This is a genomic window from Alteromonas abrolhosensis (genome assembly GCF_001953635.1).
Lineage (GTDB): Bacteria > Pseudomonadota > Gammaproteobacteria > Enterobacterales > Alteromonadaceae > Alteromonas > Alteromonas abrolhosensis.
Window position 1 is genome coordinate 1 of the sequence record NZ_MEJH01000007.1, and the last position, 57,671, is coordinate 57,671.

Genomic DNA, 57,671 nt, shown 5'->3' on the forward strand with positions numbered 1-57,671 from the left:
CAGTGCTCAATGACAGATGGCTACGACTGCTATCAAAACGCCCTTGCAGAGCGGATAAACGGTATTCTTAAAAATGAATACTTACTCCATAAGCCAAGAGATTTAGAAGAAGCGAGAAAGATGGTTGCAGAGTCAGTAGCTATCTATAATGGTAGGAGGCCACATCTGGCCCTTAAATACAAAACGCCCGATGAAATACATCGGGCGTTTTAACCGAAATAAGTGTCAACCTATTTCAGGACTAGTCAGAGGGGTAGACGATTTTTATGGCGTAACCAGCGTACATTGGTCAGTCACACCAAATGGATTAGCCGGCGGCGACGCCCCTTCATCCGTCACGTCATCAGCTGAAATACTTAGGGTGTAACGCATTTTCGCACTCGCTTCACTGCCTGTAGACTGCCCGAACACTGAAATGACAGCGTCATACCAGATTGCATAGCTGCGAGGGTAACGATATTCCAGCTCAGCATAGCCATTCTCGTCTGTCACAGCCGCACCGTTAGCAAATGCGATGGTTCCGATTAAGCCAGGCGTTAGCAAGCCGTCTTCATTGGTATCTTCATCTCGTGGAGTGGTATCTAAGATGCCGTTATCATTTACGTCTTCGGTTTCACAGTTTTGATTAACTATTGCAACCCATTGTGAGGCATCATCGTCAAACACCCAGAAGCCAGTTCTGTACTCACCACCATTTACGTATTTTACCGGCGCGACTGAGGCAGTAAGATTAACACCGCTGACTGGCTGGCCTGCAGAATCTGATACAAACACACCAAAGCGCTTCAAGTAAGAGGTCGATGTAGCTTCTTCAAGCTCATTCCCTGTACCTAGCGAGATGTCAAAAGCACGTGCACCAACCGTTAACACAACCTCGTCGTCAATGGCTGGGTCGTCGGCAACAAAAGCAGTAATAACCACCGCGTCTTGGGTAGAGACCGAGCCCGAAGTAAAGACAGTGGTTGCGATCCCCTTGCTGTCGGTCGTTGCCTGAGAGGGTGATACAAATCCGGTCGATACGTCTGACACAGAGAAGTTAACCACACTGTTTTTCACCAAGTTTCCGTCAACGTCGCGAACTACAGCGCTTATTGTGCTTGTTTGACCGTCAGGGCCAAGGATGTCAGGTGATGCATCGGCAATCAGGGTATGTGGAGTAGTAGCAATAAATTCTACCTGAGTAAGCGCTGAAACCAACACATTCCCGCTTCCATCACTCGCTGAAGCCGTAATTGAAGAGATACCTGCGTTGTTTGCGCTGATATCTATACTTGCTTGCCCATTTGCGTCAGTCGCTACAGTAGCGTTGCCCGCGATGACCCCACGTGACGCACTAAAGGTAACATTTTGTCCAACCACAGGCGCGTTGTCTTGACGCCACTGAACCGTGATGGTTTGAGTCTGCCCTAGCGGCACTTCCTCTGTAGGCAAGTTAACAAAGTTAAATTCGTCTTGCTGAACTTGCACAGTAAAGCTTGTTTCGGCATTTAGCGCAGTCGCTGTGATAGTATCTTCACCAGATGTTGATGCTGTGTAAGACACCGTCGCTTGTCCGTTTGCGCCCGTATTAACAGTTGTGCTGCTTAACGTTCCGTTTACGGCGCTTAAAGTCACATTTTGATTAAGGATTGATGTGCCATCTGAGTCCTGTACGCGAATGGTGTAATCAACACTGTCGTTCAAAATGACCGATGACGCACCGTTTATGGTCACTTCTGTACCAGCTATCGTAATTTCAACAGTCTGCGTAAGGCCACCTGCGCCCGCCGTAATGGTTACAGTGCGATTCGACGCATTATTTTGCGACGTTAATATTGCGCGCGCGGTACCATCTGCTGCAGTTTCTGGTTGAGTTAATTGAAGTTCAACGCCATCGCCGGAGGCTGCAGAGAAGCTCACTTCAATCCCTTCCATCAAAACGCTTTGTTCGTTTTTAACCAGGGCTATCAACTCAACTTCATCACTACCACTTGATGCAAGCTGAATACTGTTTGCATAAAGCTCTAACGAAGCTGGTTCTTCTCTTACTGTGGTACTGCCTGTTGCTGAAAACGTGGTGGTTCCGGTTTCACCAGTTCCCAGCGCAGCAGTTATTTCGCCGTCTCCAGATGCCGTGCTAGCTTCAAGACCTAGGCGAGCAACGCCGTCTGAATTGGTACGCGCTGTACCTGTATCGTTACCAAATTCAGCTAAATCTTGATTGCTTAAGGTAAAGGTCAGCAACGCGTCTGAATGCGGTTTACCGTCCTGGTCTGTCACTGTTGCAACAATAACCAAGCTATTATTTTCAGAGAGATTATTATCGCTTTCTCCACTTTCGTTTTCGAGTGTCAAAGCAATTGAGTAAGAGGGTGATGAAGAACCGCCGCCTCCGCTTCCACCATCTGTGTTATCCCGAGTGACTGATGAATCGCCTCCACCACCACATGCTGTTAGCATAAATAATGCACTAATTAGGCTAAGCGTTTTCGCTAATGTCGACATAATTCGTTCCTGAACCTCTTTTATTGACAATTGCGTCGTTTTTTATGTTTAAAAATCAACTGAATCTGGCACACTACGAAAGATTAAAAATATAAAAATGCACAGGGAACATTAATGTCTTCATCTGCACATAAATATAGTTTAACCGCCCGTATTTTTATCGGCATGGCTGCCGGTATCTTGACTGGTGTATTTCTCCAACTATTGTTTGATGATAGCGGAGATTTTACTTTTTCGATATTCGGTTTAGAGTTCTCAACGTATAACATTCTTGTAGAAGGTATATTTTCCACTCTCGGCCAAATATTTATAGCCAGCTTAAAAATGCTCGTGGTTCCCCTTGTCTTTGTTTCCCTTATTTGCGGAACTAGTACGCTGTCAGACCCAAGTAAGTTGGGAAGACTTGGCGCAAAATCGGTTGGTTTATATGTTGTCACAACCGCAATCGCCATAACACTAGCCATGAGTATAGCTTTAGTGGTGTCTCCGGGTGACGGTCTAAATCTAACGACCGATACAGCCTTCCAAGCAAAAGAGGCCCCCAGTCTTTCAGACGTCATCGTTAATATGTTCCCGAGCAACCCTATTAACTCAATGGCTCAAGGCAATATGCTTCAAATCATTGTATTTGCTGTACTGTTTGGTATAGCAATGGCGATGACAGGCGATGCAGGCAAGCGCCTTACCGCTATCTTCGAAGATATTAATACAGTGATCATGCGCCTGGTTACCATCATCATGAATTTAGCACCATATGGCGTGTACGTGTTGATGGCAAAACTCTTCTCAACCATTGGTGGCGATACCATACTGAGCCTGGCAAAATACTTCTTCTTGGTATTTGGCGTATTAATTCTTCACGGCCTTGTCACTTACTCAGTTCTGCTAAAAGCCCTATCGGGATTAAATCCCGTTATTCTTATGAAAAAAATGCGCGATGCGGCGCTATTTGCCTTTAGTACATCCAGCAGTAGCGCAACGTTACCCGTCACTATGGAAACAGCAAAAAACAAGCTTGGCGTTGGTAACTCGGTATCATCATTTACCCTGCCGCTAGGTGCGACAATTAACATGGACGGTACTGCCATTATGCAGGGTGTAGCAACGGTATTCATTGCCCAAGTTTACGCTGTCGATTTGAGCCTAGGTGACTACATGATGGTAGTACTCACCGCCACCCTTGCTTCAATTGGGACCGCAGGCGTTCCAGGTGTAGGCCTTATTATGCTAGCAATGGTATTGCAGCAAGTGAACTTACCGGTTGAAGGTATCGCACTTATTATCGGTGTAGACAGATTGCTAGACATGACGCGAACTGCGGTGAATATTACGGGTGACTGTATGGTGTCGTGTATTGTAGCTAAAAGCGAAGGCGCATTAGATGAAAGCGTTTATAACGACCCGAAAGCGGGTTTGAAACAAGAAGATGTTGATTTCGAACACTTTGAAAGAAATAAGTAATGCTTACAAAAAGCCTCTTTAGATTGGGTTGTACATAAATTTGAAGAGGCACTAGCAAACTATAAAGGCCAGCATTAAATGCTGGCCTTTTTATTTACCTAAACCAAATGTGCGAAATGTAAAGGTTACGAAAGCTTTCTAAAGGCAATGCACGCTTATTCACCTCTCATTTGGTAAATGAACGCCCCCTTGACTGTGAATTACACACCACATTAATGAAGTGCAGACGATGGCGATACTTTTGCCGCTTTTTGTGCTGGATAAATTGTAGCGCCAACACTCAAAAACATAGCAACGACCACAGTTACTACAACGTCTTGCCAATGCAGATCAGAAGGTAGGAAATCGATAAAATATATATCGCCTGATAGAATTTCTATCCCTATCGCCACTTCAATGAAACGTACAATGCCAGATAGGTTAGGTGCCACTAGCAAAGCTAGCAGGACGCCAACTGAAATGCCAATGACCCCATTTATAACACCCTGCAATACAAACGCGTTGCGAATTAATCGGTCGGTTGCGCCCATGGTTTTTAATATTGCAATGGCTGCCTGCCTATCTCTTACAGCCATAACTAATGACGATACGATATTGAAACAAGCAACGGCAATGACCAGCGTCAGAGCAATATATACCACTGCCCTTACTAGCTGAATATCGTTGTACAAATGCCCTTGTGTGCGTGTCCAGTCAGACATGTACACTGCCTGCGGGTAGTTGTAACCAATATCTCGCATGGTGTCGTAGGCGGAAAATGGATCCTTGAGGGTAAATTGAATACCTTGTGCCTGTGACGCTATGCCAATTGCCTCGGAAGCCGTTTTTAGGTGCATAAGACCTAATTGGTTATCAAGCTCGCCGCCAACAGATAACACACCCGAGACTGAAAGGGTAATTGAGCGTGGGGCTTTGAACGTTAAATCCTGCGTGGTTTGAGGAATTAATACTTGTACAGTGTCACCAATTTTAAGACCCATCGAGGACATAATGCCCTTCCCTACTATTAGGCCATTCTTGTGCTCCGACAAGCGTTGCCAATCTTCGCTAGTGACTCTTTCGGCGTATTTTTCGCCCACGCTATCAACCAAAATTCCGGTAACGCTAATGGCTTTTAGCTCCCCCTTTGACTGCAGCATACCGGTTAGACCGGTATAGGGCGTCACAGAGGCAATGCGGCTATCCTGAGACAAGCGATAGAGTTGCGCATCCAAGTTCTCAATACCGCTTTCGCTTTTACTGTATAACTCACCGTGGGGTACCACACTCAAAATTCGACTTGCGAGTTCTTTTTCGAACCCGTTCATAACGCTCAGTAATACGATAAGTACAAAGCAACCAAGACCAATCCCCACGGTAGATGACATAGAAATGAATGAGATGAAGCGCTGCTCTGAGCGCGTTTTTCTAAAGCGTTGAGCCAATTCAAAGGCGAGCATCTTGGCTCTCCTTGGTTAACGACTCGCTCGCCAGTCTGCCGTCTTTTATCTTAAGCACCCGATCCATCTTGCTCGCTAGCGCGATGTCATGGGTAACAACCACGAACGCCGTGCCCTTTTTTTCACTTAAGCTGGTTAGCAATTTATAGATTTGCTCACCTGTAGAATCATCAAGATTCCCGGTAGGTTCATCGGCAAGCACTACTGAAGGCTCGGTAACAAGGGCCCGTGCTATTGCCACACGCTGTCTTTCTCCCCCAGACATAGCAGAGGGTAAGTGATCAATTCTATGTGAAAGTCCCACTTCTTCTAACATCTCACGGGCTTTCGAAAGGGCAGCATTGCTTGATAAGCCTCTAATTCTCAGTGGCATTGCTACGTTTTCAATAGCGGTGAATTCACCTAGCAAGTGATGGAACTGGTAGATAAACCCCATGTGGTCATTGCGTAGCTTTGCTAATGCGTTACCAGATAATTGACCGAGTGACTTTCCATTAAATTCAACTTCGCCGCTGGAAGGCTTATCCAGCCCTCCAAGTATATGTAAAAGCGTACTTTTACCTGAGCCAGAGCTTCCTAATATGGCGACATGTTCACCAGCTTTTATTGAAAGAGAAACATCGTGTAAAACGGGGGTGGCATTACTGCCATCTTGATAGGTTTTAAAAATATTGCGGCAAATTAGCACGTCCTGCATGCGAGTGTTCTTCTATATTTTCCAGACGGTGAATGGTAGCGTTAAACACTACCAACACCAACTGAAAAATAACAGAGGGAAAACGCGTAATTAAGTCTCTTGCACGCATTTAGCTAATGCATCCACAGGTTGTGGCTTACCGAATAGCCATCCTTGACCATATCCTATGGTCAATCCTCTCAATTCGTTGCATTGATCGATATTTTCAACGCCTTCTGCTATCAGGTCCACACTAAGCCCTTCTGCAATACTCACAATATGAGGGATGAGTGATGAACGAATACTGTTGTCTTCCATATCCATAACGAAACTGCGATCAATTTTAAGGTAGTCACAGTTAAGTGTTTTCAATTGACTCAAGTTCGAGTAACCAACCCCAAAATCGTCTATAGCAAAAAGAAAGCCTTTACTCTTCAATGATTTAATGTGTTTTACCGCACTGTGAGTAGCGATTTGCTCATCTTCGGTGATTTCTAAAACCAATTTGAAGTTTTTTACGTTCATTTCCAAGACAAAATCTAAGTCCAAACAGCCTTCCCGCGTAAAATCAAATGGGAACAAATTGAAAGATACTTTGAAGCCTTCTGGTATCTCTGGATTTTCGTTAAGCTCTTTCATGGCCGTTGTAATCATATCTACGGTGAATTCCCAGGTCATGTCCTGCTCTTTAACTTGAGGTATAAACTCGTCTGGATAAATCGGACCAAACTCGTCTTCAAATCGGCTTAAGACTTCGCACCCAATCACCTTGCCCGACTCCAAATTCACAAAAGGTTGATAAAGGCAGTAGAACTTACGTTCTTTCAGTCCTTTGCTTACCCGAGATTCAAGCGAGCGGCGGCGCCTTAAATAGTTAAATGTAAGCATATGGGTTAATGCAGCGGTCATTAGCATGACAAAAATGAACAACACCATTTTACCCATATGCAAATCAAGCACCCGTCCATGGTCAGACTTCACTTTTAAGCAAGTTTGATTGTAACGCTCGTCGCACTGAATAAATTGCAAAGAAAAATAGCCGGTACGCGCATCCATATCGTCTTGGCTAAGCGTTGAGCCCACAAGGCTAGGGTTTCCTGCCATATGGTAGAATTGATCGCCATTGTAAAACAGCTGCCAATCCTGGGTGTAGCTATAGCCAATCACGCTGTCCATATCCAATACCGCGTTGTATCGCCCGCGCTGCACTATGGTACCAGTGGCTTGTTTATCGAACAGTTGAAGTGGCGTATTTATCCAAAATGCATCGCCAAGTTGCGTATAAAAGTCTGGCTTAACCTCTTTCATGGGCTCTTCAAGAATGCCCAAGTAAGTACTACACAGCAGTTCGTTATTTTGATAAAAACCAATTTCCTTAACGAATCTAGAGCGAAACAGGGTTTTCCGCATTTCCGCTAAGTTGTCCATTTCACAGGTTTGATAAGGCAGAGCATTAAGATAATCGAGAGTAATTTCTGCATCTCTGAACACCACGCGTACGTTTTCCAGAATTTCGGTAGCCCGGCTCTCTTCTTGCTCACGAATGAAAACAAACATAATGATGGCGAGTAGTAGCGTAACTCCCACAACACTAAGTAGTGACACCCCTATTGCCTTTAAATTATCAGCAAGAAAGTACTGTTTTTGGTCGCTTTTATTCATAATTTCCGTTGTTTATTAGCGTGAACGACCTAACTTTAGTACAAATTTGAAAAAAGGCATTACGACTTTAGGGCATGTTACTGTTTACTGGATGTTTTTTAGGCAATTGCGGGGTTTGAATAACAAAAAAGAGTGCTTGTGAAATCGCTGCGCTCAGAAACCCGATAAAACGGATAAATGAAAAATAGACAGGACCAAGTAACGCAATTAAAAGGGGCTAAAATAGAGATAGAGATTTTATAACGCTTTCCCCAGAAGGGGAAATTATCTGAGAAGAAAAGCTTATCATTAATGGCGGAGCGGACGGGACTCGAACCCGCGACCCCCGGCGTGACAGGCCGGTATTCTAACCAACTGAACTACCGCTCCGCATAATGGGAAGCGCGCTTTATTCGATTAATGGCGGAGCGGACGGGACTCGAACCCGCGACCCCCGGCGTGACAGGCCGGTATTCTAACCAACTGAACTACCGCTCCACATAATCGAGATTGCGCTGTATAACTAAATGGCGGAGCGGACGGGACTCGAACCCGCGACCCCCGGCGTGACAGGCCGGTATTCTAACCAACTGAACTACCGCTCCGAAGACCTTTTAGTTATACCATTGAAAGAGTGGCGGAGCGGACGGGACTCGAACCCGCGACCCCCGGCGTGACAGGCCGGTATTCTAACCAACTGAACTACCGCTCCACATCTTCAATGTTATCAGTGAGTTGACTTGGCTGTTGTTGCCCTGTCCCCTGACTGCGGCGCAGATAATACGTATTCCCCTATGTGGAGTCAACGCTTTTTATTAATAAAATTGTCATCTGCGGTTTGTTTGCCTGTTAAATAGGCATAATGTCGAAATAAAATTCAAAGTGAGCAAATTAACAACGGCCCAACCATGACAGTGAATCGCCTGACGGCCCTTATTCTGATTTCTCGCGCTTTTTAAATATTCCCAGCAGTGTTTTAAACCCTTTAGGTTCAGACTCCATAGTAAGGTCGGCATCGGTAGTTTGTGAAGGCGATTTCACAGTTGCGCTAGCTTGCTTAGGTGTTGATGCCCGCTTACGCATAACAATAATGACCACTGCAGCAATAACCCCAATAAGTACAATCGAGCCATTTACTGCCACGAGAATGAGAGTGAGCGTCCCATCATCCATTTCATCCTTTGCCGAATCTGCAGGAAGATTTTCTTTTTCACCATCCACCGAGCCAGGCGCACCAGAAGTCATCGTTAATGGCTCACTACCATCAACTATAGGGTCTTTGCCATTAATTAACGGATCTTCGACTTCAGCTTGGGTTGGTCCTTGTGCCACAAAGCTGTACTCAGGAACGTCCAAGATAAAATCTCTACCGTCCATCGTTGTGCCGTAAGCCGTTACCTTTACCCTGAATATTCCTTCTTCATAAGCAACAATTAGATGCTCACGAGGGTCTATTCCCCCCTCTGTTAACGAAAAATTCTGCATATCGGCGTTGGGAAACTTTACTTTCCCGTCGACTAATAGTGATTCAATGTCGACCAAGTCACGGTCTACATCAATAATAATTTTGTGATAGCCATCGCCGCCACCATCCAGTTCTACATCTATAGACACCGGATTTTCATGTAAAATGATGAGCTCCCCTATTTGTTCCCGGGTGTACATTGGTGTACTCACGCGAAAAACTGGTTTCCACTCGCCTGCCGGAATTTTCAAATTGAACTGCCCTGTAAAAACCCCGTCACCAGGCCGCTCGTCCATTCCCCTTCCGTCGTCTTTAAATGTGGCAATGCTTTGGTCATTCGTACCGAAATTACCGTAGTTTGGGTTGTTGGTACTCTTGAACTCTATATCCAAGTCAACGACATCCCTAAACTGCTTATTTTCTATCGGCTTACCGTTGTTAGTTAAGTAGGCAGTAGATTTCAATATTTCGCCAGCAAAAAGCACATTTGGTAACGGTTCAGCATGAAGTTCTACATTAGATAAAACCATAACTCTGCTTTGCGGCAACACTTGACCCACCGCCTGCCAAGGCCCTGGAACAGGATCTTTAATCGTGATCATGTCGAACGTATCGGCGTCAAACCATTTTACTTTTTCTTCATCTACTCGCCCCTGAAACAACTTTGATCCGTCAGGCCTAACGAGCACTACTGGCGCAGAGCCATATTCTCTGAAGAAAACCATGGTGATTTCTTTAACGTTGTAGTCGACGCGAAATCGGTTTTGTAATAATTGAATTGAATTGGTGTATTTATCACCTAAATCGGTGAGCGGGGATGTGTCCAGTGCATCGTTGTTTGATTGCGTATTTTGTAGGGCACTGTCGGTGAGCTGCCGAGCAGCGTCGCGTTCAGCTTCTTGCGACTGCGCGCCAGCGCTTAAGTGTATAAACAATGATAAAAAAATTACCCAATAAAACCACACTCTCACGCTACGCTGCTCCTACACTGTTTGGCTATTTTATTTCTATTTAAACGTGTTAAGACACCTCTTCAGGTTGAGGGCGCCATAAGCATTTGCCTCCTGCCTTTTCAACAATATCCAGGCGAGCCTCATGCTGTGTTATCTCATCGGCGGTAGCTTTAATAACCTTTAATTTATTTGCACTTCGCTGAATCCTGCGAATTGCCGTGGAGTCTGCGTCGCTGCCCGAACTAGATGCCAATTTTAGCTTAGTTTGCCCACCGGTCATTAACAGATAAACATCTGCCAGAATTTCCGCATCTAGCAATGCGCCGTGGAGGGTACGATGACTGTTATCTATACCATAACGCTTACACAGTGCATCTAGGTTGTTCTTTTGACCTGGATGCATTTGGCGAGCAAGGGTCAGTGTGTCGAGTACATCACAAATCTGGTTAGTAATAACGCCTTTGGTGGATGCCTCCATGCCAAACTCGTGATCCATAAAACCAACGTCAAACGGCGCGTTGTGAATGACTAACTGTGCCCCTTTGATAAAGTTCACAAACTCCTGAGCCACTTGAGAAAATGTAGGCTTATCGGCTAGAAATTCATTGGTTATACCGTGAACTTCAATTGCCTCTTGTTCAATGTGACGGCCTGGATTGATGTAAACGTGAAAGTGATTCCCCGTCAAACGGCGGTTAACAACTTCAACACACCCTATTTCGATAATGCGGTGGCCCTCTTTGGGGTCAATACCTGTGGTTTCGGTATCGAGAACAATTTGGCGCATGGAACCTCTACTATAATTACACTTTCATTTTTTGATAGTATATCAACCCCTTCGCAATCCGCTAAGGGAAAAGACAAGATAAATTACGCTAGTTAAATCAAAGGAAACGCTGTGGCTCAAAAGACCATTCATATATACACCGACGGCTCGTGCTTGGGTAATCCAGGACCGGGCGGGTACGGCGCTGTGTTAATTTATAAGCAACACAGAAAAGAGTTGAGCGATGGCTTTGCCCACACAACTAATAACCGCATGGAGCTCTTAGCCCCTATCGAAGCCCTTAACAGCTTAAATGAACCGTGTAATGTTGAACTAACTACCGACAGCCAGTACGTGAAAAATGGTATCAATCAGTGGATCCATAACTGGCGCAAGAACGGTTGGCGCACAGCCGATAAGAAGCCGGTAAAAAATGCAGATTTGTGGAAGCGTTTAGATGAAGCGGTAAAAAAACATAAAGTAAACTGGCATTGGGTGAAGGGTCATTCAGGGCACCCTGAAAACGAGCGCTGCGACGAACTAGCCCGAAGTGCGGCAGAAGCGAAGCCAACAAAAGCGGATGAAGGTTTTGTTGGCAATTAAACTATCTTGCTGCTAAGCGCTATTACTTAGCACTTCTATCACGCACTTTACCAAGAGAGCACTAGCTTACCCTGTGTTTCGTTGTTTTCTAAACGTACATGGGGTTTGTTGATGTCATCAATGCCGAAGTGCGTATCGATGTTCACCTTAAGTTCTTTATTCTCAAAAGCAGGCAAGCATACGTTAGTAAAATCCCGCACCAAATCCGCTTTGTACTCGTCACTTCGATTTCTAAGTGTGGTGCCAATAATTGACGCTCGTTTACCTAATAGCATTGCCATATCAAGGTTGTCTGCATATCGGCCTGCCAACATGGCCAAGTACACGACTTTGCCGTCTTGCTTCAAAACCTTTAAGTTACGGTTAAGGTAGTCGCCACCTACCATATCAAGCACCATATTAACCCCTTCTGGCCATACTTTTTTAAGCACATCATCAAATTGTTGCCGCTTATAGTTAATAAGGTGTTCTGCGCCATTGATTTCACACAGGGTAAGCTTTTCTTGACTTGAGGCCGTTACCGCACTGTGTACGCCCCAATATCGACAAAGTTGTGTGGCAGCCAGCCCTACACCACTTGCTCCGCCATGAATTAACGCCCGTTCAGCCGGTTTTATATGCGCAATTGTGCGTAAGCACTGAAATGCCGTAAGAAACACTTCGGCCAAACCCGCGGCTTCAAAAAACGGCATGCCTTTGGGAATAGGCATTAAGTGCGCTGGATTAACCATCACTTCAGTGGCATAGCCACCACCTGCAACCAAACCAAATACTTCGTCACCTTCTTTGAATGCAGTGACATCACTGGCAACCTCTGACACTACACCGGCTACCTCTAACCCAAGAATATCGCTCTCGCCAGGTGGAGGTGGATAATTTCCCTGGCGCTGCAACGTATCCGCTCTATTTACGCCAAATGCCTTAACGTCAACTTTCACTTTCCCTGGTGCTAACGACAGCCCTGCACGTTCTTTTACAACGAGTTCGCTTGGGCCGCATCCCTTTTCAAAATCGACATATTGCATAGTTACATCCAATCTAAGTGTTAAAAATCTCTGTTCGAACTGTGGTTACTCACCACATATACGCACTCTTATACTAATCCGCACAGATAATTGCTCACTCTCGCTGAGTGGGTAATTATCTATGTGGACTGGTATAATTAACACAGAACGTATGAAATTGCGTATAATCGCGTCCATTCTCATAAGCGGATAATCCCGCTTAACTCTGTTTCACATTTATTAAATTAGTACGAGAGCCTTCATGTCAGCACAGGTCATTTTACAGCCATCCAGAGACAAATCACTTCGCCGCAAACACCCTTGGGTATTCGAAAGCGCCGTGGCTGAGCTAAAAGGCCGCGCGCGGGTTGGCGATACAGTAGACGTATTTGACTCTGAAGGCGACTGGTTGGGTCGAGGTGCTTACTCTCCAAATTCAAAAATTCGCGTTCGTATGTGGACGTTCAAAAAAGACGAAAGCATTGATAATGGCTTTTTCCTGCGCCGTTTAGAAACTGCGCTAGCGCTTCGAAAACGCCTGTTTGACCCAAACAAAACCAACGCGTTTCGCTGGATAGCGTCTGAAAGTGATGGCCTTCCGGGGATAACTATAGACCTATACGACAACGTTGCAGTGCTTCAGCTTTTGAGCGCGGGCGGAGAAAAGCACAGAGATAAAATAGTGTGGGCAATTACCAAGCTAATGCCTGATATGCACATATACGAGAGAAGCGACGTAGATGTGCGTAAGAAAGAAGGTTTAGAGCCAGTTACAGGTGTACTGTATGGTGAACCACCTATGCAAGTTACGGTAAAAGAGAACGGTATTAACATAGTGGTTGATATCGAGAACGGCCATAAAACCGGTTTTTACTTAGATCAACGAGACAGTCGCGCAGCGGCAGCGCATTATGCGAAAGATGCCGACGTACTCAACTGTTTTAGTTACACAGGTACGTTTTCTTGCTACGCACTTGCTGGCGGTGCTAAATCTGTTACTAACGTTGATGTATCTCAGCCTGCGCTAGACTTAGCAAAGCATCATGTGGCCATTAATGGATTAGATGAAGATAAAGCGCACTACGTAAACCAAGATGTTTTTAAGGCTCTGCGTGAATATCACGAGCAGGGCAAACAGTTTGATATGGTAATACTCGACCCGCCAAAGTTTGTCGACAGCAAAGCAACATTAAACCGCGCTGCACGTGGCTATAAAGACATCAATATGTACGGCATACATGCAGTAAAATCTGGCGGGCTGCTACTTACATTTAGTTGCTCTGGCCTTATGCCGGCAGATTTATTCCAGAAAGTTGTGGCAGACGCTGCACTTGATGCAGGTCGTACAATCAAAATTATCGCAAGGCTAAATCAAGCCTCAGACCACCCTATTATCGGTAGCTATCCTGAAGGCTATTATCTGAAAGGTCTGGTGTGTGAAGTCACCGACGACTAATTTTATAAAAGCGCCCTGATTACTCTGAAAATCGGGGCGCTTAACTGTTTTTAATGGCAATTCTCAATACCTAAGAACTCGAAGCGAGTAAATTTCCTTACGAAGCAAACGTCACATCATTATTCGAAAAACTACTCGATAGCTGTTGCGAGCGTTCACTCGTCTGTTTTTCAATAGCGTTTCCTTTGCTTTCAACTTTCTTCCACACCATCTCGTGAAAATAAAACGCCACGGTATTGATGGCAGGCTCTACCAGCGCTACCGCACCTCCAACCACCAGGCTACCTGTAAGTAAGTAGGCAACAGTAAAAGCTACCGAAAAGTGCATCACTGCAAAGGTAATCGTCTTTTTCATAATCAATACTCTCTCAAAATTAAATCACTTTGCTTACGCATTAATGAGAATTATTATCAATGAGAGACGCAATGGAAAATTGAAAAATTTGAACAGCGTGTTCGGTTTAATGAATGAGAACCGTGGATGTGAGAATAAATTGAGTAAGGATAGCGACTGCTTGCATACTGTAAAAGCGTATCGCCCTATCAAAATGAGACGCGATTGATTGTATTAAGTGAATGGCTATGTAATTAGCCATAGCAAAAAGGCGAAGAAATTGCTTCGCCTAACTATAAAAGAAGTGGTTACTTCATCTGAGAAATTTCAACGCCTATAATGCAGCTTGACTCAGACTCGGGTTCACAACGCACCACGGTGGCTAACGCGGCTAATGAAGGAATTTGTGAGCTAGACGATTCAATTGCTACACTTACCTGCGTGCCTACTTCAATTGACGGCTCATCAACTTCCAACGACATCCCCGTTGCACTGATATCTCTACACATTGCCTGCATGGTGCGGCTCGACTCATCGTCAGTTATCTGTAACTGACAAGGCGAATTTACCATCATCCTGAAAAAATTTCGCTTATCGTCGTATCCCAACATGTCTACTTCTCCTGATTTTTAGCATTACGCTGACAACTACATCTGATGTTATAGGGCGATGCTGATAACTTGTCAATCGAACTGTACAATATTTATTCAACAAATACTAAAAGTGTACTCTGGTCTAATCTCAGCTATTTTCACATCGTAAAAAATATGACTAATTCAGCCCCTTCAATTGCCTTTGAATTTGATGGAAAATCTTCCTTTTCGACGTTTTGCGAACCAATTGCTTGCGGCGATTTAACTGTTACTCAACGTATTGTGCTAAAAATCAGCGAGGTGCAAAGTAATACGCTTAGCCGAAATGGGATATGCGGTACCAAGTTGCTGAGCAAACAAGGAAACCCGCAATTCTTCTATCATCCAGCGCACATCTTTAAGAGCTGGCGGCACTTTACCTTTGGGGTACTTGCTGCACGCTTTCTCCCATTCGTTAATCGATTTTTCTACCGTTACCTGATGCATTCTGTCTTTGTTAGGATCGATGGGAAGCTTTTCCAAACGGCGGGCTAGGCCTTTAATATAGCGATTCCAATCATCTAACCTACTCTCGCCAATTTCAGAAACAAAACCAGGGAAAACTAACGATGCCAAGTGGGCTTTACAGTCGCCTAAGGCGTTTATCATGGTCAGCGGCACATTCCCTTTCATTTGCTTCTGACATTGATGCGCAAGGGTAAGCCCCTGCTCCACTTGTTTGGCAATTTCTAACACCCTGTCATTAATGTTTGCACGAGCAATCTCTAAACAGGCTTCAAAATCGGCCTTGCTGCGAATGTCGGTGTTATTGGTTTTGCAGTAATCACTGACAATCGCATCAATACCCGCAAAAATACAATCATCAATTAGCGCTTTCACTTGGCCAAATGGATTGAAATACAAACCCAGCTTGGCTTTGTTAGGTAATTTGCTTTGCAAATAATTAAGCGGCGACGGCATCGCGTTTTTAATCAAGACATTCACGCCTTGCTTGTGCAGCACTTGGGCCTTATCCGCTTCTTCAATTAACGCAATATCTACCTTATCACCCTTTTGCACCAGAGCCGGGAACGCCTGAACTTCAAACCCGCCAACTTTCTGCACAAAGGTTTCCGGCAAACTTTCGAAATCCCATTGTTCTATGTTATTTCGCTCTAACTCGGGTGTTGCGGCTTTCTCAAAGGTTTGTTTCACCTGCCCTGCACACTGCTGTTTAAGCGCGTGAAGGTCGTCACCTTTAGCAATATCATCACCGTTGTCGTTAACTACCGCAAAGTGCATTTTCAAATGCTTATCAAGCTGATCTAAATTCCACTCTTCTCTTTCAATAATTACACCCGTCATTTTGCGTAACTTATCGGTTACAGCTTCAAGCAGCGGCACCGGACGGTTGTTCTTATCTGTTTCACTGATATCAGCAAGGCACGCCTCAGCAAAATTAGGCGCGGGCACAAAGTTACGACGCAAGCGTTTAGGCAAGGTTTTAATTAAACCCACAATAAGGTCGTGCCTTAGCCCCGGCACCAGCCAATCAAAACCTATATTGTCGACTTGATTAAGCACAGGCAGCGGGATGACAACAGTTACGCCATCGTCTTCAGCGTTAGGTTCGAAGTTATAGCGTAGCGGCAGCGTAATATTGCCCTGGCGCCATACATCAGGGAACGCGTTTGCTACCGACTGTCCAGGCTGCTGACGATACACGTCCTCTTCTTTAAACGTTAAACTGTCGTTGCTTCCGTGTTGCTTAAACCACTTCTTAAACGCCGCATCATTATTGGCTTCAACCGGAATGCGCTTGGCGTAAAAGCTTACCAGTTCTTCATCATCGACTATCAAATCGCGACGACGGGTCTTTTGTTCAAACTCGTCAGCCTGCTCAAGCAGCGCCTGATTTTCCTGTAAGAAACTGTAATTGAGCTTAGTATTGCCCTCGACTAACGCTTCGCGGATAAATAGCTCGTGGCAAATTGGCGGGTCGATGAGGCTATAAACCTTCGCACGCTTCATTACGATGGGTAGCCCGAACAAGGTTACTTTTTCAAAGGCAATCACCGCACCGCGCTTTTTAGACCAGTGTGGCTCTGAATAGCTTCTTTGCACAACATGCTCGGCCAAAGGCTCTACCCATGCTGGGTCAATTTTTGCCACCATACGAGCAAATAGCTTAGAGGTTTCTACAAGCTCAGCTGCCATTACCCATTTGGGCTGAGACTTTGATAGCCCTGAACCAGGGAAAATAAGAAAGCGCGAATTACGCGAACCCATATACTCGCGCTCTTTATCTTTAAAGCCCATGTGAGACAGCAAGCCGCTGGCGATGGCTTGGTGAATAGCCTGATAGTCGGCTTCTTGCTTTGAGATGCCAAAGCCCAGCTCAGCAATAGATTTTTTGAGCTGGCTAACAATGTCCTGCCACTCACGCATACGTAAATAGTTGATGAAATTTTGCTTACACCATTTGCGCAATTGGTTTTGGCTGAGTGCGTTTTGTTGCTCTCTAAACGCCACCCACAAGTTGTAAAGACTGATAAAGTCAGAATCTTTATCGTGGTATTCGCTGTGCTTCTCGTCTGCTTGCTGGCGTTTTTCCTGTGGACGCTCACGCGGATCCTGAATTGAAAGTCCCGCTGCAATCACCATGACTTCGCTAAGCGCATTAGTACGCTCGGCTTCAATCACCATACGAGCATAGCGAGGGTCGATAGGTAAACGTGCTACTTGACGACCTAGCGGAGTAAGCTGCATTTTGCCGCTTTGCTTGGTTTTTCGGTTATCTTTGCCTTTCGCGATAGCTTGAATTTCTTCAAGTAAACGGAAACCGTCGTTGATATTGCGGTTATCAGGCGGCTGAACAAATGGAAACGCAGCGATATCGCCTAACCCTAAAGCAAGCATTTGCAAAATAACCGACGCTAAGTTGGTTCGCAGGATCTCTGGGTCAGTAAATTCTGGGCGGCCTAAATAGTCTTCTTCACTATAAAGACGAATACAAATACCGTCAGACACACGGCCGCATCGCCCTGCCCGCTGATTCGCTGACGCCTGAGATATTGGCTCAATAGGTAAACGCTGCACTTTACTTCTGGCGCTGTAGCGTGAAATACGGGCAAAACCCGGGTCAATTACGTATTTAATGCCAGGCACCGTAAGCGAGGTCTCTGCCACGTTGGTGGCAAGTACAATGCGTCTGCCGCTGTGCGACTGAAATATGCGGTTTTGCTCTGCCGCCGATAACCTCGCATACAGCGGAATAATTTCAGTGTTGCGATAATGCTGTTTGCTCAAGGCATCTTGGGTGTCGCGTATCTCGCGCTCCCCGCTTAAGAACACTAAGATATCGCCCGGTGCTTCACGCATCAGCTCGTCGACTGCGTTTACGATGGCGTCGCTTTGATCAATGTCGTCATCATTGTCTTCTGGCGCGTGGTAACGAACTTCTACCGGATAGGTACGTCCGCTTACTTCGATAATCGGCGCATTGTTAAAATGCTGAGAGAATCGCTCTGGGTCGATGGTGGCAGAGGTGATGATGAGTTTTAAATCAGGGCGCTTATCTAAAAGTTGACGCAGATAGCCCAACAAGAAGTCGATATTAAGGCTTCGCTCGTGGGCTTCATCGATGATGATAGTATCGTATTGATTTAAAAAGCGGTCTTGCTGCATTTCAGCAAGCAGCATACCGTCGGTCATAAGCTTAACGTAGCTTCGCTCGCTTACCTGATCGCTAAAGCGAATTTTAAAACCCACCTTTTCGCCAAGCGGCGTGTTTAGCTCTTCAGCTATACGGGTAGCTACACTTCGCGCCGCTAATCGTCTTGGCTGGGTGTGGGCTATCATGCCATTTACACCGCGACCTAACTCTAAGCATATCTTAGGTAGCTGCGTAGTTTTACCCGACCCGGTCTCACCCGCAACAATCACCACTTGGTTATTTGCAATCGCTTCTTTAATGTCTTCTTTTTTATCGCTAACCGGCAGCGGTGGGTATTCAACTTTAGGAAGGTTGTCTTTACGCCAATTGCGTTTTTCTATTGATGCATTGATGTCGCTTTCGAGCTTTTCAAACTGCGCTTTTAAGCTATCTTCGCTAACCGCAATGTCGCGTTTTGAACCTTTGGAATTAGCTGCTTTTTTCTCTGCGCCTTTTCCGTCAACACCAGATGTATCATTCACTTTTTGTGCAAGCTGTGTAATGCGGCGCTTCAAGCGAAATTTATCTGCGCTCAAACAATCATCTAGTTTGTTGTAAAGAGGTTTTATTGCAAGTGGTGAAGACAAAGTGACATCCTAAAGCGTGTTTCTAATCATCAATAAAATTCGGGCGGTGATCCTAGAAGATACCGCCCTAAAAAGCCAGTGTGTTAAGCGTTACGAGAATTTAAGCGCTTTGGGTTAATTCATCGTCCTGAGGCGTTTTAAAACGGGGAAAACCGAACCAAATGGCCGCCACTCCAAACACAAAAATCAGCATGGGATACCAGCAGTACGGTGTAATAGCTAATGGTGAAATACCCACTACGGCTGCGGCACTTAAAAGCTGCGCCCCGTAAGGGACTAAACCTTGGAAACTGCACGAAAAGATATCTAAAAGTGATGCCGTACGACGAGGGTCAACGCCGTATTTTTCATTCAGGTCTTTAGCAATTGGGCCTGCGGTAACAATCGCAATAGTGTTGTTTGCCGTTGTAATGTCCAAAAAGCTAACCAAGCCAGCAATACTGAACTCAGCGCCTTTCTTTGACGTGACCTTTCGGGTTAAACGCTCGATTAACCATGTTATACCGCCGTTAGCGTGCATAAGCGCAACAATACCGCCTATGGTTATGGCGATCATAGCCAAGTCCTGCATCCAGCCCATCCCTTTTTGAATGCTTTGCATCATAGAAAGTGGCGTAAAGCTGCCTTGCAGCAAGCCCACTACACAGGCACTGGCAATACCCACTGCAAGCACGCTAATGACGTTAAACCCTGTTAGCGCAAAAGCGATAATGCACAAGTAAGGCACTATGCGCCAAAAATCGTAGCTGCCGCTTTCAACTATTCCAGAAGTATCGACGTCCACCATAAGCAATAACGCCATGGTGACAATGCACGCCGGCACAGCAACCATTAAATTCGCCCTAAATTTATCTTTAAGCTGTACGCCTTGCGTACGGGTCGCCGCAATGGTGGTGTCTGAGACAAACGAAAGGTTATCACCAAACATTGCGCCCCCCACTACAATACCTAGCGCCATTTCTACCGGTAGCCCCAAACTTGTGGCAAGGCCCGCACCTATTGGCGAGAGCGCGGTAATGGTGCCCATGGACGTGCCCATTGAAAATGATATGAAACAGCAAATCAAAAACAGGCCTGGCAATATAAGTGCAGAAGGCACAAATTGAAGTGCCATATTCACCGTGGCATCCCGAGCGCCAATATCAATAGTCACCGCATAAAATGCACCAGCTAACAGGAAAATAAGCACCAAGAGAATAATGTTTTTATCGCCACCGCCTTTACAAAACGTTTGTACTTTTTCAGAGAAGCTGACCTTTTTCCCTTTCGGATTTAAACATAGGCCATACCCAGCGCTGATAAAAAACGCCACCAAAATAGGCATCGCAGTAATATCGTTTGTGGTAATTCCCGTCACTACAACAAGAATTACAAAAAGCAAAATGGGCGTTAAACCTAATGGGTTGGGCGCGATAGAATTTGGTGCAATGTCATTATTTTCGTGCACAGAAAACTCTCTTTTGGGTTTTATTGCCTGCTAGCAACAGTTTAAAGGCTACGCGGAAAAGCCACCTGCCGGTTGCGAGTGCGTAAAAAAAGCTTCAACGAAACCATAACGTGACGGCTTTTGACGGTGAAAAGCTAAAGCTGCAAAGGATAAAAGGTTTTAACGGCGTTGAAAAGCAATTTGCTTTCCAATGATTAACTCATCTGCACTGTGCCAGACGCTACGATTAGATTTCGAGTTATTAAAGGAGTGAAGCTACAACCATTTAGCCGTAGAACGCGACTGCCGCCTAGCTTTTTTTCATAGCTGTGTTGCATAAGTGTGTGGCATAGCTCTGTTACGTAGAAATATGGACAGGCACTATCAGTCATTCACGTTAAATTCTAAGCTCGCTAGGGGTTTTACCTGTAAGCCGTTTTACCGTTCGTCGAAAGTTAGGTAAATCGTTAATGCCCATTGCATTGGCCGCCGTCTCGTTACTCACTTTGTACACCGACAGAAGTAAAAGTGCATGATTGCGCTGTACTTCCTCGCAGAGCGCGCGATAGCTAGTGCCGTACTCTTTTAGTTTCCGCTTTAGCGTAGCCACACTGACGTTTAAGGTTTCCGCTAATTCAGGAAATCCGATATTTGCTGCCTGTGTGTTGGAGGATGCATAAACATAACGCCTCACAAAATCAGGCAAAGACAAGCGGTTTTGCAATTCAATAGAAACCCCTTCTTTTGTTTGCGTTGCGCTGTTACTAACGACACCTTCCAGAGAAACATGTGATTCAGCAGAACAATCCGACTGAGCTATTAGCTCCAAAGGTTGGCGTAGTACGTCTTTCTCAATGCAAATACTGTTAAAAGCGCGATTAAACGATAACTTAAGCCCAAGGTGGGTTTCGTAATCAGCAATATTTCTTGGTCGACTATCGGTAAAAGAGAAAGATAAACGAATTCGCTTATTCGCTATACTTTTCATAAGTGCAACAACGCTTGCGAATGCCACTTCAATGGAGAACTGAAGCTGTTTGCTGCTTACCCCTGTAAACTGAGGCACTAACATTATTTGGTCTGCGTTTTCAAAACGCTGAAACTGACAGAGCGGTAGGCTACACCACCGGTATGTTTGGCGTTGAGTCAGCTGTAAAAGTAGCTGCTCTGCATTTTCACATGTTTTGAGCGCATTAAGTGGACTAGATAGCCACTGCGAGGCGAAAGCTCCCCCCAGCAAAAAACTAACGTCGCCGCCTCTCGCCTGGCTTTGAACATTCACTAACAGCGATGAATATTGCTTTATGCTTAATAGTGAATTGGGTTTCAACGCATCTTCAAAAATACCTGTACCGCGCAAGAGCTTATTTTTATTCGCGCCACGAGAGAGCGCCACATTAAGTGCTGCCCTCACTAACCAATACCCAACTATTACTTTATCTTGGCTAGACATCACTACATGAGCACTTTCAGCACTATCGATGACACCCACCCCAGAAAGACGAGTTGAATGACGGTACTCAGCACCTGCAAATGCAGCTTCGTCCTCAGAGTCTCGTAGTGCGTTTAGTCTTGGTAACATTAGATCCATAAGTTACTCGCTGCAGGCATCTTCATTCATCTTCACCGGTTACCCCTACCAATTACTTTCGCCAAATACACTGACCAAACCGGCCTAATTACGCTGCGCTATCATGGGCACGTTCAAGTTCTAAAAGCATGGTGTTAAGCACTGTCGCAAGGCGTTGGTTAGGTAACAAAGTTACTTGAGTACTGCGAGCGGTGGTGTAAATGGCGTTTGCATTGAGGCTATGCCTAAAAGCAAGATGCTGAATACTTACTTTGATATCACTGAGAATAACGTCAGCCTGCATGGGCGAGACGTCTGGCATCAAAATAGCAAACCTATCACCGGCATAGCGGCACGCTAAATCTTGCTGACGCAAATTCATGATCACCAATTGCGCAATATCGTGCAGATACCTATCGCCTTCTGTATACCCGTGTTTTTGGTTGAACAAAGAGAAGTTATTGATATCGATAATGGCGATGACAGCTGACTTGCCAGATTGCTGTAATTTATTAATTTGTGTTTTCCAATACTCTGCGCGGTAAAGCTGAGTGATGGGATCGATAGCATCGTGATCGCGAAAGTCCCATTCTCTGCGTCGTAATTGCAAATTTAACGCGCGCTGCTCTAGATGCCACTGATACAGTGCCGCGGTCATTACTACCATCCCCACAGCCGCAGGATAAGACTCAATCATGCTTAGCCAATAAGCCTCTTCAGGATAATGAAAAAACTCATCCAAGAAATCTAAACTAACTGAAAATAGAAAGAAGCCGAGCCCTACCGTGAGAAGGCTCGTTACTTTACCTGGGGGACGGCTGGCAAGCGCAGCTAGCATCCACGCCAAAGTTAAAAAAACAATGCTTCCCTCCCCCACAATATCAAGGCCTGATATCACGGTGCTTTCTTTTGCATTGCCAAAAATAAAAGCTAAACAAACCGCTAACGCCACTACGCAAAATGTAAATGCTAACCAAAGCTTGTGATGCCTAAATTGTGTTGAATTTGTAAAGGTAAACATAGTGCTCTCTTTGGAAATCTCTTGAATTGGATACATCACGCGTTAGTCCGGCCACCGCCAGCGTTTATAACAAAACGAGAGTCTTGCCCAAATCTGATGAAACTGTCGAGGGTCAGTTTGGCTCAGCAATGTGACATCTTGATGGCAGCGAACTTTAGGAGCATAAAAAAGACACACAAACCAAACAAAATCAGCAATTTAAGCAAGGGTCAATTTAGCTCAGCCAATTGCAAATAGGCGACAATTACCGATTGTGTACCGCTTGTTCCATCAAATCGTCATATAACTGTCATGCAGGATTCTTAGGGTACCCATTCACTTACTTAGCACTTATTCAAAACGCCTTTTTACTGCTTAATTAATTGGAAAATGAATGAAAATTAAAACCGCGTACTCTTCTCTAACACTTGCCTGCATAGCGGCAATGGGCCTTAGCGTCGCTACACCTGCTTCAGCTGCTGATGGCGTAATTATCGGTTCAGTAAAAGACGCCACACAGACGCGCAGCTATACCGGTGCTCAAATTAAGCTTAAAGAATTAGAACTAGTTACTGAAGCAGGCACAGACGGTACATTTCGGTTTCCCTCTATTCCAGAGGGTACTTACACGTTAGAAATTTCTTATCTTGGTGAGGAAACGGTTACGCAAGCGATAAAAGTGACAGACAACGGTATTGCGCGCGCAGCCGTGGAGTTTGGCAGCGGCGATACTATCGATGAGATCTTGGTGCGTGGTCAACGAAGCGGTCAGGCAAGTGCCATAAACCAGCAGCGAACGTCAGATCGTATTTCGTCTATTGTATCCGCAGATTCCATTGGACAATTTCCAGACCAAAATGCTGCTGAGTCGTTACAGCGTTTACCTGGCTTGTCGATTGAGCGAGATCAAGGTGAAGGTCGTTTCGTCGGCATACGCGGTATCGATCCCAACTTGAATAACGTAACCATTAACGGCTTGAATATTCCCTCGCCTGAATCAGGCGTACGTTCAGTAGCCCTTGACGTTATTCCCTCTGAACTCATCCAAACGTTAGAGGTATCTAAATCGGTAACGCCCGATATGGACGGAGACGCCATTGGTGGTTCAGTCGCGGTGAAAAGTGTGAGTGCGTTTGATAAGGCTCGAGATACCGCGAGCGTTACCGTGCAAGCCAGTCAAAATGATTTACGCGATGAAACCAGTCCAAAGCTTTCTGGTACGTTTACCAAGAAGCTTTCCCCTGAATGGGGGGTGGCTGGCGCTATTTCCTACTTTGACCGAGATTTTGGTTCAGACAATGTTGAAAGTAACGGTGACGATGAGCTTGAGCAACGTCACTACACGATCACTCGCGAACGTTTGGGTAGTGCGTTAAATATCGATTTTCGTCCTGACTTCAACAACCAATACTTTCTTCGCACACTTTACAGTGAGTTTTCTGACGACGAATACCGTCAAGGTAATATATTCACGTTCGATGGCGAAGACTCAGAAATAGAAAGAGAAAGTAAAGACCGCTTTGAAAGCCAGAGTATTTTTACTGTGGCGCTTGGTGGTGAACACCAATTAGATACCTGGAAAGCAAACTGGCAGCTCGGTTATGCAAAGTCTGATGAAGACGAGCCAGATGCACTGTATTACGTATTCAAAACCGAAAATGACAGTATCGACGCAGACTTAAATACTATGCGTCCAACCGTGTCACAAAACGCTGATGCCATGGACTTATCAACCTATGAAGTCGATGAGATCAGCTTTGAAGATAACTACACGAAAGATACCGAAACCAGTATTAAATTCGACGCCGCCCGCCCCATCAACCTTGGTGGCTTTATCGGTGAGTTAAAAATTGGCTCGAAATACCGAAGCCGAGAAAAAGACCGCGACAGCAGCATCGCTATTTTTGATGGAGACTTCGACGACTTAGACGCTTCGCAATTCGGAGCTGCCAGTCCAGATTACTCTCTTGATAACTTTGGGCCTGGGCTTAATCGAAGTGAAATGCGTAACTACTTTAACGAAAACCGCGAGAGCTTGGAATTAGACAGCCTAAATTCTGAAGTAGAATCTCGTGGCGCGACATATGTGAATGAAGAGGATATTTTTGCCGCTTATATCATGGGCAGCGTAGATATAAATAAACTTCATTTGGTAGCAGGCGTACGCTATGAACGTACTGACTTTTCTACATCGGGTATGCGAGTAGAGCTTGTAGAAAACGAAGAAACCGACGTGGAAGAAGTGGTAAATACGCCATGGGAAGCAGAGCGCGACTACGATCATTGGTTACCCAGTGTAAATGCCAGATACACTGTTTCAGATAAACTTCAGCTTCGCGCTGCCTACACCCAAACTATTTCAAGGCCAAAATTTGAAGATGTAGCGGCATTTCAAATCATCGAGAGTAAAACAGAAGAAGATGATGGCGTATTTGTAACTGAACGAGAGGCGGAAGTTGGTAACCCTGACCTTCAGCCTTACGAAGCACAAAACGTTGATTTGTCGATTGAATACTATCCTGGTGACATCGGTGTAATTTCAGCAGGGCTGTTCTACAAGAATATCGATAACTTCGTTGTATACGCTGATGTTGCAGATACAACCGGTTGGGAAGGTTTTGAAGAAGTCATACAGCCAATTAACGGCGACTCTGCCGATTTAACCGGCTTAGAACTTTCTTGGGTGAAAGCCTTTAACAATGGCTTCATTATTTCCGCCAATGCTACTTTTACCGATTCTGAAGCGACTACCTTCTTAGATGGCGAAAAATTTGACACCCAATTGCCAAATCAATCAGACCGTATTGGCAATATCACCATTGGGTACGAAGCGAATGACTTCAGTGTACGTCTAGCCACCACCTATAAAAGCGACAATTTCGAAGAGATTGATGGTGACATGCTCAGATTTGAAGATGACCATGTACAGGTTGATTTCATGGCGCGCTACTACATCAACGACAGCATGCAGATGTATTTCAACGGCATCAACTTAGGTGACGAACCTTTCTACAACTATTTCGATACGCGCAACCAAAACGCGCAGTATGAAGAATACAGCCGCACGTTCGAACTTGGCTTTACTTGGCAGCTTAACTAGGCAGGTATATCGAAAGTTAATTATCGGGTTTGAAGGCCGTAGGTAGTTTGGCCTTCAAACCTGCTCTTAATAATCTGTAAGCCATGCTTTAGTCGATGCGCCATGCATGGTTTGATCTCAGTAAGATTCAGGACAATAGCAACAATGACCAATCAGCGTCACACCAAAACAGTTTTTAAAACCACATTTACCACAGCGGCACTTTCAAGCGCACTCTTGACGTTGTTCGGTTGCGCAGCCAATCACGATACTAATACCAGCACAGATACCAATGCGAATATCAAGTTAGCGCACAGCGAAAGCCAGCTAGTAAAAGCAGAAAGCCAAGACATCGCGTTACCGCTAACAAAGCTAAAAAATGGTCTAAGCCTGACTATGCACTACCAAACGCACGCCGACCATTCTAACACCAAAAGCGCTTACAAAGACGCTTACAAAGACACCCATGCTAACAACACTAGCAAGGACGCCCGCGCCAACAACAAACATAAAGTTTACGATGACACCCACGCTATCAACATTAATGTTAACGAACATAAGGGTATTTCACTAAGCAACTCTGAAGGAAAAAAACACTTCATTGCGGGACATTACACCTTAGCAAATGCTGAAGTTGTGGAGTCTAATTCAAAACAATGGGTGTCTTTAGTAGTGTTCAATAACAACACCCAGTACATAGAGGTGTATCGCATTAACGCCGCGTCTCTTGAGGTTGGTCAACCGCAAACCCAGTTGACCAAAGGTTCTGAAGCCATTTGTGCTACAACATCAAGCGCTGGCGAACTGCACATTATTAATATCGATGCGACAGGCACACTGAATCAGTATGAATTTCATGACGGGCGCTTTTTATCGCTTAGAGACTTTGCGATAGGTCCAGGCATTAAAAGTTGCGCGATAAATGCCAACACCGAAACGCTATACCTTGCTGACGAATTTGCCGGTGTGTGGCAATTAGACACCGATATTGAAAGTGAGCTAGCAAAAACCCTTATTTTTCACGATCAAGATGTTGCCATTGAAGGTGTAGCCACCCTATCTTCAACGACGGTAGATGGCGTGGATATCGCTGCCTGGGTGAGTCCGGATGCCAGCGGGGTATGGCTTAAAACGCCATGTCTTACGCAATTTGTCTCGCTAATGAATACTGCGAACGAAAGTAACTCAGCAGATCGCCAGTTGAAAGCAACCAACAAGTCTACTTTTATTCAGCCTGAATTTGTTCACCTGTTGTTAAGTGAAGAAGGCACACACATTTCTTTTGTTGTTGACGATGACGAATCAGGCGACATGTTTACTGCCGAGCTTCCTTCAAAACTAAGCGCAGCTATACTTAATCGACAATGCAGTACCGATTTTAAAGCTACCTCGCTAAAAGAAAATTACATGGAGAAGGCGTATACAGATAACAGCGCGTCCCAACATGCAAACCTAACTATCAAGGTTAAACCCGATGTTGAAACTGACCCAGTGGAAAATCATGGCGACTCCGCTGACGACCCTGCCATTTGGGTTAACTCGCACAGCGCTTCACAAAGCCGTATAATCGGCACCGACAAAAAAGGCGCATTAAATAGCTATGACTTAGCCGGCAAGCTAGTGCAAAGCCTTCCTGTTGGCAGAGTGAATAACGTTGATGTGGGATACAATGTGTCTGTGGCACAAATCAAAGCACAGCAAAGCGATACGCCACTTATCGATATCGCAGTGGCATCAAACCGGTCGAATAACAGTTTGTCTGTATTTGAAATAGATAAACGCGGCCATATGACTCAGCTTGGCCACATAAGCACTACACTCAATGATATATACGGCATGTGTCTGTTTGTGTCAGGCGGAATAGCTCATGTATTTGCTAACGACACCAGTGGTCGCTTCGAACGATATAGCGTGTCTATCGCCCCAGACAAAACTATTGATGGACACTTAACACAGTCCTTTTCACTGCCCTCACAGCCAGAAGGATGTGTAGTGGATACTAAAACAAGAACTGCCTACCTAGGTGAGGAAGGTGCTGGGATTTGGGTCTTGGATATTACTTCAAACAGCAATCAGCCACAGTTAATCGCTGAGATAGAAGCTCCGGTAGAAGCTGATATAGAAGGTTTGGCTCTGTTTAATGTAGATGCACAAACTTACCTAATCGCATCTAGTCAGGGTAATAACAGCTATGCTATCTATCACGTACACCCTGAAAACCCTGAAGTCTTGGAACTTATGGGGCTTGTTCAAATTACGGCAGATAAAGCCGCACAAATTGACGGCGTGTCTGAAACAGATGGGCTTGATGTAACCAACGCTAACTTGGGAGGAAGGTTCACCGAAGGGCTTTGGGTAGTACAAGATGGAAGAAACGTCATGCCTAGCGAGACCCAAAACTTTAAGCTAGTTGCTGGTGCCTCACTTAAGGATGCGATCAGAAAATTAGCGAACGCCAAGCGTGAACGCCACTCAGACATGTAACGAATAATTCGAAAAGTAAATAAAAAGGAGGCGTTAAGCAAGTTAACGCCTCCTCTCCGGTATATGAAAAATACATAGCGCCGCACTAGCTTCTAGCCCTTCTAACCCAGCGCCGCATCTTCATTCATTACGCTACCTGCAGCACTAAATCCTACCAAGCTAAATTACAGTGCGTTAGCCCAACCAACGTCTAGCCCGCGCGTCGGTATCCATCGTTTAATTGAACATCAATAGCGCGCAGCACGGCCGTTCGGTTAATACAGCCTAGAAGCACCCCATCATCATCAACAATGGGGTAAACTCGCGGCTTTTCCTTTAACAGCAACTGCGCTAGCTCTATTACTGACATGTAAGGTTTGATAGACAATACTGGGGTTTTCATAATTTCCCCCACTCTACAAATTTGCTCACGGTAATAACTTGACGCAATCATTTGAGCAATACAATCTTGCTCGGACAAAAAGCCCACTACTCTTCCTTTGCTGTCGAGTACCGGACCGCCACTCTGCCCACTGGCTAACAGCACTTCGACGGCCTGCGCAACGGGCATATCGACATTAAGCTTCACTGGGTGAGTATTCATATAATCACTGACTTGCAACGATTCCATTTTCAATTCTCCAGCCGTGGCGCCTAATGTGACCGATACTGCAACTTATTTGGCGTTACGGCACTTCAATTATTTTTAACCACATGTGAAAGCAGTATTCCCCCACACTTTAAGATTAGACGCTACGTTGAATACAAGCCAGCATATTTAACATTAAACTAACAAATATTTTTTGGCAATTAGTCTTTGTAAATTGCCACTTTCACTTCACCATTTGTGTCGATGCTAGCTCGGTACATACCCGCAGAATTAAACGGCATTGCTACATTACCCTTTGCGTCAATAGCTATTACGCCGCCATCGCCACCAGCTTTCACTAGTACGTCGTTCACTACTGTATTCGCAGCATCGCTTAAGCTTAACCCCTGATACTTCATGCGAGCGCAAATATCAGCTGCAACGTTGTATCGAATAAAGTACTCGCCATGCCCTGTAGCTGATACTGCACAGCTCTCATTATCGGCATAAGTACCAGCACCGATCACAGGCGAATCACCAATACGTCCATAACGCTTGGCGGTCATACCGCCGGTTGATGTTCCCGCAACAATGTTACCGTTACTGTCTAACACTACAGCGCCAACCGTACCGAAGCGTTCGTTACCTTCCTGTGAACCGTAGCCGTTAGAGGCTTGCTCCATGCGTGCTTTCGCTTTATCTAGCGCTTGCTTGCGAAATTCAGTATCAAAAACAGCGTTGTCCACTTGCTCAAGACCATGTTCTTTTGCGTATTCTTCAGCACCTTTCCCAGAAAGCATAACGTGTGGAGATTCATTCATTACCAACAACGCTGCCTCAATGGGGCTTCTGATTGTTTTTACCCCTGCAACTGCTCCTGCATTTTTATTGCCGCCGTGCATGATGGACGCATCAAGTTCGTGTTCACCGTCGAAGGTATATACAGCACCTATGCCGGCGTTAAACAATGGTGAGCTTTCTAAAATTTTAATGGTTTCCACCACTGCAACCTCACCTTTTTCACCTTCCTTCAATAAGGCATACCCATGTTGCACCGCCTCGGTTAACACCCTTTTGTAGTTTGCTTCTTTCTCCGGCGTCATCATTGTTTTCAAAATGGTGCCGGCACCACCGTGAATAGCAATAGCAACACGTGGTTTCTCTCGAACGGTATCAGTCGCTAATGCAGCGTTACTTGTTAGAGCTAAGGATGTTGCTAGCGCCCCTAACGCACAAAGTGTGTGGCGAACCTTTTTTGACGGGTGAAAAAATTGAGATGGCTTCAATGACTTTACTCCTAATTGCTGTAAAAAATGAGCGTTATCTTTCCGATATCTTGCGCTACAAGTAACGGTTCTTTCGGCTCATTTGAATGCATTTTTGTATGACGCTAGCCGTAAGATGACACAAATAGAAATGCTAGACTACGTCAAGAAGTTCTAGAAATGTAGTAAGGTCTTCTTTGATGGAGGGCAAAAGTGCATCAGCCTCTTGCCATTTTTTCGTTTTTGATAATTCCCACAAACTTTCAAAGTCCCGTTGTAGCTGAACTGCACCAATGTCTGCAGACATTCCTTTAAGCTTCAAAGAAAGTACCTGAGCTTTCTCGAAGTCGCGGTTATCTACGGCATGTTGCAACAGTTTCAGCTTGTCAGGCGCACTCTTCGAGTACAGTTCACAAACGCGAGAAAATAGTGCTTTATCCCCCATAATTCGTGCAATAGCATCATCTTTTTCCCAACATCCATCTAATCTCTCAGCACTAAACGAGTCGGCGCCTTTATTTGTTCCTTCTTGATTCGCTCTGGCCTTATCTGTGTCTATTACGGTTGAGGAAGCTATCGTAGAGGGCGAGTAAGTAACAGGGGAAGGCCAACCTCGTTCCATTTCTTTTGTGATGGCGTTTAGCATACTATCAACCAGTGGTGCCTTTTTATCGTCGTTATTATAAGTCTCGTGATCGCCTTGCTCTGCAGCAGCTATACGCGTTACCTGATGCACTAACCATTGCTTCACCTTGGGTATAAGCACTTCAGCCATAACAGGCTTCGTTGCGAAATCATCCATACCCGCTGCTAAACATTTCTCCTTTTCACCGAGCATGGCATTAGCTGTCATGGCGATTATAGGAACGTCTTTGTGTAATAATCCTGCTTTACCTTCGCGAATAGCCTGCGTGGCGTCGTACCCGTTCATATTGGGCATCTGACAATCCATAAGTATGCTATGAATTCGTCGACCTTTGCTTTCACATTTGGCCAAAAAGGCTATCACCTCCTCACCATCACTACAGGTAAATAAATTAACAGGTAAGCCTTCAAGAACGCCTTTCGCTACCTCTCTGTTAATCATATTGTCATCGACTATCAATAGATTGGCGTTTTCGATAGAAAACTGCTGTTCTGTGTCGTCTTCGACACCTGTTTCATCTGAAGTAGTCTTTGTTTTTCTTTGATCAAATGAGATATCTGAGGGGGTTAATGTATATCCTGAAAGTGCAGCATCTATTCCCTGTTGTACTATGGCAAAGCTCGATCTAAACAATGGTTTAGGCAAATAAAGTGGCACTACGTGATTGAAGTTAAAGGGGGGGCCTTCTAATTTTTGAAGAATATAAACCACGGGCAATGAACCCGCATTTTTACTCGCCGTTTGCGTTTGCCAAATATCGTCTAGGTCATCAATGAGTGGGCTGGCTTCATCCACAATTATCGCATTAAACTGTGCCCAGTTTATTCCGTCAAATCCAGATTGCCCATCTAACACTTGAGGCTCAGCGCCAACATGCAAAGCTAAGCTACAAATATTTTCTTCTAATGGTGGATAATTTGCAGAGACGCCTATGCTCACCCCGTTAAGAAGCACACTTTCGTTTTCCATCGCCATTTTATATTCAAAAGTGATATCAGAGGTGGTTTCGGGAAGTGTGATAAAAAATGAGAACGTACTACCAACACCGATTTCAGAATTGAAAGTAATATCCCCACCCATAAGCTGGCTCAACTGCTTGCAAATCGACAGGCCCAGACCCGTCCCGCCATATTGTGTTGCTACCGAAGAATCTGCTTGAGTAAATGCAGTAAACAGTTTGGGCTGGTTCTCTTTTGCTATTCCCACACCGGTATCTGAAACGCTGAAATGAAGCTGTTGCGTGCCCTCATCTACATCACCTATCGACACTTGCAGCTTTATATGACCTTTTTCAGTGAATTTAATCGCATTATTTAACAAATTACTGATGATTTGGTTAATTCGATGTGGGTCTGAATTTATTTCAACAGGCGGAAGGCCTGTTGTATCAATCAGTAGCTGTAGCCCTTTGGCTGCAGCCTTTACTGCAAAAACTTTGGCGATAGACTCAATGAGCGCTAAAGGGTCGAAATACTGATTATTTATCTCGAGTTTACCGGCTTCAATCTTAGACAAATCAAGGACATCGTTAATCAAAACACTCAGGTTGTTACAGCTAATTTCCATCATAGAAACAAGCTGTTCGGCCTTTTCATTAAGTGGCTGACGTTTAAGTAGCGCCAACGACCCCATTACTCCATTTAATGGTGTTCGCATTTCGTGGCTAATGTTGGAAATAAACGAACTTTTCACGCGACTTGCTTTGCGCGCCTCTTGCGTTGCCTCGACCAGCTCTTTGGTTCTGCTTACCACTTTCTCTTCAAGTTTAAGGTTTACCCTTTCAATGGCATCTTTGGCTTTTCGCTCATCGGTTACATCGCGAATAACAACCGCAACGCCGGAGAACTGTGACTGCTCCCCCCAAATGGTAGAGGCAGTGATAAGTAACGTGTGCTCTTCGTTGTCTTCACTTGAGTAAGGGGTTGTAAAGGTAACTTGCTTTCCCCCTTTATTCAGTACGGTTTCTAATCCTAATAAAGAGAGCTGTTCGAATGATGAATAATGGTGATTAATAATAAGTTGGCCTGGGATCCCGAAAAGCGCCTCAGCCGCCATATTCCAGCTTTTTACTACACCTGAAGAGTCAACGCTAAAAATGGCGTCTTTAGATATGGCAATAATGGCAACGGACTCACCACGCACCTTAGCCAGCTCGATGTTTTTACTATTACTTCGGTGAAAGAACAGTAAGACACTGACAAAAATTAACGACACCACGCCTATTACGCTATAAACGCTAATTCTCTTCTCATTAATAAGTGCATTGACTTCAGATTGAGACAACGAAGTATGAAGAAAAAATGGCGAAGTTTTATGATTACCATTTATGGTAAAAGCCCGTGTGACAGTGTACAGCGCTTCATTAGACTCTGCTGCCAGGCTTATTTTGGCTTGTCCTGCTTTTACGGGGCGGTTAAATTCGCTTGCCCAGTTTACTGAAGGCTTTAAGTCTCTTGAAAATGATTTATTACTGTCTGGATGGATCACAAAGAACCCTTCGCTATCAGTAATAAAGAGTATCTGCTTTCCAATTAGCGCCTGTTCCATTTGAGACAAAAGAAACTGTGCGTTGACATTCATTATGATAAAACCATAACGGTCGCCTGAGTCATTAAAAATAGGAAGAGACAGGCGAATGACACTTTTATGGGGAAACTCGAGTTGCCCATACTCACGATTTAGGTTGATATCAGAAATGTAAAACTCGCCTTTGTTGCGCTTTATACTTTCTTTAAAGTAGTTTCTCGCCGACTTTGGTTGCAAGTCGATATCATCTACGATAGAAACGCTCCCTCCATCCCTGTCCACTCGAATAAACTCATTCCCCTGTTCATTAGCTTTGATTACCCGCAGCTGCTCAACCTCTTCATTATTCTCTATAAATGCCACAAAAATGGTTTGTAAACGCTGTTTCCACTGTAACAATGTCGTGCCGTCTTTAGGGTCGACATTGGCATTTTCAGTTGCGCGAACGATGCCGCTTATTGGAGGAGTTTGGTGTAAAAAATTAAGCGCATTTATATAAGTTCGCACTTGGGTGCCTGCTGCGTTTTCTGCACTGACCGCACTTTCTTCAAGTGCCGCAAAAGTTTGTGCTTCTGCCGAAGCCTTAATGTTACTTTCAAAAAGACCCACCACCAGCACAACAAGCACAGTTGCAAGCACTAAGGCTAACCCTAAAGTGTTTTTAGCTTCATTGATGGAAGAGCTAGGTTTGAAGAGCGACAAGCAGGTAATATCCGTATAAATTTTGATAACTTAAAGCTAGTCACCATTCAAAAAATGTGCAAGTTTCAGGCTTTGGATTATTCGCAGACATAAGAAAGCTTAGATGATAATTACTGATATCGTTCTGCTTTCATTAAGTCGACATCCCTATTCGCTGCTCATAATAACTCCAGCATTTGGTATTCAATTTCTCGCGGTGTACACTGCCCTCAATATTTCTCTAACAACGCAATAGTGGTTATGCACGCACCTACATTTTTGTGGCACGATTTTGAAACCTTTGGCACCAGTCCACAAAAAGATCTTCCTTGCCAATTCGCCGCAGTAAGAACAGATATGGACTTAAATGTGGTTGGCAAACCGATCAATATTATGAGCGCCATTGCTAATGATTATTTGCCACACCCTGAAGCCTGTTTAGTCACAGGAATTACGCCTCAGCAAACCATTAGAGACGGTTCAAACGAAGCAGACTTTGCAGCGCGGATCTATCAAGAAATGTCGACGCCGAACACATGTAGCGTGGGCTTTAATAGTATCCGATTTGACGATGAGGTTTCGCGTTATCTATTTTACCGCAACTTTTATGACCCCTATTCACGCGAGTGGAGAAATGGCAATAGTCGCTGGGATATTATTGATTTGGCACGTGCTTGCTACGCACTAAGACCTGAAGGTATCAATTGGCCGCGCCGAGAAGATGGTGCGCCAAGTTTTAAACTTGAAGCGCTAACGGCAGCTAATAATATTGGTCATGATAACGCTCACGATGCGTTAAGTGATGTGTACGCCACTATCGCGCTTGCTAAACTGATAAAAGAAAAGCAGCCGCGCCTATTCGATTATGCATTGTCATTACGCAGCAAGCACACCGTTATGCAGCAAATCGATACCAGCAAACCTTCTGTATTACTTCATATCTCGTCTAAGTTACCCGCTTCCCAAGGATGCTGTACTTGGGTAATGCCTGTGGCAAAACACCCAACTAATAACAACGCCTTTATCGCTGTTGATTTGTCGCATAACATCGACAGTTTAGTGAATGACACGCCAGAAGAGATAAGAACTGCGCTCTACGCCCCGTCAGATACATTTGACGATGCAGCAGAGAGACCAGGGCTTAAACTCATTCATGTAAACCGCTCGCCCTTTATCACCACAGCTAGAGCCATGACTGAAGACAACGCCGAACGGTTAGGCCTGAATCGCGAGCGCTGTCTAAACAATTACAAAGCGCTTGCTTCACTGCCAGAACTCGCTAGCAAACTAGTCAGTGTTTTTGATGAAGAGATCCAAAGTAGCGAACAAGATATTGATCACGCCTTATACAGTGGCGGATTTCTTAATGACGAAGACAGAAGGTGGTGTGAGAGCGTAATAAACGCTCAGCCAGATGATTTAGCGACATTGGGTGATAAAACTCAGCACGAAGGGCTTAAAAAGCAATTGTTCCGTTACCGAGCAAGAAATTTTCCCAACACGCTAACAGCAGATGAAATGACAAGATGGCAATATCATCGCCAGGCTCGCCTGACCGACCCTGCCTTTCATGGGTCGATTACTCTGGAAACCTATATGATGAGGTTAGAATCACTGGCTCACGAGCATAGCGACAACCCTGAGAAACAGGCCATATTGCGTGCTCTTTACCAATATGCCGAAAACCTTTGACGAGCGTTTTAGAACGCCTTAAATTAATAGCTGTAAAAAAATAGACAGGCCAATAAAAGTCAACGTCAAGTAATCGATAGATGCCGCCGATAAAAAGAATACACGTGCGCAAGGGAATAAAGATGTTATGAATGGCGTAACAATAAGCTTCGATAAATCAAGAACCTACATCAACTTACAGCTAAATCCTTCTGATTTCACTTCAGAAGTTGATAGTAGGGAAATAAGAAAGCAATTAGAAAGCGGTGAAACTAAGCGTCTCTATGTTTCTGAAAAAGCCCTTAAGTCGGCCTGTGATACAGCGAATCATTACTTTAAAACCGGTGATAGTACCGTTGTTCAAGAGCGTATTGGCGAGCGCAAAAACGCTGAAATTGAATTCCGTATCCCTGAAGATGGGATGCAAGCAAGTTTAATTCTAACTACGCCTTATGGCGGTAAACTCCCCACGCTTGGCACCATCAAATCTCTTGCGGTAAAAAACAGAATCGTTCGCGGATTAAGTACCAAAGTCATTGAGTCTATGCTCAATCAAGCGAGACAATCGCCCCCTGGCGCGGTGCTTGAGCGAATTGTTGCTAAAGGCTTGCCAGCGAGAAATGGCAAAAATTCTAAATTTGTTCCTCTTGTTCCAAATGCGCTTGAAAGAGTATTGAAACCTCAAACCGGTGATGGTGAGCGTGTTGACATGCGTAACCTAGGCGAAGTTATATGCGTCAAAGTAAATACACCAGTATTGAGAAGAACTGAGCCGACAAAAGGGCGTTCAGGCTTTGACATCAAAGGAAATAAAATACCCGCTGTAGCTGGGGAGTGGGTAAATTTCAAAATGGGAAGCGGTACCGTTGTATCAGACAGCGATGCCAACTTGTTAATGTCAGCAATTTCGGGAATGCCCAAATATCGCGACCAGATAATGAACATTGACGACACCTTCATCTGTAGCGGCGTTAACGTTGGCTCTGGGCACGTAAACTACGAAGGCGCAGTGCTCGTTAACGGCGACGTTACCGAAAAAATGCAAATCAAAGCAGCCGGTGATGTAACTATTAACGGTTTTGTCGAGTCGGCTTACATAGAGTCAGGCGGTGACATTATTATCACTGAGGGTGCAATGGGCAAAGTTAACGACACCCATGGTGAGTTTCAATGTCAATTAGTCGCAGCTGGCAGTATTCACGTGCAGCACGGTCAAGGCATAGATATTCAATGTAGCGGCAATATTACGGTTGGTCGCCAATTGGCTTATAGTCGTTTACGTTGCTGCGGTGCAGTGATTGTGGGGCAAATTGATAAACCCATGGGGAATCTTTTTGCGTGCGATATTATCAGCCAGGATCGCGTTGAAGCGGGCACATTAGGTGCGGTTTCAGGTAGCACATTAAAAGTCGATTTTAGCCCTGGTTTTAATCAACTATTAGAGCGTAAAGACTCTTTAGATGAACTATTAAAACAAATTCGTGAAAATAACCTGAAGCACAAAGAAAAGATAAACCTTATTCAGAGTAAAAAAGTGCCCAAGGAATTGCAGCGTAAAGTAGCCGAGGCATTAGAGCTTTTCAATAACGAAAGTGCTTTGCTAGAGTGGCTTGAAAATAAAGCTAACGACGTTAAAGCAGCGAAAGAAAACTATCAGTCTGACATTAAGCTTATCGCAAATAAGCGCCTTTACCCTGGTGTTTCAGCTAAGCTCAACAATCGGAACTGGCGCTCTGAACGAGAGTATGACAGAGCGCAGATTCGTTACGATTCACATCAGTGGCACTACGACCCGCTGATTTAGCTTAGCTGACCTTCTGAAATTACTGTGCCACCGAGACATTTCCATACCCTTGGCGTTTTGACTGGTACAGTGCTTTCTTCGTACGTTCAAACCACTCGGTAAATTCTTCGGACTCCCTCAGTTCAGACAAGCCCATCGCGGTTTTAAAGTTGGTAACAATAGTGTGGTGAGTAGATGTGCATTCTAAGAGCCTGTCAGCAAGTGTTTTAGCTGCCTTTAATTCTGTCTGAGGGCACAAGATAATAAATTGTTCGCCGCTAAAACGAGATACAACATCAACTTCTCTCACCGTATTCAAACAATTTGTTGCCACAGCTTTTAGTGCCTCTTCCCTGGCTGCTGGCTCAATTGCATCTCTATCTTCGCTCACTGGAATCAATTCAATTACGATTAATGAAGCCGTAGTATGGAATCGATGGAAACGAGAGATTTCTTCTTCTGCCCTCTGAATCATATGATTACGGTTATAAAGCCCGGTGACGGTATCGTGAGCGGATAAAAAGGCGAGGGTTTTGTTTTTTTCTAACAGCGTCGCTTGAAGCGCACCTATTTCATCATTTTTCTGATTAATTATACGCTTATAGCCCCCCACATTACGATTTCTCAGTATAAAGAGTAGGAAGATTAAAATTACGATGATTGTGCTTAAAATCATAACCATATAATTACGGCTATAGCGAACCTGGACGTTATTCCACTGCTTATAAATTTCAACCTTACGCGTTTCTGGAATACGCTCAATCGCAAAATTTAGCTTATCGACTAAGTGACCGTAAGACTTATTCACACCAAAGGCTAGAGAGTCGAAGGGCTCAGCATAGCCAACAATATTTAAGTCTTTTAGCTTTAAATTGTTGATGTGCATGTTGACGCTCATAAGTGAGCCCACCATCACATCAAACTCATCATTCGCCAATTGTTTAAGCCCTTCTTCTTCAGAAGGAATGAGCTTCAGTCGCAACCCGGGGTAATGACGGGAAATATATTCAACCTGGCGATAACCTTGAACAATACCTACAGTCCGGTTGCCCACTCCGGAGTAACCTTGAAGCATTGGCATTCCAGCCTTGGCCACTAACACGTTGGGGGCTTCAAAATAAGGCACGCTAAAGTCGAGAAACTGTTTGCGATAATCGGAAGTATTGAGCATTGGGATAACTTGGCATTTCCCCTGCTGAACATACTCCAGGCTTTGTTGCCAACTCTCGGTTGGAACAAGGGTAAACGTTAACTCAGATATTTCAGAAATGAGCTGCATGTACTGTGCAGAGATACCTACGTGGATACCATTTCTGATTGCCTCGTAAGGCGCCCAGTTAGGATCTATACAGTATGTTACGTCGTAAGATTGTTCAGATGCTGCTTTGTGTTCAGCTTCTGCTTGTAGGAACGCGCTAGAACAACTCGCTCCTACAAACAACACTGTGCAAAGCAGATATTTTCTTATTTTTTTCAACTGCACACCCAAAACATGTGAAGATATCGATGACAACCGCGAAGTATTAAGCGTAAATAGAGAAAAAGCAATTATTTAGCTGATAATCTTGCTTTTCGTCTAGGTAACACTCTGCTTTTGTTGAAATTCTACGTTTTCATAACGTTTGTCAGTCATAATTTCCGCCAGACTTGAGACCGCTTTTTCGATATCAGCAAAACTCAAATACAATGGGGCAAAACCTATTCGAAGAATATTAGGTGCACGAAAGTCTGCTATGACACCTTCAGCAATCCATGCTTGACAGATGGCATAAGCATCATCATGAGCGAAAGCCAACTGACTGCCTCGATTGTCGATGTTAGGGCTGACTATGGAAAATTTTTCAAGAAGGCCTGCGTGTTTGGCTTCTGCAACGAAAAATGCTTGTAGTTTTTTAGATTTTTCATCAATCGCCTTAAGTGACACATCTTCAAAAACATCCAGTGCCGCATCTAGTATACTCATACCGATGATTCCTGGTGTACCGCACAAATTTTGCTTCACTGAGTTATCACCAGCGTAGTCTGGCGAAAACGAAAATGGCGAACTATGCCCCATCCATCCCGATAAAGGCTGTTGATATTGTGCTTGATGCCTTTTGGCAACGTAGATAAACGCTGGCGCGCCTGGACCACCATTTAAATACTTATACGTACAACCAACCGCAAAATCCACATTGCATGCATCGAGGCTGACGGGAAATGCCCCTGCGCTGTGCGCTAGGTCCCATAAAGTCAAAATGCCCTTTTGATGAGCTTGCTCGGTAACGGTTTGCATATCAAGCTTGTTACCGCTTCTGAAATTTACCTGTGTTAGCATCAACACGGCAATATCATCAGTTAGCTGTGACCCAATGCATGCCTCATCAACATAGCGAATACTGTAATCACTACCTAGTAAGTCAAGCAGGCCTTGCACCATGTATATGTCGGTAGGAAAATTATCGCGGGTAGTCGCTATCACCTTGCGACTGGGGTGCATTTTTAACGCCGCACTTAATACTTTAAATAAATTAATAGAAATGGAATCACAGCAAATAACCTGGCCACTTTTAGCGCCGATCAGACCGCCAATTTTATCGCCCACTATTTGAGGAAGGTGGATCCACTGATGTTTATTCCAGCTTGTGATGAGCCCCTGCCCCCACTGATTATTTACCACTTCGTCTGCACGCTGCTTAGCTTGCTTAGGTAAAGGTCCTAAAGAGTTGCCGTCTAAATAAACTGTGTTGGCAGGAAGCAAAAACTCTTGTGCCTTGTTGCGAAGCGGATCTTTCGAATCCAGTTGCTGAGCTGAAAAAACCTTATTCATCATGTTCACTAATAACCTCAAGTAAAGCATCAAACGATGTTGATTCCGGGTGGAGCCAGTCAAAATGGCCACCGTTTATTATTATTTTTTTACTGGCACCGATTAACTCAGCATGACGCGCTGGCACTATGTTATCTGCATCGCCTTGGAGTAGCGTAATCGGCATTGTACTGAGTTCAGGGTTTGGCGTTGCGCTTTGGTACTTACCGGGAAGTTCTTCTGGCGTGCCATTCATAAATCTTGCAGTAGCCGACTGACAACTATTATGACCCAGCGCGTAGGTTTGAATATCGGTAATTGCCCCTATTCCAATGACGCGTTTAAGATTAGTGCGCGTTAGATTCAATGAAGACGATGATAAGCGCTGTGCTGCCAGAAGCGCTAAATGGCCGCCAGCAGAATGGCCTACAATGAAAATACTTATATACCGCCCTTCTTTCTCAATTCGTTTTAGGGCTGTATTAATTGCCTGTGTTACGTCGTCCAAACTACCAGGCCAGCCACCACCTTCATCGCCCACGCGCCGGTACTCAGGTACATAGACCCCCATTCCTAGCTCAGCCAACGCCTGATACATTCCTTTCGCATGTTCGTAGCCGTAGGTATTCAGCCAACATCCGCCATGTATAAAAATTATCGCCTTATCTGCAAACATTTCGTTGTCAGACGAACGTCCATGCCAGGTATAAACCGTTTGTAGCGCGTCATTACCGTAACTAAATTGCTCATCAGCTTCGCTGGTTGGCAAGTCACCCAGCGCAGAGTAAGGCACCTGACTTTTCGTCCGTCGGTTATTTATGGGTTGCTCAGTGTTGGTGTTGGTATGGGTGAGACTGTGGGTGTCATCGTTAAAGGTGTTTACTAACAACGATGAGCCAGCTTGAGCCTTAGCAACAAGCGGTAGTGTGAATAACGCTAACACTAGTGTTGTGGTGTAGATAAGGTAAATAACGGTCTTCATGCTCTAATATTTTTATTCACATTGAACCACAGAGCGCAACCAATGTGATTACGCTCCGTGATTAAATATTTTACATGTTAGCCATCAATCGTGGCTTAAAGCATTTCAACAGCTAGTGCCACACCTTCACCGCCGCCGATACAGAGAGATGCAATACCTTTGCGCCCCCCGCGTTGCTTAAGTGCATGAAGTAGAGTTACTAATATACGCGCACCCGATGCACCAATTGGGTGACCCAATGCACAAGCGCCGCCCTTTACATTCACCTTACTTTCATCAAGACCAAGTTTTTTGATTGCCAGCATGGTAACCATAGCGAACGCTTCGTTAATTTCGAAAAGGTCGACTTCTTCTTTCGTCCAACCTGCTTTTTCCAACACTTTCTCCATTGCACCTACAGGCGCAACGGTGAAGTTTTCAGGCTCGATAGAGTTTGTGGCATGAGCGACAACCCTTGCCAACGGTGCTAGTCCAAGCTCTTTTGCTTTCGTTTCACTCATCACAACCAATGCCGCTGCACCGTCAGAGATTGAACTTGAATTCGCAGCCGTGACCGTACCGTCTTTTTTGAAAGCCGGTCTTAATGTAGGAATTTTTTCAGGGCGAGCGGACCCCGGGCCTTCATCGGTATCAACAACAGTATCGCCCTTACGAGAAGAAACTGTAACAGGTACAATTTCATCATTAAATGTGCCGCTGTTAATCGCTTCGTGTGCTTTTGATAACGAGCTCAATGCAAACTCATCCATTTCACCGCGAGATATGTTTTCTTCGTCAGCAGTATCCTGCGCAAAACAGCCCATCGCTTTGCCGTCATAGGCATTTTCCAGACCGTCTAGCATCATATGATCAAGTACTTGACCATGGCCCATACGATATCCCGTTCTAGCTTTAGGCAACATATATGGCGCATTGCTCATGCTTTCCATTCCGCCTGCCACTACTACTGTCGCACTGCCTGCTTTAATTAAATCGTGGGCCATCATTACCGCTTTTAAGCCCGAGCCACATACTTTGTTGATAGTAGTCACACCCGCACTTAGCGGAAGCCCAGCACCCAGCGACGCCTGACGCGCGGGTGATTGACCAAGTCCTGCAGGTAACACACACCCCATAATGACTTCGTCTATGACAGAGACATCCATCTCTTCACAGGCTGCTTTAATCGCAACTTCTCCAAGTTTGGTCGCAGCAAGCGAAGACAAATTACCGTTGAAACCGCCCATTGGTGTGCGCTTAGCCGCGACAATAACTACTGATTCGTTACTCATAACCGTGCCCTTAAAATTTATTTAAATTATAGAGTTAAGTGAAGAAAGCTACGTAGATGTATACAAAAGTAAACACCCCTAACAGCTACAACGTCTTGCCTTCACCATGAAAAATTGACGTTAGCAAAATGTTACTTTACCTTAACGTAAAATGTAATTAACGTTAACGTAAACCTGTACTAAGTATGTGTCAACCAAACACTACGTTTTAATATAGCGGTATATAAAACCATCTACCTTAAAACGATAGTGCTATTGCAATGACACACAACCTACTACAGAGAATTTAATTACAAAGACACCCACGTTAAAACTAGGGTGTTAAACAGCGCTGAAATACAAGGTACGTGTAATGAGCAAGTACGACGACGAAACAACATATGCAATAGGCGAACTCGCTCGAGAGTTTGACATTACTCCTCGTTCAATTCGTTTTTACGAAGAACAAGGCCTAATGTCACCGTCAAGAACGGGACAGAATCGCGTTTATCTGAACAAAGATAGAGTGCGCTTAAAGCTAATCTTGCGAGGAAAACGACTTGGATTTTCCCTTGCTGAAGTCAAAACACTGTTCGACATGTACGACACTAACCCCAATTCGGCTATTCAGTTAGAAGCCATGCTTGAAATGACTGAACAAAAAAGAGCGGTGCTTAAACAGCAGCTAGAAGATATCCAGATGTTAATGACTGAACTGGATGATGTTGAAGCACGTTGCCGTGAAGAACTAGCAGAACTCAAACGAGGAAATATCGCATGAACACCTCCTACCCTACTTTAAATTTTGGACTTGGCGAAGACATCGAGATGTTACGTGATCAGGTCTATCAATTTGCACAAAATGAGATTGCTCCTCTTGCTGAACAAGCAGACGCAGATAACCAATTCCCGAACCAATTGTGGAAAAAACTTGGCGATATGGGCCTGTTAGGCGTTACTGTTTCAGAGCAATACGGAGGCTCTGATATGGGCTACCTTGCGCATACTATCGCGATGGAAGAAGTTAGCCGCGCATCAGGTGGTATCGGTTTGAGCTATGGCGCACATTCGAATCTTTGTGTTAACCAGATCTTCAAAAACGGTAACGATGCCCAGCGTGAAAAGTACCTGCCTAAGTTAGTAAGCGGTGAACACATTGGTGCACTGGCAATGAGCGAGCCTAATGCAGGTTCGGATGTTGTTAGTATGAAGTTGAAAGCTGAAAAACGCGGCGACAAATACATCCTAAACGGCAATAAGATGTGGATCACAAACGGTCCTGATGCACATACCTTTGTTATCTACGCGAAGACCGACCCTAACGCGGGTCCACGAGGGATCACAGCGTTTATCGTAGAACGCGACTTCCCCGGCTTTAGCCGCGCACAGAAACTCGACAAACTTGGTATGCGCTCATCTAATACCTGTGAATTAGTATTCGAAGATTGCGAAGTACCAGCTGAGAACATTCTTGGCAAAGAAGGCGAAGGCGTTCGCGTACTCATGAGCGGCCTAGATTATGAGCGCCTTGTTTTGTCAGGTGGCCCGCTGGGCATTATGCAATCGTGCATGGATATCGTAGTACCTTACATTCACGACCGTCAGCAGTTTGGCCAATCAATTGGTCAATTTCAGCTAGTACAAGGCAAAGTAGCTGACATGTATACCCAAATGAATGCTGCACGCGCGTATGTTTACACCGTTGCACAATCATGCGATCGCGGTGAAACAACGCGAAAAGATGCGGCTGGCGCTATCCTTTATTCCGCGGAACTAGCAACCAAAATGGCGCTGGATGCTATTCAGCTACTTGGCGGTAATGGCTACATCAACGAGTACCCGACGGGACGCTTATTACGTGATGCCAAGCTTTATGAAATTGGCGCGGGAACGTCTGAAATTCGCCGAATGCTTATAGGCCGCGAGCTATTTGACGAATCTAAATAATGTGGGGTTGAGTGTGGAAAGCAGCGTCTTTTGAGACACGAAAAATCAGAAACTCGTGTTTTTAGAGAAAAAAGCAAGACTTCCACCCTAGACCATATTACGCAGATTTACGAAAGCTGAACTAGTAACAGGCTAATGAATTACAAAGACACCCATCTCAGCGAACCCGCTCAGCATGGGTGTCTTGCTAACTAGTGGTTAACGCGACAGCCGTCGCCTATGCCCAACACAAGGAGGGGTTATGCCCGTTCTTCGCTCAAATATAAATACGAAATCTGAAACATTTATCGCAAATGCCGAACACATGCAGGCTCAGGTAAATGATCTCCTCGAAAAAATCGAACAAATTTGCCAAGGTGGCGGTGAAAAAGCAGCTGAGCGCCACGTGTCTCGAGGAAAACTTCTACCTCGCGATCGAATCAATGCACTGATTGACCCAGACACGCCCTTTCTGGAAATAGGCCAACTGGCAGCGTGGGAAGTGTATGAAGACTATGTACCTTGTGCCGGAGTCGTTGCCGGTATAGGTATTGTTGCTGGCATTGAGTGTATGATTGTAGCTAATGATGCCACTGTGAAAGGTGGGACGTACTACCCTCTTACTGTGAAAAAGCACCTTCGCGCTCAGACCATCGCAGAGCAAAATAACCTACCTTGTATTTACTTAGTAGATTCAGGTGGCGCTAACTTGCCCCGTCAAGATGACGTATTCCCAGATAGAGAGCACTTTGGTCGCATCTTTTTTAATCAAGCGAATATGTCTGCTAAGAATATCCCTCAAATTGCGGTAGTAATGGGTTCCTGTACAGCCGGTGGTGCTTATGTTCCCGCCATGGCTGATGAAAGCATTATCGTTAAAGAACAAGCAACTATTTTTCTAGGCGGCCCACCGCTTGTTAAAGCTGCAACAGGTGAAGTAGTTACCGCAGAAGAGCTTGGCGGTGGTGACGTTCATACTCGAATTTCGGGTGTTGCCGACCATCTCGCTAACAACGACCACCACGCACTTTCATTAGCGCGTAATGCTGTCTCCAGACTAAACAGAAAGAAGCCAGAATGCCTGGACGTGGCCGAGGTAAAACCTCCACGCTACGACACCAAAGAAATATACGGCATTGTGCCTGCTGATAGTCGTCAGACATACGATGTAAGAGAAATCATAGCGCGTATTGTGGATGATTCAGACTTTGATGAATTCAAACCGCTTTACGGCACAACCTTAGTTTGTGGTTTTGCGCGCATTTTCGGTTTCCCTGTAGGCATTGTGGCTAACAACGGCATACTTTTCGGTGAAAGCGCGCTTAAAGGTGCGCATTTTGTCGAACTATGCGCCATGCGAAAAATCCCTCTCGTGTTTTTGCAAAACATCACAGGCTTTATGGTCGGTAAGCAATACGAGCACGGCGGTATCGCAAAACACGGTGCAAAAATGGTAACCGCTGTAGCATGTGCGAATGTACCAAAGCTCACTGTCCTTATCGGCGGCAGTTTCGGTGCAGGTAACTACGGCATGTGCGGTAGAGCCTATGACCCACGCTTCCTTTTCATGTGGCCAAACGCTCGAATCTCTGTAATGGGTGGTGAACAAGCTGCTGGCGTTCTCGCTCAGGTTAAGCGCGACCAAAAAGAGCGCTCAGGCGAGACATGGTCGGAAGAAGAAGAAAAGGCATTTAAACAACCTGTCATCGACACTTACGAAAAACAAGGGCATCCATACTATGCGTCTGCAAGGCTTTGGGATGATGGTGTTATTGACCCTGCGGATACTCGGTTAGTGCTTGGCCTATCGCTTTCAGCGACACTCAACAAGCCTATCGAAGACACCCAATTTGGCATATTTAGAATGTAGGAGTGCAGGTAATGGAACAATCAGTTATTTACAGCGTAGATGAAAGAAACATTGCCACTGTTACTTTAAACAGAGCTGAAAAACATAATGCCTTTGACGACGAAATGATAAACGAGCTTACTCGCGTTTTTAAAAAAGCGGGGGAGGATAAAAGCGTTAGGGCACTAATCCTAAGAGCTGAAGGCAAAAGTTTCAGTGCCGGGGCAGATCTTAACTGGATGAAAAAAATGGCCAGTTATACCGAAGCGCAAAATGAAAGTGACGCACTTGCATTAGCAACCATGCTGCAGACGCTTTATAAAATGCCGAAGCCCACAATAGCAAGAGTACAAGGCGCAGCTTTTGGCGGTGCTGTTGGTTTAATTGCATGCTGCGATATTGCTATTGGAAGCAAGCTCAGTAAATTTTGCTTAAGTGAAGTTAAAATTGGCCTTATTCCAGCAACTATCAGCCCTTATGTGGTAGAAGCAATGGGCGCACGAGTATGCCGACGCTACTTCCAGACCGCTGAAGTATTTTCTGCGCGTAGAGCAAGACGACTTGGACTTTTAAGCGAATCAGTAACAGAAGACGAACTCGATAGCACTATTGACGCCATTTTATCTAACATTCTGAAAAACGGCCCCCAAGCAGTGGCGAAAGCAAAAGACTTAGTGCAATGGGTGTCTACGCAAGAAATTAACGATGCCCTTCTCACAAAGACGAGCAAACTTATCGCACAAGTTAGGACATCTGAAGAAGGTCAAGAAGGTCTGTCAGCCTTTTTAGAAAAGCGCAGTGCTTCATGGGCGGAGGTTAAGAATGATAAATAAATTACTAATTGCAAACCGTGGTGAAATAGCATGCCGCGTTATAAAGACAGCCAACGCTCAAGGTATAAAGACGGTCGCCGTTTACTCTGACGCCGACAAAAATGCCCTTCATGTACAAATGGCTGATGAAGCTGTTTATCTGGGGCCATCTCCATCGAAGGAAAGTTATCTACGAGGCGAGTTGATCATTGAGAAAGCGAAGCAGCTTGGTGTAGACGCTATTCACCCAGGCTATGGCTTTCTCTCAGAAAATGCTGAGTTTGCGAATCTATGCGCCAAAAACAATGTTATCTTCGTAGGACCACCAGCATCTGCAATTGAAGCGATGGGGTCTAAGTCTGCCGCCAAACACATTATGGAAAAAGCAGGTGTTCCTTTGGTCCCGGGCTATCACGGCGACGATCAAAGTGAAGCGGTATTAAAAGGTGCTGCCGATGAAATGGGCTACCCTGTGCTATTAAAAGCCGCTGCTGGTGGTGGCGGTAAGGGCATGCGCCAAGTGTGGAGTGAAAAAGAGTTTTCTCAAGCATTAAACGCAGCCAAACGTGAATCTATGGCGAGCTTTGGTGACGACCACATGCTGGTTGAAAAGTACCTGACGCGTCCTCGTCACGTTGAAATTCAAGTTTTCTGTGACACCCATGGTAACGGCGTATACCTTTTTGAACGTGACTGTTCGGTTCAACGCCGACACCAAAAGATTATTGAAGAAGCCCCTGCCCCCAATATGTCTGAGTCAGTGAGAGAAAAAATGGGTGAAGCGGCTATACTCGCGGCGAAAGCCATTAACTATGTGGGTGCGGGAACGGTTGAGTTTTTACTTGATGAAGACGATTCGTTTTACTTCATGGAAATGAATACACGCTTGCAAGTAGAGCATCCTGTGACAGAAATGATCACCCGTGAGGACTTGGTTCACTGGCAATTAACTATTGCCGAAGGAAAGCCCCTTCCTAAACAACAAAATGAACTCACCTTAACAGGCCACGCATTCGAAGCGCGCATTTATGCCGAAGATCCAAACAACGAGTTTCTACCTTCTACCGGCACACTGTGCCTTTTACGCACGCCAAAAGAAAATGACGTAGTTCGCGTTGATACAGGTGTTGTTGAAGGTGATGAGGTAAGCGTTTTTTACGACCCTATGATTGCCAAGCTTGTGGTTTGGGGAGAGAACCGTGAGATAGCGCTCAAGCGCCTAATTAGTGCATTGGGTGACTACTACGTTGACGGTGTAAGCACAAATATCGACTTCTTAAAGCGTGTCGCTACCCACCCAGCATTTGTTGCTGCTGAGCTAACAACTACATTTGTAGAGAAACACCATGATTCGTTGTTTAGCGCGATAAGTGAGGATACAGCTAGCGATGAAATCCAAGCTAGCCTTCCTGCGATGGCATTACTTTCACTTTTAAATAGAAAAGTTTCCACAAGTAATAAGACCCCATCTGTGTGGTCAACTGCAGGTGCATGGCGCGCTAACGCAAATCATACAGAAACTCTTACATTGCTTTCCAACCAAGAAGAAGTGCATGTTGAGGTTAAGCACCTCTCAGCGAAACATGTCTGGGAACTAACTGTAGGCGAAAAAACTTATATAGTAGACGGCAACCTTGTTGATAGCACTTTGCAAGCAACAATTGATGGGTATAAGTCGACATTTTCGTTTTCAGACAATGATGGTGTGTACACACTCTTCAACAAAGACACCCATGCTAAGTTCAGCGTAATCTCAGCGTCTCTTGGTGATGATAACGATGATAGTGGCGACGCTAATTTCAGTGCTCCGATGAACGGAACCATAGTGGCGCATTTGGTCGAGAAAGGAGTACAGGTCAAAAAAGGCGAGCCCATATTGGTTATGGAAGCGATGAAAATGGAGCACAGTATCATTGCACCGCACGATGGTTCAGTGGAAGAGTTCTTTTTCAATCCCGGTGAATTAGTTGACGGTGGCGCCACACTTTTAGCATTTTCAGCGAAAGAAACTTCAGAGGTCTGATGTAATGTTTCCACAAGAAGTAAGTATCGTTGAAGTTGGTCCGCGAGACGGTCTTCAAAATGAAAAACAGGCGTTAAGTGCTGCGCAGAAAATCGAGCTGATTAACCTCCTTTCAAATACTGGGGTTCAGCGAATAGAAGCCGGTAGCTTTGTGTCACCCAAGTGGGTGCTACAAATGGCGAACTCTGATGAGGTTTTTAAGGCGCTCAACCCAAATAAAAACATACACTATTCTGCGTTGACCCCTAACCTTAAGGGTTTGGAAGCAGCTATAGAAGCGGGTGTGAAGGAGGTTGCAGTATTTGGCGCAGCCTCTGAATCTTTTTCACAAAAGAACATCAATTGCTCTATAAGTGAAAGCTTGAAGCGCTTTGAAGCTGTGTTTGACATGGCCAATAAAAGCAATATCAAAGTTAGAGGCTATGTGTCTTGCGTGATGGGTTGCCCCTATGAAGGTAATATCGCACCTGCAGCCGTAACCCGAGTGAGTAAAGAGCTGTTGGACATGGGGTGTTACGAAGTATCTCTGGGCGATACTATCGGCGTAGGCACACCAATGTCAACAAAACTGCTATTAGATGACGTGTTGAAAGAAATTGACGTCAGCAAAGTTGCCGCCCATTTCCATGACACTTATGGCCAAGCGCTGGTGAACTTATACACTGCCCTTGGATATGGCATTTCAACCATTGATTCGGCTGTTGCTGGACTTGGGGGCTGCCCGTATGCTAAAGGAGCAAGTGGCAATGTTGCTACGGAAGATGTGCTATATATGTTAGACGGCATGGGGGTTTCCACAGGTATCAACATGGAGAAATTACTAGTGGCCTCTGCGTACATCTCTGACGTTTTAGGGCGCCCTCCAGTATCAAAGGCTGCGAACGCCCTTCTGGCCAAATAATAATTGACGGAATGGGTAGATGTGAGTGCATCTACCCTCTTTTATTGAACAGTGCACCAATAGAACGCGAATAGCCAAGAAAACGCCAGCCTTGGTTTATTTGGGGATTACCCCGGTCACTTTTCGTCAGGCAAAATAACGGTAGTCGCCACGGCCAGCAGAAGCATACCCGCCATAATATATACAACCGAAAACGATAAAGCAGGCGCCAAAGTAGCATAAAGTGCTCCAAAAGCTAATAAAATTATCCCGATAGCCGTATTTGAAAAACCTACAAGTTCGGTTCTGTCATGCCCCTCTTTAACATCTAAGCTGTAAGTTTTTCTACCCGTTCTCACACCAGCGTGGGCCACAGATAATACGAAAAATAAAAGCGCTGAGGTAACGATTGAGGATGTTTGCCAAAACAATAGCCCAACACAAGCGCCTAGTGCTAACAGGCCCGATAATCGAAGCGTTAGCTTTGCGCTTTTATCGGCGATCTTGCCCCAAATAATTGATGAAAGTAGTGCAGCAGTCGCCTCTGCGCCAATATAAATAGGTAATAGCTCTTTTACGTCTCCATTTCTTTCAATCATAAAATAAGGGGCTACCAATGCAGAGTGTACAAATAACCCTCTAACAAAAATGAATTTGTATATAGTGGTGTCGAAATTTATGCTAAACGTATTCTCTGGACTGTCTTCTACTTCCACCCTAGTCTTGATTGGCCATACGCATATCAAGGTTAAAATAAAAGCCAGCATACTCGCGCACAGTACAACTAACAGGATATTAGAAGTGAGAGCGCCGTCATAAATTACAAGTGGTATAGCGATGACAAGTGTAACCACACCGGAAACCGTAGAGGCGACTCCGATTAAGTTACCTCGCTCCCCTTTTTTGGCTGCATCGGCCTCCATATCTTTTACTGTTAACGAACAAGCGGAGCGTCCAAGGCTCAATAAAACCAGCGAGGCAAGAACTAGTATTCCCGCTATGAAGCCAGAAAATAAAATGACAGAAAGTAGCATGCCAACCACTGAAAAAACTTGTGTGATCATGCCAATGCGCCAAACGATGTGCCGCTGTGCATGCTTTCTTAAACAAATACTAATGAGTACTTGAGGAAGAAGAGCGCCCGACTCTCTTATAGGTACTAACCAACCTATCATCCAAACCGGAGCACCTACACTTACGAGCAGTGCTGTCAACGTTGTTTTTGCAGAGATTAAAAGGTCAGCAAGCTTATTTAGCGACAAGCCTGCAATAAGTAGTTTTTTTTGTTTCATAGACGATTGAAGCACCGCAATTTATTGAGCTTTTTACGGTGCTTTCATTTAATCAGATCGGAAAAGTTTGTGCGCTACCCACCATTTTCAACAAGCGTTTTAAGGTTTTCTAGTCCCATCTCAAAATCAGGACCGATCATGCTGTCCATCATCAAAGCAAAATATTTGTTAATGGGGTTATTGTCTACCGCCCCTTCATCTCGCCAAGTTACAACAGACCCGTTTGTTGTGGATTCTATTTCTACAACACCCGACGAGCCCATATCGAAATCGGGAAAATATAAACGATAAGCAACTCGTTTATTGTGCTCTAATTGCGTGATCTCCATTTCGCCATTTCCCTCGGTCTCACTTAACCATTCAGAACGCATACCGATTGCTCTATCAGGTCCTGAGTAGTCAAGTTTCATGTTAGGGTCGCGCTTAAACCATACCCCCCATTTTTTCCACTCTTTTAAATCGACGATGAAGGGATATATTTCTGATGGCTGTGCATCAATAGTAATTGTTCTTTCAACGCTGTAGTCTTTTGGAATAAAAAAGCTTGCCACTATAAATAATACAATGACGACACCAATAACCATTAAAAGTTTTTTCAATGCTCCCATCTGCGACTCCAAAATCAAATTGACCTCTCAAATATAACATTTAATTAACATTTGTCACTTAAAGTTCTTTCGCTTTCGATCGTAGCGTTGACGTTAGATAGCCACCCATCCCATCATGTTCGCGGAAATTGATAACATTTTTAGCAAGACACTTTAGCGTTATGGCACTGCACATTGGCTTAGCTTGCTGTGCTGAAGGCTTTTATCAACTAGCCATAGGCAACGTGCATATTTTGAAAGAAACCTTAGCACTTACGCACAACGCAAACTCAATGAGAAGTAAAGCAACTTTCCAGAATGCTATCAAAAAGTGTTTTTGAAAAATGTCTGTTTAGCGAAACTTTCATAAGTGCATTGGGTACCTTGCTAAGGGGTTTAATCAAGAGTCTCTTTCGTACCTACAAACCCTGAGCAAAGCTTGAGAGGATGTCTTTCTTATAGAGAATAGCTGAAGCGTAAAGCGGATGCCTCTCTAGCAGCAAACCATTGCAATCTCACATAAATTTAAAATAATTTACCAATTCATCACAAAGCGATGAAATCCCGCTGTTATTATAAATTATCTTGTGTAATATGGGTTTAGGTCATCAAGAAAACCTGTTCAACGGGTCTATCATGCATAGCGCAGTCAATCGCAACACTTCGTTTTCTTTTTATATTTCTATCGATACACAGTAGTCGCTTTTTTACAGGAGTTTATAGGAAATGGCAGATCAAAGTTCTCGTTACATCAGTAACCTTACTCGCGATACGTATGCGCTAATTCTCGCGGGTGGTAAAGGTTCTAGACTACACGAGCTCACAAATTGGCGAGCCAAACCGGCACTTTATTTCGGCGGTAAATTTAGAATAATTGATTTTCCGCTTTCAAATTGTGTTAATTCAGGCATTCGACGAATAGGCGTGGTTACTCAATATAAGTCCCATTCACTCATTCGTCATCTCGTCAGAGGTTGGGGTCATTTTAAAAAAGAACTCGGCGAATCTGTTGAAATCCTCCCCGCTTCTCAGCGTTTTTCTGACAGTTGGTACGAAGGGACGGCTGACGCGGTTTTCCAAAACATTGATATCATTCGTGATGAGCTACCAAAATATGTCATGATCCTTTCAGGCGATCATATCTATCGTATGGACTACGGTGATATGTTGGCTAAGCACAAAGAGTCCGGTGCAAAAATGACAGTGTCATGTATGTCTGTGCCACTACAAGAAGCAGCGGGTGCGTTTGGTGTAATGTCAGTCGATGAAAACTACCGTATTAACGGGTTTGAAGAAAAGCCCGCTAACCCTACTCCACTGCCTAACGACCCAACTCGTTGTCTAGCGTCTATGGGCAACTATGTGTTTGATACTGAATTTCTTTTCGAGCAATTACGTGTTGATGCCGAAAACATGGGCTCGCAGCGCGACTTTGGTAAAGACATTATCCCATCAATCATCGCTGATCACCCTGTATATGCCTATCCATTTGAGAAAAGCGGCGAAGATAACGCCTATTGGCGCGATGTTGGTACTATCGATTCATTTTGGGAAGCCAATATGGAAATGGTTGCTCCTGTACCTCAGTTGAACCTATACGATAGAAAATGGCCCATATGGACATACCAAGAACAACTTCCACCAGCAAAATTTGTTTGGGAAGACCACGACAGACGTGGTGAAGCGATTAACTCAGTGGTTTCTGGAGGCTGTATTATTTCAGGCTCTACGCTTCGCTCGTCTATTTGTTTTTCCAATGTACGCGTACATTCCTACGGGCTTATTGAAGACGCTGTTATTCTTCCCGATGTAGAAATTAAACGCCATTGTAAGTTGAAAAAGGTGATTATCGACCGTGGGTGTGTCATTCCTGAAGGTACCACAATTGGTTACGATCACGAGCAAGACAAAGCCCGTGGATTCCGCGTGTCAGAAAAAGGCGTGGTGCTGGTTACGCGAGAAATGTTAGGCCAGCCCGTTGGCGGACTAAGTAAGCCGGGTAAACACGACTAACTCATTATTCGTATCGTAATGGCGAGATTGATTTTAGCGTAAAAACGTTTAAATCAATCTCAGCTCTTTAAATTAGCCCTTTAACTTAGCCTACTATGCTTAAAGGACTGTTTCGCAATTCAAAGGCTTACGTTTAGACCAAAATAATCACGCCATCAATCAACAAGCCCTAATTTGCCTCATTATTCCACTGCGTTAACGTACGCTCAATAAAGCTTGCAACCTGTTCAGGATGCTCTAGCGGAAACATGTGCCCACCGTCGAGCACACAGTGTTCAATAGCATTATGCTTCATAAGGCGTGAGTACATTTCTGGCTTACATACCTTACTCTTGCTCCCTGTAGCCAATACAGCCGGGCATTTGAGCTTCCCTTTATACTTAGCCAAATTATGGGGAACGTTGCGAAACAAATCAGCTTCTACATCAGCTCGAAATGTCAGTGAAATGTTGTCTCCATTTAGCGCTGTGACAGACTTTACATAATCGCGCACGCATCGTTTATCCATATCTCTAAACAATGCTTTGCCGTGAAAGTACGCCACCATATCTGTATTGCTCGGCCAACTGGTATTGCGCGTTTGGGCCAGTTTAGCTGGTGTTAACTTATTAATTAAAGGCGTGTGTTTCGCAAATTTAAAAAAGTAACTCAAAGGGCCAACTACGAGCGGAGGATCAAATAAAATAATGCCTCTGAAAAGCTCTGGCGCTTCGCATGCCGCCATATAGGTGATGACTGCACCAAACGAATGCCCAATGCCAAACACGCCTCGTGGGTCCTTATTCTCTTTTTTTATGTGCTTGATGAGCTCTTGAACTTGATTGCGCCAGTTACCGTTTACGGGAAGCTGAGGGTCGTGTCCGAAGCGTTCTACATGCAGGCGATTAAAATGGTTCGGTAATGCCGAAAACATCGCGTTATAACTACCGGCAGGAAATCCGTTTGCATGGGCAAAATGAAAACTCAACTCTGAAGGCGACACCGATACACTCCTTTACACTGAAACAACAAAGGGGCTTTAAATCAGCCCCTTAGCATGGAAGATTGATAATACTATAAGCCTCTAGCTTCTGCCATTTCCCAGTCTTTCACAATCTTGGTGCTTGTCCATAAAAATACGGCAATTGAAAGCGCGTAAGGAACAACAAGGTAGATGAGTGCTTGTCTTAATGCCTCTGTTTCGCCTAAAGAAGGTACTAGTGCTTGGCTAATAATACCAGTAAGTGTAGGACCACCGCCCAGAGCAATGATGTTCAAAACAAAGAAGAACAGCGCAGTTGACATTGCTCTCACGTTTATAGGCGCAAGGGTCTGTGCCATCGCGAAACTTGGGCCTAAGTAAGAGCCACTAGTAAAAAGCAACAGCGCCATGAGTGCTACTGACATCCACAAATCTTGCACTTGCAAAGACGCGTAAAATGCTGGAACACCAATTATCAGAGCGATGGCAGGTAACAGCGCGTAAGCTTTTTTGTTGTGCTTGCCCCACCTGTCAGCAATATAACCTCCCAGCCAGACGCCTAGTGCATAAGCGGTGCCGTTAATAATTCCAAAGACAATTAGCAATTGTGTAATGTCTAAGCCCGCGAATGCGCGTACATAATAGTCAATGACCCAGGTTGATATGGCATAGTTACCAAAAGAGCCAAAGGAAATACCCAGTGCCATTCCCCACCACGTTGGAATTTTCAGAAGCATCTTGAGCGACGACTTTACACTTGGCTTATTTGCGTCATCTGCACTTGGTAACGAGACCGTTCTCGCTGGCTCCTTAACCGTAAGCTTAAGTAAAATAGCGAGTAACACCCCTGGAATACCCACGCTATACATTACAGTACGCCAGTCAGCAGAACCGCCTTGTAAAAAGAACGCAGAAGCAAAAAACGCTAGCATTACGCCAAAAGGAATGCCCAACGAGTATATAGCTAATGCGCCAGCGCGCTTTTCTTTTGGGAAAAGGTCGGAAATGATACTGTGTGAAGGTGGGCTACCACCCGCCTCACCTATCCCCACACCAATGCGTGCGATAGCTAATTGCATGTAATTGGCGGCCAACCCCGATGCAGCGGTAAAACCACTCCACAGTGTTAACGAGATGGCGATGATATTGACGCGGCTGTACCTGTCGGCAAGCCACGCAATTGGAATCCCCATAACCGTGTAAAGTAGCGCAAAATATATGCCTTTAAGCCAGCCAAGTTGGGCGTCATCTAAACCCAAGTCGGCTTTAATAAAAGGAGATAAGATCCCAATAATTTGTCTGTCTATAAAATTAAAGGCATACACCAAGGTTAATATAAATAGAACATAGTTCCGGTAACTTCTAGATGTTCCCGCTTCTGCAGTGGGAATACCTTCAACATGAGTATGGGCCATAACAGTCCTTTCGAGTGACAATAGCTCAGTCTAAGCACTAGGCAAAAAAATAAACAACTAATTGTTACTTATTTGTTAACATAACGAAAATTTCTAACTGAGGCTTTTCGTTCTATAGCGCTTAAGGTACGATGACAAACACTTAACTCATCAGACCAGATAAACAAATATGACAGTAGATGAATTGCTCAATATTCCTCAATTAGTTCAAACTTCAGAAAACACATGGAAAGTTGATGGGCTAGTCATTCCTAAGACGTGGGGGCAAGGACGAACTGCGTTTGGGGGAATTTCTGCAGGCATGCTTTATACCGCAGTAAAGCAGCAAGTCACTGATAACCGCGTGTTGCGCTCTTTTACTACCAACTTTATTGGCCCTCTATCTCTTGAAGCACCTTTTTCTATTGAAGTAACCCTACTTAGAACGGGTAAGAATGTTTCTCAATTCACTGCTCATGCAACTCAAGATGGCAAGAGCTGTGTTTTTTCACAAGCGTGTTTTGGCATTGCGCGAGACTCAGGTATCTCTGTTGAAAATACAGAAAAGCACGAAATGCCGCAGCCTAATAAGGCAAAGTTTATCCCGCAAATTCCTAAAGTTACGCCCAAATTTTTACGCTACTTTGATTTAGCAATTGAAGATGGCGGCATTCCTTTTACGCGCAGAAAAACCAGCCATTACCATGGGTTTATGCGTTTTAAACAAGCTCCTGAAGCGATTACTGATGCGCATATCATTACCATGATTGATGCTTGGCCGCCCACGCTTTTACAAATGATGAAGTTGCCCGCACCAGCCAGCACGGTAAGCTGGAACTTAGAATTTATCCATCCACATAAGCCGGTGAGCCCAACAGATTGGTTCGCTTACAAAGCACACACCAGACAAGCGGCTGACGGTTACGGACATACTGAAGCAACTATTTGGGACAAAGACAACGAAGTGATTGCCATTAGCAGACAAACCGTAGCGATTTTTGATTAATCGCTACGGCTTTAAGGACAGGCATTACAGTCTTTAAACTAGTACAACATAAA

Annotated in this window: 41 protein-coding genes and 4 tRNA genes (1 of these 45 running past the window's edge); 16 read left to right on the plus strand and 29 right to left on the minus strand. The window is 44.7% G+C overall.

Going from position 1 to position 57,671, the window contains the following annotated elements; all coding sequences use genetic code 11:
• A partial coding sequence (locus BGK61_RS11600; RefSeq protein ID WP_157888796.1) for an integrase core domain-containing protein occupies positions 1-213 on the plus strand: 213 nt, incomplete at its 5' end.
• A 51-nt stretch (positions 214-264) separates the two neighbouring features.
• Here BGK61_RS11600 and BGK61_RS11605 read toward each other — a convergent pair.
• Entirely contained in the window at positions 265-2,484 is a 2,220-nt protein-coding gene (locus BGK61_RS11605) for an Ig-like domain-containing protein (protein ID WP_014998123.1), read from the minus strand.
• A gap of 114 nt (positions 2,485-2,598) precedes the next feature.
• Between BGK61_RS11605 and BGK61_RS11610 the strand changes: the two genes are divergently transcribed.
• Complete coding sequence (locus tag BGK61_RS11610) at positions 2,599-3,945, plus strand: dicarboxylate/amino acid:cation symporter (RefSeq protein WP_014998122.1); 1,347 nt, start codon at positions 2,599-2,601, stop codon at positions 3,943-3,945.
• 212 nt (positions 3,946-4,157) lie between these two features.
• Here the strand turns inward: BGK61_RS11610 and BGK61_RS11615 are convergent, their stop codons facing one another.
• The 9 genes from BGK61_RS11615 to dnaQ form a co-directional block, all read right to left on the minus strand.
• A complete protein-coding gene (locus BGK61_RS11615) occupies positions 4,158-5,384 on the minus strand; it encodes a lipoprotein-releasing ABC transporter permease subunit (protein WP_076011082.1) in 1,227 nt (408 codons plus the stop codon).
• Entirely contained in the window at positions 5,371-6,081 is a 711-nt protein-coding gene (gene lolD, locus BGK61_RS11620) for a lipoprotein-releasing ABC transporter ATP-binding protein LolD (protein WP_076011083.1), read from the minus strand. The genes BGK61_RS11615 and lolD overlap by 14 nt, the downstream gene beginning before the upstream one ends.
• Positions 6,082-6,171: 90 nt before the next feature.
• Positions 6,172-7,722: an EAL domain-containing protein gene (locus tag BGK61_RS11625; protein ID WP_076011084.1), complete on the minus strand. Its 1,551-nt coding sequence runs from the start codon at positions 7,720-7,722 to the stop codon at positions 6,172-6,174.
• Between the two features lie 292 nt (positions 7,723-8,014).
• Positions 8,015-8,091, minus strand: a tRNA-Asp gene (locus tag BGK61_RS11630).
• A 31-nt stretch (positions 8,092-8,122) separates the two neighbouring features.
• Positions 8,123-8,199 (minus strand) — tRNA-Asp (locus tag BGK61_RS11635).
• A 30-nt stretch (positions 8,200-8,229) separates the two neighbouring features.
• Positions 8,230-8,306, minus strand: a tRNA-Asp gene (locus tag BGK61_RS11640).
• 30 nt (positions 8,307-8,336) lie between these two features.
• Positions 8,337-8,413: transfer RNA gene (locus tag BGK61_RS11645), tRNA-Asp, on the minus strand.
• A 221-nt stretch (positions 8,414-8,634) separates the two neighbouring features.
• Complete coding sequence (locus BGK61_RS11650) at positions 8,635-10,137, minus strand: TIGR03503 family protein (protein ID WP_076011085.1); 1,503 nt, start codon at positions 10,135-10,137, stop codon at positions 8,635-8,637.
• A 49-nt stretch (positions 10,138-10,186) separates the two neighbouring features.
• The gene (gene dnaQ / locus BGK61_RS11655) at positions 10,187-10,906 is read right to left on the minus strand and encodes a DNA polymerase III subunit epsilon (RefSeq protein WP_014998117.1); all 720 of its coding nucleotides are present in this window, start codon (positions 10,904-10,906) and stop codon (positions 10,187-10,189) included.
• A gap of 111 nt (positions 10,907-11,017) precedes the next feature.
• On the opposite strand from dnaQ, the gene rnhA reads away from it, so the two are divergent.
• Positions 11,018-11,488: a ribonuclease HI gene (gene rnhA, locus BGK61_RS11660; RefSeq protein WP_014998116.1), complete on the plus strand. Its 471-nt coding sequence runs from the start codon at positions 11,018-11,020 to the stop codon at positions 11,486-11,488.
• Positions 11,489-11,535: 47 nt separating this feature from the next.
• Here rnhA and BGK61_RS11665 read toward each other — a convergent pair whose 3' ends face one another.
• Positions 11,536-12,513 (minus strand): NAD(P)H-quinone oxidoreductase, encoded by a 978-nt coding sequence (locus BGK61_RS11665; RefSeq protein ID WP_014998115.1) that lies wholly within the window; start codon positions 12,511-12,513, stop codon positions 11,536-11,538.
• 241 nt (positions 12,514-12,754) lie between these two features.
• On the opposite strand from BGK61_RS11665, the gene BGK61_RS11670 reads away from it, so the two are divergent.
• On the plus strand, positions 12,755-13,948 hold the full coding sequence (locus tag BGK61_RS11670; protein WP_076011086.1) for a class I SAM-dependent rRNA methyltransferase: 1,194 nt from the start codon (positions 12,755-12,757) through the stop codon (positions 13,946-13,948).
• 97 nt (positions 13,949-14,045) lie between these two features.
• On the opposite strand, the gene BGK61_RS11675 is transcribed toward BGK61_RS11670, so the two are convergent.
• From BGK61_RS11675 to BGK61_RS11700, 6 genes are all read right to left on the minus strand, one after another.
• Entirely contained in the window at positions 14,046-14,303 is a 258-nt protein-coding gene (locus BGK61_RS11675) for a DUF2061 domain-containing protein (RefSeq protein ID WP_076011087.1), read from the minus strand.
• Between the two features lie 287 nt (positions 14,304-14,590).
• Entirely contained in the window at positions 14,591-14,893 is a 303-nt protein-coding gene (locus BGK61_RS11680; protein ID WP_014949177.1) for a PilZ domain-containing protein, read from the minus strand.
• A gap of 267 nt (positions 14,894-15,160) precedes the next feature.
• Complete coding sequence (gene hrpA, locus BGK61_RS11685; RefSeq protein ID WP_076011088.1) at positions 15,161-19,156, minus strand: ATP-dependent RNA helicase HrpA; 3,996 nt, start codon at positions 19,154-19,156, stop codon at positions 15,161-15,163.
• Between the two features lie 100 nt (positions 19,157-19,256).
• On the minus strand, positions 19,257-20,603 hold the full coding sequence (locus tag BGK61_RS11690) for a Na+/H+ antiporter NhaC family protein (RefSeq protein WP_076011089.1): 1,347 nt from the start codon (positions 20,601-20,603) through the stop codon (positions 19,257-19,259).
• A gap of 376 nt (positions 20,604-20,979) precedes the next feature.
• The gene (locus BGK61_RS11695; protein WP_076011090.1) at positions 20,980-22,173 is read right to left on the minus strand and encodes a helix-turn-helix domain-containing protein; all 1,194 of its coding nucleotides are present in this window, start codon (positions 22,171-22,173) and stop codon (positions 20,980-20,982) included.
• Positions 22,174-22,261: 88 nt separating this feature from the next.
• Complete coding sequence (locus BGK61_RS11700; protein ID WP_014998109.1) at positions 22,262-23,173, minus strand: diguanylate cyclase domain-containing protein; 912 nt, start codon at positions 23,171-23,173, stop codon at positions 22,262-22,264.
• Positions 23,174-23,546: 373 nt separating this feature from the next.
• Between BGK61_RS11700 and BGK61_RS11705 the strand changes: the two genes are divergently transcribed.
• Positions 23,547-26,252, plus strand: a complete 2,706-nt coding sequence (locus BGK61_RS11705) for a TonB-dependent receptor (RefSeq protein WP_076011091.1) — start codon at positions 23,547-23,549, stop codon at positions 26,250-26,252.
• Positions 26,253-26,396: 144 nt separating this feature from the next.
• Positions 26,397-28,715, plus strand: coding sequence for a phytase (locus tag BGK61_RS11710; RefSeq protein ID WP_076011092.1), 2,319 nt, complete (start codon positions 26,397-26,399; stop codon positions 28,713-28,715).
• 190 nt (positions 28,716-28,905) lie between these two features.
• Here the strand turns inward: BGK61_RS11710 and BGK61_RS11715 are convergent, their stop codons facing one another.
• The 3 genes from BGK61_RS11715 to BGK61_RS11725 all read right to left on the minus strand — a co-directional run bounded on the left by BGK61_RS11715 (position 28,906) and on the right by BGK61_RS11725 (position 34,422).
• A complete protein-coding gene (locus BGK61_RS11715; RefSeq protein WP_014998106.1) occupies positions 28,906-29,325 on the minus strand; it encodes a CBS domain-containing protein in 420 nt (139 codons plus the stop codon).
• A 179-nt stretch (positions 29,326-29,504) separates the two neighbouring features.
• Positions 29,505-30,569: an isoaspartyl peptidase/L-asparaginase family protein gene (locus BGK61_RS11720; protein WP_076011093.1), complete on the minus strand. Its 1,065-nt coding sequence runs from the start codon at positions 30,567-30,569 to the stop codon at positions 29,505-29,507.
• A gap of 133 nt (positions 30,570-30,702) precedes the next feature.
• Positions 30,703-34,422: an ATP-binding protein gene (locus BGK61_RS11725; protein ID WP_076011094.1), complete on the minus strand. Its 3,720-nt coding sequence runs from the start codon at positions 34,420-34,422 to the stop codon at positions 30,703-30,705.
• 240 nt (positions 34,423-34,662) lie between these two features.
• Between BGK61_RS11725 and sbcB the strand changes: the two genes are divergently transcribed.
• Positions 34,663-36,093 carry an exodeoxyribonuclease I gene (gene sbcB, locus BGK61_RS11730; protein ID WP_076011095.1) on the plus strand — a complete coding sequence of 477 codons (1,431 nt, stop codon included), beginning with the start codon at positions 34,663-34,665 and terminating at the stop codon, positions 36,091-36,093.
• Between the two features lie 127 nt (positions 36,094-36,220).
• A complete protein-coding gene (locus tag BGK61_RS11735) occupies positions 36,221-37,876 on the plus strand; it encodes a FapA family protein (RefSeq protein WP_076011096.1) in 1,656 nt (551 codons plus the stop codon).
• A 19-nt stretch (positions 37,877-37,895) separates the two neighbouring features.
• Here BGK61_RS11735 and BGK61_RS11740 read toward each other — a convergent pair whose 3' ends face one another.
• The 4 genes from BGK61_RS11740 to BGK61_RS11755 all read right to left on the minus strand — a co-directional run bounded on the left by BGK61_RS11740 (position 37,896) and on the right by BGK61_RS11755 (position 42,896).
• Complete coding sequence (locus BGK61_RS11740) at positions 37,896-39,299, minus strand: diguanylate cyclase (protein ID WP_076011097.1); 1,404 nt, start codon at positions 39,297-39,299, stop codon at positions 37,896-37,898.
• Positions 39,300-39,431: 132 nt separating this feature from the next.
• A complete protein-coding gene (gene kynU, locus BGK61_RS11745) occupies positions 39,432-40,667 on the minus strand; it encodes a kynureninase (RefSeq protein ID WP_083648657.1) in 1,236 nt (411 codons plus the stop codon).
• Positions 40,657-41,625 carry an alpha/beta hydrolase family protein gene (locus tag BGK61_RS11750; RefSeq protein ID WP_076011099.1) on the minus strand — a complete coding sequence of 323 codons (969 nt, stop codon included), beginning with the start codon at positions 41,623-41,625 and terminating at the stop codon, positions 40,657-40,659. Before BGK61_RS11750 ends, kynU begins: the two co-directional genes overlap by 11 nt.
• A 95-nt stretch (positions 41,626-41,720) precedes the next feature.
• Positions 41,721-42,896 carry a thiolase family protein gene (locus BGK61_RS11755; protein WP_076011100.1) on the minus strand — a complete coding sequence of 392 codons (1,176 nt, stop codon included), beginning with the start codon at positions 42,894-42,896 and terminating at the stop codon, positions 41,721-41,723.
• A 352-nt stretch (positions 42,897-43,248) separates the two neighbouring features.
• Here BGK61_RS11755 and BGK61_RS11760 point away from each other — a divergent pair, with 352 nt between their 5' ends.
• The 6 genes from BGK61_RS11760 (at position 43,249) to BGK61_RS11785 (ending at position 50,386) form a co-directional block, all read left to right on the plus strand.
• A complete protein-coding gene (locus BGK61_RS11760) occupies positions 43,249-43,656 on the plus strand; it encodes a MerR family transcriptional regulator (protein ID WP_014949161.1) in 408 nt (135 codons plus the stop codon).
• On the plus strand, positions 43,653-44,822 hold the full coding sequence (locus BGK61_RS11765; RefSeq protein WP_076011101.1) for an isovaleryl-CoA dehydrogenase: 1,170 nt from the start codon (positions 43,653-43,655) through the stop codon (positions 44,820-44,822). The genes BGK61_RS11760 and BGK61_RS11765 overlap by 4 nt, the downstream gene beginning before the upstream one ends.
• A 241-nt stretch (positions 44,823-45,063) precedes the next feature.
• Complete coding sequence (locus BGK61_RS11770; protein ID WP_076011102.1) at positions 45,064-46,671, plus strand: carboxyl transferase domain-containing protein; 1,608 nt, start codon at positions 45,064-45,066, stop codon at positions 46,669-46,671.
• 11 nt (positions 46,672-46,682) lie between these two features.
• Complete coding sequence (locus BGK61_RS11775; RefSeq protein WP_076011103.1) at positions 46,683-47,483, plus strand: enoyl-CoA hydratase/isomerase family protein; 801 nt, start codon at positions 46,683-46,685, stop codon at positions 47,481-47,483.
• Positions 47,473-49,485: an acetyl/propionyl/methylcrotonyl-CoA carboxylase subunit alpha gene (locus BGK61_RS11780; protein ID WP_076011104.1), complete on the plus strand. Its 2,013-nt coding sequence runs from the start codon at positions 47,473-47,475 to the stop codon at positions 49,483-49,485. Before BGK61_RS11775 ends, BGK61_RS11780 begins: the two co-directional genes overlap by 11 nt.
• Positions 49,486-49,489: 4 nt before the next feature.
• Positions 49,490-50,386 (plus strand): hydroxymethylglutaryl-CoA lyase, encoded by an 897-nt coding sequence (locus tag BGK61_RS11785; RefSeq protein WP_076011105.1) that lies wholly within the window; start codon positions 49,490-49,492, stop codon positions 50,384-50,386.
• A 116-nt stretch (positions 50,387-50,502) separates the two neighbouring features.
• Here BGK61_RS11785 and BGK61_RS11790 read toward each other — a convergent pair whose 3' ends face one another.
• Positions 50,503-51,657: an MFS transporter gene (locus tag BGK61_RS11790; RefSeq protein WP_076011106.1), complete on the minus strand. Its 1,155-nt coding sequence runs from the start codon at positions 51,655-51,657 to the stop codon at positions 50,503-50,505.
• 74 nt (positions 51,658-51,731) lie between these two features.
• Positions 51,732-52,265, minus strand: coding sequence for an SRPBCC family protein (locus tag BGK61_RS11795; protein ID WP_076011107.1), 534 nt, complete (start codon positions 52,263-52,265; stop codon positions 51,732-51,734).
• Between the two features lie 705 nt (positions 52,266-52,970).
• Here BGK61_RS11795 and glgC point away from each other — a divergent pair.
• Positions 52,971-54,257, plus strand: coding sequence for a glucose-1-phosphate adenylyltransferase (gene glgC, locus BGK61_RS11800; protein ID WP_076011108.1), 1,287 nt, complete (start codon positions 52,971-52,973; stop codon positions 54,255-54,257).
• Positions 54,258-54,426: 169 nt separating this feature from the next.
• Here the strand turns inward: glgC and BGK61_RS11805 are convergent, their stop codons facing one another.
• Together BGK61_RS11805 and BGK61_RS11810 are read right to left on the minus strand one after the other, a co-directional pair.
• Complete coding sequence (locus BGK61_RS11805) at positions 54,427-55,239, minus strand: alpha/beta fold hydrolase (protein WP_076011109.1); 813 nt, start codon at positions 55,237-55,239, stop codon at positions 54,427-54,429.
• Between the two features lie 71 nt (positions 55,240-55,310).
• Positions 55,311-56,633: a spinster family MFS transporter gene (locus BGK61_RS11810; protein WP_076011110.1), complete on the minus strand. Its 1,323-nt coding sequence runs from the start codon at positions 56,631-56,633 to the stop codon at positions 55,311-55,313.
• 169 nt (positions 56,634-56,802) lie between these two features.
• Here BGK61_RS11810 and BGK61_RS11815 point away from each other — a divergent pair, with 169 nt between their 5' ends.
• Positions 56,803-57,618, plus strand: a complete 816-nt coding sequence (locus tag BGK61_RS11815) for an acyl-CoA thioesterase (protein WP_076011111.1) — start codon at positions 56,803-56,805, stop codon at positions 57,616-57,618.
• Between the two features lie 38 nt (positions 57,619-57,656).
• Here the strand turns inward: BGK61_RS11815 and BGK61_RS11820 are convergent, their stop codons facing one another.
• Positions 57,657-57,671 carry the 3' end of an HDOD domain-containing protein gene (locus BGK61_RS11820; protein ID WP_076011112.1) on the minus strand. The gene runs 831 nt beyond the window's last position, so 15 of the gene's 846 nt are visible here — the last part of the coding sequence; its start codon lies beyond the right edge, outside the window; the stop codon is at positions 57,657-57,659.

What these genes read in the sequence shown, in the direction of transcription:
- BGK61_RS11605 (WP_014998123.1), bottom strand. Translation starts at nt 2,484, where the DNA reads ATGTCGACATTAGCGAAAACGCTTAGCCTAATTAGTGCATTATTTATG.
- BGK61_RS11610 (WP_014998122.1), top strand. Translation starts at nt 2,599, where the DNA reads ATGTCTTCATCTGCACATAAATATAGTTTAACCGCCCGTATTTTTATC.
- BGK61_RS11615 (WP_076011082.1), bottom strand. Translation starts at nt 5,384, where the DNA reads ATGCTCGCCTTTGAATTGGCTCAACGCTTTAGAAAAACGCGCTCAGAG.
- lolD (WP_076011083.1), bottom strand. Translation starts at nt 6,081, where the DNA reads ATGCAGGACGTGCTAATTTGCCGCAATATTTTTAAAACCTATCAAGAT.
- BGK61_RS11625 (WP_076011084.1), bottom strand. Translation starts at nt 7,722, where the DNA reads ATGAATAAAAGCGACCAAAAACAGTACTTTCTTGCTGATAATTTAAAG.
- dnaQ (WP_014998117.1), bottom strand. Translation starts at nt 10,906, where the DNA reads ATGCGCCAAATTGTTCTCGATACCGAAACCACAGGTATTGACCCCAAA.
- BGK61_RS11665 (WP_014998115.1), bottom strand. Translation starts at nt 12,513, where the DNA reads ATGCAATATGTCGATTTTGAAAAGGGATGCGGCCCAAGCGAACTCGTT.
- BGK61_RS11670 (WP_076011086.1), top strand. Translation starts at nt 12,755, where the DNA reads ATGTCAGCACAGGTCATTTTACAGCCATCCAGAGACAAATCACTTCGC.
- BGK61_RS11675 (WP_076011087.1), bottom strand. Translation starts at nt 14,303, where the DNA reads ATGAAAAAGACGATTACCTTTGCAGTGATGCACTTTTCGGTAGCTTTT.
- BGK61_RS11680 (WP_014949177.1), bottom strand. Translation starts at nt 14,893, where the DNA reads ATGTTGGGATACGACGATAAGCGAAATTTTTTCAGGATGATGGTAAAT.
- BGK61_RS11695 (WP_076011090.1), bottom strand. Translation starts at nt 22,173, where the DNA reads ATGGATCTAATGTTACCAAGACTAAACGCACTACGAGACTCTGAGGAC.
- BGK61_RS11700 (WP_014998109.1), bottom strand. Translation starts at nt 23,173, where the DNA reads ATGTTTACCTTTACAAATTCAACACAATTTAGGCATCACAAGCTTTGG.
- BGK61_RS11705 (WP_076011091.1), top strand. Translation starts at nt 23,547, where the DNA reads ATGAAAATTAAAACCGCGTACTCTTCTCTAACACTTGCCTGCATAGCG.
- BGK61_RS11710 (WP_076011092.1), top strand. Translation starts at nt 26,397, where the DNA reads ATGACCAATCAGCGTCACACCAAAACAGTTTTTAAAACCACATTTACC.
- BGK61_RS11715 (WP_014998106.1), bottom strand. Translation starts at nt 29,325, where the DNA reads ATGGAATCGTTGCAAGTCAGTGATTATATGAATACTCACCCAGTGAAG.
- sbcB (WP_076011095.1), top strand. Translation starts at nt 34,663, where the DNA reads ATGCACGCACCTACATTTTTGTGGCACGATTTTGAAACCTTTGGCACC.
- BGK61_RS11735 (WP_076011096.1), top strand. Translation starts at nt 36,221, where the DNA reads ATGAATGGCGTAACAATAAGCTTCGATAAATCAAGAACCTACATCAAC.
- kynU (WP_083648657.1), bottom strand. Translation starts at nt 40,667, where the DNA reads ATGATGAATAAGGTTTTTTCAGCTCAGCAACTGGATTCGAAAGATCCG.
- BGK61_RS11750 (WP_076011099.1), bottom strand. Translation starts at nt 41,625, where the DNA reads ATGAAGACCGTTATTTACCTTATCTACACCACAACACTAGTGTTAGCG.
- BGK61_RS11755 (WP_076011100.1), bottom strand. Translation starts at nt 42,896, where the DNA reads ATGAGTAACGAATCAGTAGTTATTGTCGCGGCTAAGCGCACACCAATG.
- BGK61_RS11760 (WP_014949161.1), top strand. Translation starts at nt 43,249, where the DNA reads ATGAGCAAGTACGACGACGAAACAACATATGCAATAGGCGAACTCGCT.
- BGK61_RS11765 (WP_076011101.1), top strand. Translation starts at nt 43,653, where the DNA reads ATGAACACCTCCTACCCTACTTTAAATTTTGGACTTGGCGAAGACATC.
- BGK61_RS11770 (WP_076011102.1), top strand. Translation starts at nt 45,064, where the DNA reads ATGCCCGTTCTTCGCTCAAATATAAATACGAAATCTGAAACATTTATC.
- BGK61_RS11775 (WP_076011103.1), top strand. Translation starts at nt 46,683, where the DNA reads ATGGAACAATCAGTTATTTACAGCGTAGATGAAAGAAACATTGCCACT.
- BGK61_RS11780 (WP_076011104.1), top strand. Translation starts at nt 47,473, where the DNA reads ATGATAAATAAATTACTAATTGCAAACCGTGGTGAAATAGCATGCCGC.
- BGK61_RS11785 (WP_076011105.1), top strand. Translation starts at nt 49,490, where the DNA reads ATGTTTCCACAAGAAGTAAGTATCGTTGAAGTTGGTCCGCGAGACGGT.
- BGK61_RS11790 (WP_076011106.1), bottom strand. Translation starts at nt 51,657, where the DNA reads ATGAAACAAAAAAAACTACTTATTGCAGGCTTGTCGCTAAATAAGCTT.
- BGK61_RS11795 (WP_076011107.1), bottom strand. Translation starts at nt 52,265, where the DNA reads ATGGGAGCATTGAAAAAACTTTTAATGGTTATTGGTGTCGTCATTGTA.
- glgC (WP_076011108.1), top strand. Translation starts at nt 52,971, where the DNA reads ATGGCAGATCAAAGTTCTCGTTACATCAGTAACCTTACTCGCGATACG.
- BGK61_RS11810 (WP_076011110.1), bottom strand. Translation starts at nt 56,633, where the DNA reads ATGGCCCATACTCATGTTGAAGGTATTCCCACTGCAGAAGCGGGAACA.
- BGK61_RS11815 (WP_076011111.1), top strand. Translation starts at nt 56,803, where the DNA reads ATGACAGTAGATGAATTGCTCAATATTCCTCAATTAGTTCAAACTTCA.